51 protein-coding genes, 1 pseudogene and 1 riboswitch (2 of these 53 only partly in view) are annotated in these 57,671 nt (G+C 43.3%); of the genes and pseudogenes, 33 read left to right on the forward strand and 19 right to left on the reverse strand.

Annotated features, from left to right (window positions below; translation table 11 throughout):
* The 3 genes in view from QMA01_RS00730 to QMA01_RS00740 are tightly spaced (at most 13 nt apart) and all read left to right on the forward strand, a layout consistent with a single transcriptional unit that may run on beyond the window.
* Positions 1 to 830 carry the 3' portion of a glycosyltransferase gene (locus tag QMA01_RS00730; protein WP_290214100.1) on the forward strand. Its footprint begins 346 nt before the window's first position, so only the last 830 of its 1,176 coding nucleotides appear in the window; the start codon falls outside the window, past its left edge; its stop codon occupies positions 828 to 830.
* On the forward strand, positions 820 to 3,492 hold the full coding sequence (locus QMA01_RS00735; protein WP_290214101.1) for a bifunctional glycosyltransferase/CDP-glycerol:glycerophosphate glycerophosphotransferase: 2,673 nt from the start codon (positions 820 to 822) through the stop codon (positions 3,490 to 3,492). The genes QMA01_RS00730 and QMA01_RS00735 overlap by 11 nt, the downstream gene beginning before the upstream one ends.
* A 13-nt stretch (positions 3,493 to 3,505) precedes the next feature.
* On the forward strand, positions 3,506 to 5,053 hold the full coding sequence (locus tag QMA01_RS00740) for a glycosyltransferase family 2 protein (protein WP_290214102.1): 1,548 nt from the start codon (positions 3,506 to 3,508) through the stop codon (positions 5,051 to 5,053).
* Positions 5,054 to 5,163: 110 nt separating this feature from the next.
* On the opposite strand, the gene QMA01_RS00745 is transcribed toward QMA01_RS00740, so the two are convergent.
* Positions 5,164 to 6,264, reverse strand: a complete 1,101-nt coding sequence (locus QMA01_RS00745; RefSeq protein ID WP_290214103.1) for an acyltransferase family protein — start codon at positions 6,262 to 6,264, stop codon at positions 5,164 to 5,166.
* A 200-nt stretch (positions 6,265 to 6,464) separates the two neighbouring features.
* Here QMA01_RS00745 and QMA01_RS00750 point away from each other — a divergent pair, with 200 nt between their 5' ends.
* Positions 6,465 to 9,137: a CDP-glycerol glycerophosphotransferase family protein gene (locus tag QMA01_RS00750; protein ID WP_290214104.1), complete on the forward strand. Its 2,673-nt coding sequence runs from the start codon at positions 6,465 to 6,467 to the stop codon at positions 9,135 to 9,137.
* 88 nt (positions 9,138 to 9,225) lie between these two features.
* Here the strand turns inward: QMA01_RS00750 and QMA01_RS00755 are convergent, their stop codons facing one another.
* Together QMA01_RS00755 and QMA01_RS00760 are read right to left on the reverse strand one after the other, a co-directional pair.
* The gene (locus tag QMA01_RS00755; protein ID WP_301611059.1) at positions 9,226 to 9,903 is read right to left on the reverse strand and encodes a class D sortase; all 678 of its coding nucleotides are present in this window, start codon (positions 9,901 to 9,903) and stop codon (positions 9,226 to 9,228) included.
* Complete coding sequence (locus QMA01_RS00760) at positions 9,903 to 11,090, reverse strand: processed acidic surface protein (RefSeq protein WP_290214105.1); 1,188 nt, start codon at positions 11,088 to 11,090, stop codon at positions 9,903 to 9,905. Before QMA01_RS00760 ends, QMA01_RS00755 begins: the two co-directional genes overlap by 1 nt.
* Before the next feature lie 242 nt (positions 11,091 to 11,332).
* Here QMA01_RS00760 and galU point away from each other — a divergent pair, with 242 nt between their 5' ends.
* Both galU and QMA01_RS00770 read left to right on the forward strand, forming a co-directional pair.
* Positions 11,333 to 12,217 carry a UTP--glucose-1-phosphate uridylyltransferase GalU gene (galU, locus tag QMA01_RS00765; RefSeq protein WP_290214106.1) on the forward strand — a complete coding sequence of 295 codons (885 nt, stop codon included), beginning with the start codon at positions 11,333 to 11,335 and terminating at the stop codon, positions 12,215 to 12,217.
* 121 nt (positions 12,218 to 12,338) lie between these two features.
* The gene (locus tag QMA01_RS00770; RefSeq protein ID WP_290214107.1) at positions 12,339 to 12,896 is read left to right on the forward strand and encodes a DUF4126 domain-containing protein; all 558 of its coding nucleotides are present in this window, start codon (positions 12,339 to 12,341) and stop codon (positions 12,894 to 12,896) included.
* A 37-nt stretch (positions 12,897 to 12,933) separates the two neighbouring features.
* Here the strand turns inward: QMA01_RS00770 and QMA01_RS00775 are convergent, their stop codons facing one another.
* The 3 genes from QMA01_RS00775 to tagD all read right to left on the reverse strand — a co-directional run bounded on the left by QMA01_RS00775 (position 12,934) and on the right by tagD (position 15,917).
* Entirely contained in the window at positions 12,934 to 14,127 is a 1,194-nt protein-coding gene (locus QMA01_RS00775) for a LysM peptidoglycan-binding domain-containing protein (protein WP_290214108.1), read from the reverse strand.
* Between the two features lie 231 nt (positions 14,128 to 14,358).
* On the reverse strand, positions 14,359 to 15,528 hold the full coding sequence (locus QMA01_RS00780) for a CDP-glycerol glycerophosphotransferase family protein (RefSeq protein WP_203339220.1): 1,170 nt from the start codon (positions 15,526 to 15,528) through the stop codon (positions 14,359 to 14,361).
* Positions 15,525 to 15,917 carry a glycerol-3-phosphate cytidylyltransferase gene (gene tagD, locus QMA01_RS00785; protein ID WP_203339221.1) on the reverse strand — a complete coding sequence of 131 codons (393 nt, stop codon included), beginning with the start codon at positions 15,915 to 15,917 and terminating at the stop codon, positions 15,525 to 15,527. The genes QMA01_RS00780 and tagD overlap by 4 nt, the downstream gene beginning before the upstream one ends.
* Positions 15,918 to 16,169: 252 nt before the next feature.
* Between tagD and QMA01_RS00790 the strand changes: the two genes are divergently transcribed.
* From QMA01_RS00790 to QMA01_RS00805, 4 genes are all read left to right on the forward strand, one after another.
* Complete coding sequence (locus QMA01_RS00790; RefSeq protein ID WP_290184279.1) at positions 16,170 to 17,369, forward strand: CDP-glycerol glycerophosphotransferase family protein; 1,200 nt, start codon at positions 16,170 to 16,172, stop codon at positions 17,367 to 17,369.
* 81 nt (positions 17,370 to 17,450) lie between these two features.
* Positions 17,451 to 18,257, forward strand: a complete 807-nt coding sequence (locus tag QMA01_RS00795) for an ABC transporter permease (RefSeq protein ID WP_203339222.1) — start codon at positions 17,451 to 17,453, stop codon at positions 18,255 to 18,257.
* 17 nt (positions 18,258 to 18,274) lie between these two features.
* On the forward strand, positions 18,275 to 19,093 hold the full coding sequence (tagH, locus tag QMA01_RS00800; protein ID WP_290184283.1) for a teichoic acids export ABC transporter ATP-binding subunit TagH: 819 nt from the start codon (positions 18,275 to 18,277) through the stop codon (positions 19,091 to 19,093).
* Between the two features lie 89 nt (positions 19,094 to 19,182).
* Positions 19,183 to 20,049: a DUF1028 domain-containing protein gene (locus QMA01_RS00805; RefSeq protein WP_290214109.1), complete on the forward strand. Its 867-nt coding sequence runs from the start codon at positions 19,183 to 19,185 to the stop codon at positions 20,047 to 20,049.
* A 175-nt stretch (positions 20,050 to 20,224) separates the two neighbouring features.
* Here the strand turns inward: QMA01_RS00805 and QMA01_RS00810 are convergent, their stop codons facing one another.
* Positions 20,225 to 23,443: an efflux RND transporter permease subunit gene (locus tag QMA01_RS00810; protein WP_290214110.1), complete on the reverse strand. Its 3,219-nt coding sequence runs from the start codon at positions 23,441 to 23,443 to the stop codon at positions 20,225 to 20,227.
* A gap of 18 nt (positions 23,444 to 23,461) precedes the next feature.
* Positions 23,462 to 24,280, reverse strand: a complete 819-nt coding sequence (locus QMA01_RS00815; RefSeq protein WP_290214111.1) for a TetR/AcrR family transcriptional regulator — start codon at positions 24,278 to 24,280, stop codon at positions 23,462 to 23,464.
* 276 nt (positions 24,281 to 24,556) lie between these two features.
* Here QMA01_RS00815 and QMA01_RS00820 point away from each other — a divergent pair, with 276 nt between their 5' ends.
* Positions 24,557 to 25,078, forward strand: coding sequence for a GyrI-like domain-containing protein (locus QMA01_RS00820; RefSeq protein ID WP_290214112.1), 522 nt, complete (start codon positions 24,557 to 24,559; stop codon positions 25,076 to 25,078).
* A gap of 187 nt (positions 25,079 to 25,265) precedes the next feature.
* Positions 25,266 to 26,321 (forward strand): glycine-rich domain-containing protein, encoded by a 1,056-nt coding sequence (locus QMA01_RS00825; protein ID WP_290214113.1) that lies wholly within the window; start codon positions 25,266 to 25,268, stop codon positions 26,319 to 26,321.
* An 80-nt stretch (positions 26,322 to 26,401) separates the two neighbouring features.
* On the opposite strand, the gene QMA01_RS00830 is transcribed toward QMA01_RS00825, so the two are convergent.
* Positions 26,402 to 26,872 carry a competence protein ComK gene (locus QMA01_RS00830; protein WP_290214114.1) on the reverse strand — a complete coding sequence of 157 codons (471 nt, stop codon included), beginning with the start codon at positions 26,870 to 26,872 and terminating at the stop codon, positions 26,402 to 26,404.
* Positions 26,873 to 27,110: 238 nt separating this feature from the next.
* Between QMA01_RS00830 and QMA01_RS00835 the strand changes: the two genes are divergently transcribed.
* Both QMA01_RS00835 and QMA01_RS00840 read left to right on the forward strand, forming a co-directional pair.
* Positions 27,111 to 27,593, forward strand: coding sequence for a sigma-70 family RNA polymerase sigma factor (locus QMA01_RS00835; protein WP_203339230.1), 483 nt, complete (start codon positions 27,111 to 27,113; stop codon positions 27,591 to 27,593).
* A gap of 58 nt (positions 27,594 to 27,651) precedes the next feature.
* A complete protein-coding gene (locus QMA01_RS00840; RefSeq protein ID WP_290214115.1) occupies positions 27,652 to 28,971 on the forward strand; it encodes an ATP-binding protein in 1,320 nt (439 codons plus the stop codon).
* A gap of 57 nt (positions 28,972 to 29,028) precedes the next feature.
* Here QMA01_RS00840 and QMA01_RS00845 read toward each other — a convergent pair.
* A pseudogene (locus QMA01_RS00845) lies at positions 29,029 to 29,263 on the reverse strand (IS3 family transposase); the annotation flags it as partial.
* An 86-nt stretch (positions 29,264 to 29,349) separates the two neighbouring features.
* Positions 29,350 to 30,222 (reverse strand): UV DNA damage repair endonuclease UvsE, encoded by an 873-nt coding sequence (gene uvsE, locus QMA01_RS00850; protein WP_290184295.1) that lies wholly within the window; start codon positions 30,220 to 30,222, stop codon positions 29,350 to 29,352.
* Positions 30,223 to 30,321: 99 nt separating this feature from the next.
* Here uvsE and QMA01_RS00855 point away from each other — a divergent pair, with 99 nt between their 5' ends.
* Positions 30,322 to 30,798 carry an SRPBCC family protein gene (locus QMA01_RS00855; protein ID WP_290184296.1) on the forward strand — a complete coding sequence of 159 codons (477 nt, stop codon included), beginning with the start codon at positions 30,322 to 30,324 and terminating at the stop codon, positions 30,796 to 30,798.
* Between the two features lie 295 nt (positions 30,799 to 31,093).
* Positions 31,094 to 32,062 (forward strand): SMP-30/gluconolactonase/LRE family protein, encoded by a 969-nt coding sequence (locus QMA01_RS00860; RefSeq protein ID WP_290214116.1) that lies wholly within the window; start codon positions 31,094 to 31,096, stop codon positions 32,060 to 32,062.
* Positions 32,063 to 32,247: 185 nt separating this feature from the next.
* Here the strand turns inward: QMA01_RS00860 and QMA01_RS00865 are convergent, their stop codons facing one another.
* Complete coding sequence (locus tag QMA01_RS00865) at positions 32,248 to 33,018, reverse strand: NRDE family protein (protein WP_191713766.1); 771 nt, start codon at positions 33,016 to 33,018, stop codon at positions 32,248 to 32,250.
* A gap of 414 nt (positions 33,019 to 33,432) precedes the next feature.
* Between QMA01_RS00865 and QMA01_RS00870 the strand changes: the two genes are divergently transcribed.
* The 12 genes from QMA01_RS00870 to QMA01_RS00925 all read left to right on the forward strand — a co-directional run bounded on the left by QMA01_RS00870 (position 33,433) and on the right by QMA01_RS00925 (position 47,413).
* Positions 33,433 to 35,052, forward strand: a complete 1,620-nt coding sequence (locus QMA01_RS00870; RefSeq protein WP_290214117.1) for a sensor domain-containing protein — start codon at positions 33,433 to 33,435, stop codon at positions 35,050 to 35,052.
* A gap of 542 nt (positions 35,053 to 35,594) precedes the next feature.
* Positions 35,595 to 38,399 (forward strand): ATP-binding protein, encoded by a 2,805-nt coding sequence (locus QMA01_RS00875; RefSeq protein WP_290214118.1) that lies wholly within the window; start codon positions 35,595 to 35,597, stop codon positions 38,397 to 38,399.
* 18 nt (positions 38,400 to 38,417) lie between these two features.
* Positions 38,418 to 39,113, forward strand: coding sequence for a response regulator transcription factor (locus QMA01_RS00880; protein ID WP_191713768.1), 696 nt, complete (start codon positions 38,418 to 38,420; stop codon positions 39,111 to 39,113).
* Between the two features lie 333 nt (positions 39,114 to 39,446).
* Positions 39,447 to 40,235 (forward strand): YveK family protein, encoded by a 789-nt coding sequence (locus QMA01_RS00885; protein ID WP_290214119.1) that lies wholly within the window; start codon positions 39,447 to 39,449, stop codon positions 40,233 to 40,235.
* The gene (locus QMA01_RS00890; RefSeq protein ID WP_290184307.1) at positions 40,177 to 40,872 is read left to right on the forward strand and encodes a CpsD/CapB family tyrosine-protein kinase; all 696 of its coding nucleotides are present in this window, start codon (positions 40,177 to 40,179) and stop codon (positions 40,870 to 40,872) included. Before QMA01_RS00885 ends, QMA01_RS00890 begins: the two co-directional genes overlap by 59 nt.
* Positions 40,873 to 40,899: 27 nt before the next feature.
* Positions 40,900 to 41,811, forward strand: a complete 912-nt coding sequence (locus QMA01_RS00895; protein WP_290184309.1) for a polysaccharide biosynthesis protein — start codon at positions 40,900 to 40,902, stop codon at positions 41,809 to 41,811.
* Positions 41,812 to 41,830: 19 nt separating this feature from the next.
* Entirely contained in the window at positions 41,831 to 42,343 is a 513-nt protein-coding gene (locus tag QMA01_RS00900; RefSeq protein WP_290214120.1) for a sugar-transfer associated ATP-grasp domain-containing protein, read from the forward strand.
* A 66-nt stretch (positions 42,344 to 42,409) separates the two neighbouring features.
* The gene (locus QMA01_RS00905; RefSeq protein ID WP_290214121.1) at positions 42,410 to 43,696 is read left to right on the forward strand and encodes a nucleotide sugar dehydrogenase; all 1,287 of its coding nucleotides are present in this window, start codon (positions 42,410 to 42,412) and stop codon (positions 43,694 to 43,696) included.
* Between the two features lie 247 nt (positions 43,697 to 43,943).
* Positions 43,944 to 44,687 (forward strand): polyphosphate polymerase domain-containing protein, encoded by a 744-nt coding sequence (locus QMA01_RS00910; protein WP_290214122.1) that lies wholly within the window; start codon positions 43,944 to 43,946, stop codon positions 44,685 to 44,687.
* A 16-nt stretch (positions 44,688 to 44,703) separates the two neighbouring features.
* Positions 44,704 to 45,390 (forward strand): DUF4956 domain-containing protein, encoded by a 687-nt coding sequence (locus tag QMA01_RS00915; protein WP_191713775.1) that lies wholly within the window; start codon positions 44,704 to 44,706, stop codon positions 45,388 to 45,390.
* An 87-nt stretch (positions 45,391 to 45,477) separates the two neighbouring features.
* Positions 45,478 to 45,810 (forward strand): hypothetical protein, encoded by a 333-nt coding sequence (locus tag QMA01_RS00920; RefSeq protein WP_290184314.1) that lies wholly within the window; start codon positions 45,478 to 45,480, stop codon positions 45,808 to 45,810.
* 367 nt (positions 45,811 to 46,177) lie between these two features.
* On the forward strand, positions 46,178 to 47,413 hold the full coding sequence (locus QMA01_RS00925) for an NAD(P)-dependent malic enzyme (RefSeq protein WP_203339244.1): 1,236 nt from the start codon (positions 46,178 to 46,180) through the stop codon (positions 47,411 to 47,413).
* Positions 47,414 to 47,585: 172 nt separating this feature from the next.
* Here QMA01_RS00925 and QMA01_RS00930 read toward each other — a convergent pair whose 3' ends face one another.
* The 3 genes from QMA01_RS00930 to QMA01_RS00940 are packed head-to-tail and all read right to left on the reverse strand — an operon-like array spanning position 47,586 to position 51,015.
* A complete protein-coding gene (locus QMA01_RS00930) occupies positions 47,586 to 48,692 on the reverse strand; it encodes a 5-methyltetrahydropteroyltriglutamate--homocysteine S-methyltransferase (protein ID WP_290214123.1) in 1,107 nt (368 codons plus the stop codon).
* A 33-nt stretch (positions 48,693 to 48,725) separates the two neighbouring features.
* Positions 48,726 to 49,898 carry a cystathionine beta-lyase gene (gene metC / locus QMA01_RS00935; protein WP_191713779.1) on the reverse strand — a complete coding sequence of 391 codons (1,173 nt, stop codon included), beginning with the start codon at positions 49,896 to 49,898 and terminating at the stop codon, positions 48,726 to 48,728.
* Positions 49,891 to 51,015: a methionine biosynthesis PLP-dependent protein gene (locus QMA01_RS00940; RefSeq protein WP_191713780.1), complete on the reverse strand. Its 1,125-nt coding sequence runs from the start codon at positions 51,013 to 51,015 to the stop codon at positions 49,891 to 49,893. The genes metC and QMA01_RS00940 overlap by 8 nt, the downstream gene beginning before the upstream one ends.
* A 76-nt stretch (positions 51,016 to 51,091) precedes the next feature.
* Positions 51,092 to 51,195: riboswitch (SAM riboswitch) on the reverse strand.
* A 294-nt stretch (positions 51,196 to 51,489) separates the two neighbouring features.
* Here QMA01_RS00940 and QMA01_RS00945 point away from each other — a divergent pair.
* From QMA01_RS00945 to QMA01_RS00965, 5 genes are all read left to right on the forward strand, one after another.
* Positions 51,490 to 51,795, forward strand: coding sequence for an antibiotic biosynthesis monooxygenase family protein (locus tag QMA01_RS00945; protein WP_191713781.1), 306 nt, complete (start codon positions 51,490 to 51,492; stop codon positions 51,793 to 51,795).
* Positions 51,792 to 52,145 carry a hypothetical protein gene (locus tag QMA01_RS00950; protein WP_191713782.1) on the forward strand — a complete coding sequence of 118 codons (354 nt, stop codon included), beginning with the start codon at positions 51,792 to 51,794 and terminating at the stop codon, positions 52,143 to 52,145. The genes QMA01_RS00945 and QMA01_RS00950 overlap by 4 nt, the downstream gene beginning before the upstream one ends.
* A 16-nt stretch (positions 52,146 to 52,161) precedes the next feature.
* Positions 52,162 to 52,821, forward strand: a complete 660-nt coding sequence (locus QMA01_RS00955; RefSeq protein WP_191713783.1) for a cobalamin B12-binding domain-containing protein — start codon at positions 52,162 to 52,164, stop codon at positions 52,819 to 52,821.
* A complete protein-coding gene (locus QMA01_RS00960; protein ID WP_191713784.1) occupies positions 52,796 to 53,563 on the forward strand; it encodes an STAS domain-containing protein in 768 nt (255 codons plus the stop codon). Before QMA01_RS00955 ends, QMA01_RS00960 begins: the two co-directional genes overlap by 26 nt.
* 324 nt (positions 53,564 to 53,887) lie before the next feature.
* Positions 53,888 to 54,895 carry an LLM class flavin-dependent oxidoreductase gene (locus tag QMA01_RS00965; RefSeq protein WP_191713785.1) on the forward strand — a complete coding sequence of 336 codons (1,008 nt, stop codon included), beginning with the start codon at positions 53,888 to 53,890 and terminating at the stop codon, positions 54,893 to 54,895.
* 77 nt (positions 54,896 to 54,972) lie between these two features.
* Here the strand turns inward: QMA01_RS00965 and QMA01_RS00970 are convergent, their stop codons facing one another.
* From QMA01_RS00970 to QMA01_RS00985, 4 genes are all read right to left on the reverse strand, one after another.
* Positions 54,973 to 55,143, reverse strand: a complete 171-nt coding sequence (locus QMA01_RS00970; RefSeq protein WP_191713786.1) for a hypothetical protein — start codon at positions 55,141 to 55,143, stop codon at positions 54,973 to 54,975.
* Between the two features lie 178 nt (positions 55,144 to 55,321).
* Complete coding sequence (locus QMA01_RS00975; RefSeq protein WP_290214124.1) at positions 55,322 to 56,206, reverse strand: hypothetical protein; 885 nt, start codon at positions 56,204 to 56,206, stop codon at positions 55,322 to 55,324.
* Positions 56,207 to 56,355: 149 nt separating this feature from the next.
* Entirely contained in the window at positions 56,356 to 57,078 is a 723-nt protein-coding gene (locus QMA01_RS00980; protein WP_191713787.1) for an amino acid ABC transporter ATP-binding protein, read from the reverse strand.
* Positions 57,071 to 57,671 carry the 3' portion of an amino acid ABC transporter permease gene (locus QMA01_RS00985; RefSeq protein WP_191713788.1) on the reverse strand. It continues 59 nt past the right edge of the window, so 601 of the gene's 660 nt are visible here — the last part of the coding sequence; its start codon lies beyond the right edge, outside the window — the gene reads right to left on this strand; the stop codon is at positions 57,071 to 57,073. Before QMA01_RS00985 ends, QMA01_RS00980 begins: the two co-directional genes overlap by 8 nt.

A 57,671-nucleotide genomic window follows, 5' to 3' on the forward strand; every position in this document is an offset into this window, starting at 1 on the left:
TCGTCATCGCCATTCAAGTATATGGTATGCAGTGGCTGCAGCCGGTGCTCTACAAACAAAACATCAAAGTAATTGGCCAAAGCCATGAAAGTGTGGCGGCAGCAAAAAGCTCACAACGCTACAAACGGATTTTGACGTATTACCGCCAAGTATCTAAATTCCTATTATTGACACAAAAAGATGCCGATCATTTTGAAGAAGCAGGTTTCACGAATACTGGAGTGATGTACAACCCCTCTCCGTTCCGCCAGTTCACCTCCCCTGAAATTTTGTATCAGCATAAAAAGATCGTTTCTTCAGGAAGGCTTGTCGCTGGCAAAGGATTTGATGTATTGATCGAATCGTTTGCCGGCGTAGCGGATGTAATTCCTGATTGGACATTGCATATATACGGGGAAGGACCTGCCGAAGAATCCTTGAAAAACCTCATCCGTATATTTGAGCTGGAAGATCGGGTCTTTTTGGAAGGCCAGACCGAAGACATCGAAACTTCTTTAAGAGAAGCTAGTTTCTTCGTATTGTCATCAAAAGCGGAAGGGCTGCCCATGTCGTTGATTGAAGCACAGTCCTGTGCATTGCCATGCATCTCTACAGATTGCGCGCCTGGCATCCGTGAAATTTTAAACGAGTATGAAGACAGCTTGATTGCGCCAGTGGGAGATGTCCATGTACTGGGTCGTCATATCAAGCGCCTTGCCGAGAATCCGGAACTGTTTTATGCCTACAGCCGGAGTGCTTATGAAAACAGCCGGAAGTTTGACAAGCAAGTCATCAAGCAGCAATGGTATGAACTTTTTGACGAGTTGGGAGGCCGGGGAAATGGTCAATGATCACCAAATGACAACACGGCCGAAGCTTTCTGTCGTCGTGATTGCTTTCAATAATGAACTGTATATCGAAGAAGCCTTGCAGTCCTTGCAGGAACAGAGCTATAAGGACTTTGAAGTGGTGGTGGTCAACGATTTTTCAAGCGACCGGACAGGGGAACTGATCGATCGTTTCGTAGAAGGCAAACCCAACTTTAAAGCCATCCACCTGCCCGAAAACAGCGGAGGCTGCAGCACACCAAGAAATACAGGCATTGCCAACTCAACAGGTGAGTACTTGATGTTTTTGGACGGGGACGACTGGTACACCGTAACAGCCTGTGAAAAAATGGTCGAAGCAATCGAACGGACCGATTCAGATTTCGTGGCTGGACAAGTAATCCGCACGAATAATTATGAAATCTGGTACCACAAGCAATTGTATTCAACGGAACGCATCAATTTGAATATCCGTGAATTCATGGGGATGTTGTTCGACAGCCTGTCTGTCAATAAAATCTATAAGCGTTCGTTTCTGGATGCCCATCACTTGAGGTTTCCGGAAGGCATCCACTATGAGGACATTGTCTTTACCGGCAAAGCCTATTTTCTTGCAGAGTCTTTCAGCATCATTCCCGAACCGGTCTATTATTGGCGAGTGGTGGAAAACAGCGACGTCAAATCCATCACCAACCGGCGCTTTGAATTTGAAAACTTCGAGAACCGTATAGTTGCGCATCGGTACTTCGATCAATTTCTAAGAGAAAGCGGTGCGATGCTTTACCAGAAAGAGAAAAACAATAAGTTTCTCCGCCACGATCTGAAGCTCTATACGAACGACTACCTTCTTTTCGATGAGGAGTATAAAGACAAATTCCATGCGCTGATTTATGATTACCTGCATGAAACGATGGATGAATATGCTTTTCTGAATTTAGCGGAAAAAGACCGGATTCTCTATTACCTATTGTATATCGGAGACCGTGCGGGATTTGATGATTACATTGCTTATATCAATGGCGTCGCAACAGCTGCCAACCGGATTTATGCAATCGGCAGCCAGTATTATTTTAAGGCGTCGAAAGGTGTGCGGAATCACGAAAAATTCCTGAAGTTGCAGCAACCGGAAATTGCCTATCGCATTTCTGATATTCAATTCGATGAAGAACGATTTTCATTTCACGCGATGGTAAATGTCAATTCGATCGACAGTGATGAAATCACATCCTTCTGGGTGCTTCGGAACCGGCAGACAGGCGCCACTTTAGTATCGGAAAAATCCGATGAGGGCACCATCACTTTCCATGTGAAAAATATGGCAGAAGGCAATTACTACCTTTCTTTAGTTGTTAACCACATGGGCAACCTTCATAGGGTGTTGGTGAAAAAATCGGAAATTGCTGATTTGCCGAACATTGAAGTCAGGAAAGGGGACCTGTCAAAAAGCATCTATATTAACCAAAAGAACTCCTTTTCAATCCGGGTTCAGCCGGTGAAAGGAGTGGACCAGGTCAAATGGAAGCTTAAGCAGAGAAGAACAGCCCAATCCGCCAAGAAGTCCGGGAATGCCGAATCGGCTTTCCAGAAATGGGCCAAACGCTGGATTCCACGATTGCCGGTCCGTTCAAATTGGGTTTTGTTTGAAAGCCATATGGGCAAGCAATACAGCGACAGCCCTAAGTATCTGTATGAGGAGTTGCTGGAATCGGGAAGAAAGTATAAATATATCTGGTCGTTTCAGGATCCGGAAACAGTGGAAGTGCCAGGGCCAGCAGTAAAAGTGAAGAGAAACAGCCTGAAGCACCTTTATTACCTGAACCGCGCAAAATTCTGGGTGGACAATCAAGGGCTGGCGCATCTGGCAGATAAGAAAGAAGAGCAGGTCTATATCCAGACCTGGCACGGCACGCCGCTGAAACGGATGGGCTATGACCAAAAGAAATTGCCGTCCAATGAAGAATTGGCCCGATTGAAAAAACAGACCGATGCATGGGATTATCTGGTGTCACCTAACCGGTATACCAGTAAAGTGCTGAAAAGAGGCTTCAGGTATGGTGGAGAAATTTTGGAGACGGGCTATCCAAGGAACGATTTGCTGATTCGCCGGCCACCAGAAATAAAAGAAAAAGCGCGCATGCAACTGGGCATTCCTTCTGGCAAACAGATTATTCTTTTTGCCCCGACATTCAGGGATTGGGATCCGAATTCGTTCCAACGGGTGTTGGATGATGTCCAATACTTAAGCAAAGAAGTCGACGACAACACAGTGTTTGTCCTAAGGCTCCACTATCTGCTGTCGGATAAGATTTCCCAATTCGAATTGCCGCCGAACATTGTCGATGCATCCAATTACCAGGACATTCAAGAGTTGTACCTGCTTTCGGATATGCTGATTACCGATTACTCATCGGTCATGTTCGACTATGCGCTGCTCAAACGGCCAATTTTGTTGTACTGCTACGATCTGGATGAATACGTTACTCGGCGCGGCATGTATTTTGAGTTTGCCGAAAAAGCGCCTGGCCCGGTCTGTGAAACCATAGAAGAGCTGATTGAATATATCAATCAACCTGAGAAGCTTGCGGGGTATGAAGACAGTTTGGAGCGGTTTGTCGAAGAGTTTGGAAGCTTGGAAGACGGCAAAGCTTCCGCTAAAGTGATCGAAACAGTTTTCGGCCGAAAATAAAGGGGGAAAGTGTATGGCAATTCTTGTTTCTGTCGTTATTCCTGTCTATAACGCAATTCCGTATTTGGAAGCTTGTCTCGAATCAGTTGCCATGCAAACTTATAGGAATTTAGAGGTCGTGGCCATCAACGACGGTTCAACCGATGCGAGTGAAGAAATGCTTCAGCGCTATGCCCGAACCGATCAGCGCTTCAAGGTGTATTCACAAGAAAATCATGGATTGGGGCATACCCGCAACCGGGGTATTTCCTTATCTCAAGGCAGCTACGTATTCTTCTTGGATTCGGATGATATCCTTCCACCGAAAGCAATCAGCTCATTGGTGGAAGCGGCAGAAAAAAGCGATGCGGATTATGTGGTGGGCAAGGTGATCCGTTTCGACAAAGAGCGTCAGTATGCACCTCCCCGCCATGTGGAATTTGGCTTGTATAAGGAAAAGGCAGTGACGACACTGCGGGAAAGTCCAGAGCTTATGCAGGACAGCATTGCCTGCAATAAACTATGGAAAAAAGAATTGTTTACGGAGCATCAGTTGGCTTTCACTGAAGGGAAATACTATGAAGATTTATCGTTGACATTGAAATCGGCCGTACTGGCAAAAAAAATTCAGGTTCTGGATGAAGTGGTCTATCAATGGCGCGTCCGGGAAGAAGAATTTATGCCCTCGATCACTCAGCAGCAGATGAAGCTGGAGAATACAGCACACCGGCTGGAGGCCCTCGAAGAAAATCGGAAGTGGCTGATCCAGACAAACAGGCCGCAGCAAATCATCGATGAGCACGATCTGAAAAGCTTGCTGGATGTCATCCGGCTCCATGTTTTGAAGTATGCATTGATTTCAGAAGAGGAAAAGGTACGGTGGAAGGAGTTGGTGTACTCCTACTTGAAAGGCATCCCAGCCGGTATTTCCTACAAACTTCCGGATAAGGAAAAGCTGTTGTATCAATTGATGATGGCAGAAAAAGAAGAGGATTTGATGGGACTGTCACAACTGCTGACGGATACAGAGAAGTCACCGGTTGTCAGGCAGGAACACAGCCGCTTTGTCTTTGAGGGAGCCGAAGAGGAATATGAAGTCACGAAATTCAATAAACCAAAGGTGATTGTGGAACACGTTGAAATGCGGAATGGTGATTGGCAGCTTTCCGGCAAGGTATGGATACCCAAGGCATCCCGTCCGCTTACAGGAAGCTTATATGCCAGAGACCGAAAAGGAGACAGCGATTTGACTGTAGCCAAATTCAAACTGGATCAGCCGAATGAAAGCAGCATGTATCCTTTTGAAGAACAAGCATTTACTGTAGATCTGGACGCCTCTCCACTGATTGAGGCTGGAAAAGACACCACCTATGATTTCTATTTCAAGTTAGACGATTTTCCTCGGTCCCCGAAGACCCGGGTCAGGCTCTATTCAGCAGCCGATCCAGGCGAAGCCCGAAAGGCAGGGCGGCAAAGAATATTCCTGTACCGGACCAATTACGGCAATTTAAGTTCCACCATATCAAAACCACAGCGCTTAAAGTCTTTGGTCAAAAAGATTCTGCCTTTGGGCAAAGGGTAAAAAGCACTTCCTGTTGAACTGTTCTCCGTTGTTGGTTAATGCCAACATTCGAAGAGACGTTCAGTTTAGGAAGTGCTTTTATTTGAGTGAACCGATTTTTTCTGGGGCTCTTATCGATCGTAATTTACATTGTAAGCTTCTCTAGTAACAGGTGGAGTTTTGCTGTTTACGGGAGTTGGTTCTAAATATTTTATTTTCCCGGTAAAATACCGGGTAAGACGGCTTTGGTAAAGCATAAAGGCAACGCCGATGCATGCCGAAATTGTAAGAAATGCCATCACGCCTACATAAGTGAAAAAGTTTTCGCCAAAGGTTAACGACAGTTTCACAAAATAGGGAAGAAAAATCATATGTGTTAAATAGATGAAGAACGAAAAATTGCTGATCATTACCAATGTTTGGTTATCAAAGTTGAATTTTCGGATCAACGCCACTAAAAGAAAGAAGACGCTGACTGAATACAAAAGCATATCGTATCGCTCACTCGAAATTCGTGTATAATCCATTTCGGTGTAATTGTACATGATTATTCCAAAACTGCTGATCGTCAGCAAGATAGGTACCCATAATTTTTGAGTTAAAAATGTGATAAGTTGTTCATAGTATTGGCCAATATAAAATGCGACAATAAAATAGAACAGCCACATAAAGATATGGGTTTTGTACCAAAGTGGATAATCAGTCAAGATGAAATTTTGATATGCATCAATGTGCACATAACAATATACGTGTGCAAAAGAGATGGCAAATGAAATGAGGATCGGTCCAATTGGATTGACGCGGGCCAAATATTTTCCGATCAGCCAATGAAGGATATAAAATTGGAAAATTACTATAACGAAGAACCCGTACCATTGGCCCAAAACAATTTTTTGGAATGCAACTTCCATGAATGAAAGCAAGTCTTTATCAGAGCTTCTGTAACTGACAATTAGCCCGACAAATATGTATGGCAACAAGATGTACTTTACCCGCTTCAAAAAGAATCCTTTTTTTAATCCATTCGGATAATTTTTGGATATCAAAGTTTCGGATAATAGAATGAATATGGGTGTTGAACAAAGCAACGCGAAACGTATCCAAAGAATATACTGGTCGTAGGCAGCTTGGTCGACTTCAATATTCCTTAAGTAGTTTGAAATGGAATGTGTTACAACAATTGCAAGACACATGATGGCTCTAATAATATTGATTTCATTTAAATTTTTCACTGTATTTCTCCAATAAAAAAACCTATGCTAAAAGTAATAAGTTAATTTCGTTTTTATAACAAGTATTTAATCTACTTGAATACATTATTATAGTATAGATAAGTTCTTTATGACTGTCTACCCCATCCTAATTGACAGAAATTAGAAGGGTGATAATATTAGGTATTGCAATAATTAAATTGGCCGGGAGATTAATCATTATGATATTAAAAAAGTTTTCAACTAAGTTAAAGAAAATGTTGGTAAAAAGAGTCGAAATTGAAAAGTACTATTTTGAAAATAAGAACCTGCTTTTTAAATTCAAATTATCGAATTTTTTCGCATTAAAGAAGCAGGTTAAGGCAGAATTTCTGATAAATGAGGATGTTCATCCATTAGCTTATGAGTTGCAGCCTAATAACTACTTGATCGTTACTATACCAGAGCACTTGCTTTCTTTGGTCACATCCAGTTCGCGTGTCCAATTGATGATCAATAATAAAAAGATCTGGATCACAGAGCACGAAATGTACAAAGCGGGCGACTTTCAAGAGTCTTTATTGATTGGCAATAGGTTTCTATCAACCAAAGTAAAAAGAAATGTCATTATCACTAACCGGTTTGCTGATTTTTATTTTATGGAAGAGGCGGTGAGTGCTGAAGTCGAATCTGTACACTATGATCTTCTGACTATGTCTATGAACTTGCCAAATCTCTTAGAAGATGATTCACGAGCGGTTGAACTCTATGCTTTTAACAACTCTCAATTCCGGATGTTGACAGGCATGAGAAGTGATGAAAAGAACATCGTCGTCTTCAGTGGGTTTTCAGAAATGGCTGCCGGTTTATGGCGTATGTTTGTGCAGATTGACAACAAGCTGTACCCGATAAACTTATTGAAATCGTTCGATAAGAAATTCAGTTCGTACCATCATGAACTTCAGATTCTCAATCGGAAATCTGCATTTTATTTAGAAATGATTCCGCATTCTGTCGAGATTGAGTCTCTTTCAATTGTGGAAAAGCAAAATTACGATTACCTGATCTCATTTTCTCTTCCTGGTGGACCCACTAACTTAAATTACTCTTTGCAAGTGGATGATCCGAAGAGTGGCTTGGTTAGATCTTATCCCCTGAATAGTCGAGAGGGGAGTCTTGAAACCCGTCTTCCGATGAAAGAGTTACTAGAGACTCTTTTTGCAAAACGATTCTTTCTTGTAGAACACAGTGAAGAACCGAAAGTTTATAGATTTATACTGGACAAAGAACTTCTGCAAAATACCACTACACATTTTAAAGTCATATCAAATTCACAGTTTGTAAAATTAAGGTTCTATCGCCGTAAAGATTTATCCTTGGGATTGGCAATGAAACAAGCTAAATTGAAGAAGGCGATTCGAGAGGTAGAAGATTTTCAATTAGAAGGAGTTATCGGCTCAATTGAAGAGTTTATCGGCTCTAAAGCTTATTTGATGATTGAAGACCGTTTGTCCCAAGACTCGCTTCAAGTTCCTATTACCGGCGAATTTACAGTTGATTTGAATGGTTTGGATTTAATAGGAATCAAGAGTAAAGACAAAACAGTTCTTGACCTCTTCGTCGTTATTGAAAACAGTGCAGGCGAAATCATTCGAAAAGAAAAAATCCGCTACAGCAAAGCAAATTATAAAAAAGACAATTATTACAGCCACAAAATTCAGTATGACGCGGAAAACAATGAACATCATTTTATGATTACAACTACTCCTTTTAATAATGTGAAGGTGGAGTCGTTTGCCATCAGACATCACATTAAAGTTCCCGAAGATGTTACAACGAAAGATGATAACGTCTGGTTGATGGGTGAGCGGACGAATACGGCACAGGATAATGGAATCGTCTTTTTTAAATGGCTGCAGAAAAACACAGCAATCGAAGCCTATTATGTGATCGAAGAAGACAGTTCAGACTATGAACCTATCAAACATATGCCGAACGTTTTGATTTTTGGATCGGAAAAGCATTTTGAAGTCGCATTTAAAGCTAAAGTTTTATTGGGTACCCATGACTTGGAAAATATACTTCCTTATAAGCCAGCCAAAGGTTTTTTTGGATACGAAGAAACGATTAAAATTTTCCTTCAACATGGGGTATTAGGCCGCAAGAATGTAGAGTACCATAAAAAGAATTACGATATGCCATTTGATTTGTTTATTGTCAGTTCAGATCCTGAAAAGAAAGTCATTGTAATGGATGAAATGGGTTACGACGATCATGAAGTCGCTGCCACAGGACTGGCCCGTTTTGATAACTTGGTTCAAGTGAATCCGCCAAAGGATATCTTATTAATGCCAACTTGGCGTGATTGGATCAATACAGACGAACAATTCTTGAAAAGTGAATATTTCCTTGCCTATTCCAATTTGATACAAAACGAAAAATTACTTCAATTGCTTGAAGAATGTAATGTCAATATCAACTTTTATCCGCATTATCGAGCTCAGGATTATTTCCAAAGTGAAATTGAAAATATGCATGAACGCATTAAATTTATACCGCTCGGATCGCAGACAGTGCAGCAGTTACTGATTGATCATGCACTTCTGATTACCGATTACAGTAGTGTGAGCTTTGATTTTACGCTGCTCAATAAACCGGTTGTTTATTACCATTTCGATGTAGAACGCTTTTTCCGTAAAGGTATTTTACGTCCTGTCGAAGAAACCTTTATCGGTGGAATCGGTACCTACGAGGAAGAGCTGGTGACAATTATTGAGGATAGAATCAAGAGCCATTTTGCTAATTTCGAATACGAAATAACTGGCATTATCAAACACCAGGATCAGCACAACAGCCAACGTATTTATGAGGAAGTTCAACAGCTGATAGAAAACAAAAAGGCCGCGAAAGTATAATGGATGGAGTGAACACCATTCAATCTATAGTGTCAAAACCATACAAAAAGAGCAGTGAAGTAAATCTCACTGCTCTTTTTAATATCATCTATTCACTGGAAACCAAATCAGCAACCAGGATATAGCGTTCCGGTGCATATCCCACATAATCGAATGGGTAACAGGTCGAAACCGTCAAAACAGCTTTAGGCTTCGGAACAATGACGGTCCGGTCGTCTTCGTCTACAATCCGGACTTGGCGTACTTTGTAAGTAAAAGTTCCGGAGAAGGTTTTGACAATCAGCAAATCCCCTTTGCCGACTTCACCAAGTTCACGGAAGACCGTGTCCCGATGTCCGGATAGGACGGAATTGTCATTTTCCCCAGGCATGACGCTTTCAGCAAAATGGCCAACGCCTTTTTCCAATTCGTCTTCATTTGTGCCGTGGATAATCGGCAAGGAAGCTTCCAATTTCGGAATGATCAGTTCACCCATAAGGTCGCCGATTTCAGGAGTTTCCGGATAAATGGAGTCCCTTACTGGTTCTTCAACAGGTTCTTCAGTTTCATCTTCTTTTTCAATCGGAGCTTCTGCCATTTCGAGTGGCTGCGGTTTGTTGCTGAAGTTTTTTGCTTCAACGTTCCCTGTTTTATAAAGCATATAGCCTTTGGCGAAAGTAGCGGCATTTGTGGTGCTGAACCACAAACCGAGAACAATCAGAATGATGGATAGAGAAAGAAGAAGCGGTTTCTTGCTTCTTCTTTTTTCAGTTCTGCCTTTCATCATTAAATCCCTTCAGTTCTAAAGCGGCGGAATAAAACAATCCCTGCGGAAATTAAAGCCAGGCCAATCAATGCATTGACTGCAAAATCAGTGGATGTAGCAGGCAGTTTGCCGCCTTTTACCGTTTGAGTAGTTGTGGGTGCAACAACAGCAGGTTTTTGAACCGCGGGCGGTGTTGAAATGATTGTTTCCACTATCCCCAGTTCTGTTCCTGTCTCCACAATTATTTCAGAACCGAACATTTCAGCTGTCAATAAAATATCGGCTAAAAATACATCTTTCAAATTATAGATTTCGATTAACAGGTCAGCGCCTTCAGTTGATTCAAGCGTCATAAGCGTTGATAAAGATACTGAAGTTTTCTGTCCATCTTTCACAAAAAAGTAAGCTGTTTTCAATTCGAAAAGCTCGATCATGTCATTATAAATGTCCATAAGCTCAGCGATTTGTTCTGCAGTTAATTCATCCGCAGTTTCAAATTCCCCGATTGCCATCATGCGATCACTCAGTTGGGTCAACTTTTCTTCGAAAGCTGGATTTTGATAATCCAATGTTTCCATGTGAGCGATTAATCTTTCCAATTCTTCTTCCGTCAATCCAAGCTCAGTGAAAAGCCCATCAAGTTCCAAATCGTATTCATCCAGTTCTTGATAATAAATAAGCGACTCCTCTAGATCTTCGATAAATTCATAGTTTTTAATGGAATCAGAGTATCCATCCAAGTACTCTTCCAATGCTTTTTCTGATGTGAATCCGTATTCTGTCATCAGTTCCTGAAGGTTTGTAGGAGTGATGGGTGTTCCCAATTCATCCTTCAAATAAAATTCAACATAGTACTCAAGATCTTCGATGAAAATCAAAAGAGTTCCGTCAAGCACATCTTCTCCGTATTCAATGTCGCCAAATTCATAAAGCACTTCGTTCAATTCGGTGCGCGTCATTTCGAGTCTAGGCAATAACGTCTGGATGCCTTCTTCAGTCAACGGTGTTCCCAGTTCATCTACTGTATCAAATTCATCCAATGACCACCCTTTGCCCTCAAGGTAATCAACATAGGCTTTCTTTTCCCAATTGATTTCAACTAAAAATTGATCAAACTTGGTATCATCCGCCTTGATTGCAAAGGCTGATAAAGGCATGCTGCTAAAAAGAAACCCTAAACCTACTAAAAAAACTACTAAACGCTTCATTTTCTTCCCCCTGTGTATAATAAATGGAATATCTAGAATATTATAGTCACAGATCAGAATGATTAATATAGGTATATTGAATTATAAATATGGAATTTAAAAAAGAAAAGATATTGTTAAAGAACATTTAATTTTTATAGCAGTCTAAAGAGAATACTGAATGTAAACTATTGGGTTCTGAAAATTCCGATTATGTTATGATAAAAAGAAATAGAACCCATGGGGAAAAGGAGGTCTTTCCGATGTCCATCAGAAAAGCCATCATTCCAGCCGCCGGTCTTGGAACACGTTTCTTACCCGCTACAAAAGCCATGCCGAAAGAAATGCTGCCCATTGTCGACAAACCGACCATTCAATATATCGTAGAAGAAGCCGTGGCTTCAGGAATCGACAGCATCATTATCGTCACTGGGAAAGGAAAGCGGGCGATTGAAGACCATTTTGATCACGCCTTTGAACTGGAAGCCAATTTACTGGAAAAAGGGAAATTGGATATGCTGGATGCGATTCTTCAAACATCGAAATTGGAAATCCACTACATCCGTCAAAAACAGCCACTTGGATTGGGGCATGCCATTTGGTCAGCCCGTAATTTTATTGGGAATGAAGCATTCGCCGTGTTATTAGGGGATGATATTGTAGAAAATGAAGAGCCGTGCCTGGCTCAACTGATGAAACAGTTCGAAAAGACCGGAAACTCGATCATTGGTGTACAACAGGTTCCGCTGGAAGAGACTTATCGTTATGGAATAATCGATCCGATTTCAATGGATGGCCAATTGATGAAAGTCAGAAGCTTTGTGGAAAAACCGGTACTTGGAACAGCACCATCCAATTACGCAATTATGGGCCGCTATATTCTGACTCCTGAAATCTTCGGGTTTTTGGGCGAGCATCAATTAGGAGCAGGAGGCGAGATACAGCTCACGGACTCCATCCAAAAGTTAAATAAAATCCAAAAGGTCTATGCTTATGAGTTTGAAGGGCGAAGATATGACGTCGGCGAGAAGTTTGGTTTTATTGAGACCACGATTGATTTTGCGTTAAAACGGGAAGAGTTGAAAGAACCTTTGCTGAAGTTGTTCAAGAAAATCTTAAGTGAGGAAAAAGAACGCCAAAACCCTTGAAGAGGGCAAGGGGGGATGAGAATCGGTTTGATTGAGATTCCTTTGGTTTATCCATTCGGTATCGGAGAGCCTCAAGCTCCTGTATACTGAAAAGAAAATGAAGACGATGGAGGTCACGGCCATGGAAACCATTCTTGCAATATGCATAGGTTTGGCATTAAGTGCAACTGTGGGGTTTAGAATCTTTACTCCTTTGTTGATCACAGGTATATTCGTGCATGTAGATTGGCTGACACTTTCAGAAGGGTTCAGCTGGATCGGCAGCACTCCCGCAATTATCGCTTTTGGGGTAGCGACCCTTTTTGAAGTGGCAGTCAATTATATTCCGGCTGTGGGCTCGTTTATGAAAATGATTTCCACACCGATCGCTGCATTGGCGGGCATTCTGCTGACGGCGTCGTTTATTGGAGACATGAGCCCCTTTTTGGAATGGAGCATCGCAATCATCGGTGGTGGGGGCGCAGCCACTGCCTCCCATGCAACCATTACAGCCGTTAAAGGAGTCAGTGAAACGGCTTTGATGAGTCCGGCTGTTTCCTTGGCAGAAGATGCTACGGCTACAATGGCGCCGATTCTGATATTCATAGCGCCGATTCTGGCAGTCTTCTTCCTGATTGCTATGGCGTTCATGATCTATAAGTTGTATCGTCGTTTTCTTTATAAGCCGAAAGCTATATGAAAAGGAGCTGGAATCTATCTTCCGGCTCCTTTTTCTATTATCTCGGAATCACCAGCACTTGTCCTACACGAAGTGAATTGACATTGGTTATTTTATTGGCTGCTGCAATCTTGGCAACGGTCGTTTTATAGGTGCGTGCAATGCTGTAAAGGGTATCACCTGCTTTCACAGTGTATTTCACAGAAGTAGCAGGCGGTGCAGTGGTTTTCCCAGGAATCGTCAAGACTTGGCCGACACGGATTAAACTATAATTGGTGATATTATTGGCTTTGGCTAGCGCCGCAACGGTGACATTGTATTTTTTCGCAATGCTGTAAAGGGTATCACCGGCCTTAACCGTGTATTTTACTGAAGTGGCAGGGGGTGCAGTAGTTTTTCCGGGAATCGTTAATACCTGGCCTACGCGGATTAAATTATAATTGGTGATGTTATTGGCTTTGGCCAGTGCAGCAACAGTGACATTGTATTTTTCCGCAATGCTATAGAGAGTATCACCGGCTTTGACTGTGTATTTGGTTCCACTTGCTGGAGCAGAAGGCAATCTCAATAATTCAGAGACCGTCACAAATTTATAGCCCTGGGCTTTCAATTTGCTGATCATGCCTGGCAAAGCACCGGGAGTCCCAGAGGCACCTGCGCCGGTATGCATCAAAATGATTGATCCCGGTACAATATTGTTCAGGACCTTATTGGTGATTTGAGTGGATGAAACGCCTTTCCAGTCGACCGTGTCGATATTCCACTGAATCGTATGGGTATATCCAGCTTCACCTACAGTTTTAAGGACAGTTGAATTGGATGCACCAAAAGGGGCTCTAAAAATCGGTTTGGTCGATTTTCCTGTTATCCCTTTAATGGTCGTTTCGGTGGTAGCCAATTCACTTTTTATCTTAGCAGCTGAGATTTTCGTGAAATCGGGATGTGAATAAGAATGGTTGCCGAGCTGATGGCCTTTGGCTGAGATGTTGTTGATCCAGGTCGGATGGTTTTTTGCTCCGGAACCTGTCAAAAAGAATGTGGCTTTGACGTTATGGGCAGATAGGACATCCAGAATTTTATTGATGTTTGTGCCATCTGAACCGTCATCGAAAGTAAGAGCGACAACTTTGCTGGTGGTGCTGCCTTTTGTGACATAGGTGGAGCTTGCTGCTTGTGGCTGGCTGGAGAAGAAGAACACAGTAAACAGGATCAGTAACATAGCTGCTGCAACTTTAATCCATTTAGAAAGCACCTTTCTCACCCCTTTATTTAGTGCGCTGAGCCGAGCCAGCGTATGTATAGGAGAGATTAGGCCGGTAACTATGGTGGAAGATTGGGGAGGGATTTTTGCAGATTCTCTAATCATATTATACCACATGGATGAGCAATAAGGGCTAATTTAAACTGAATATTTTGAAAATTAATTAGTGTATCCAAAAAGAAAAAATCCAGTTGTCCATAGATTGGGCAGCTGGATTTTTCTTTATAAATCTTTTGTATCGTAAATGGCGGTGATGAGCTGACAAGTGCTGTGGCCAGTCGAATATGTATTCCAATGGCTGCGGAACAAATCAATTTTTTCATGGTCCACAGAAGAATCTTGAATATGCGCAAGCACTTCTGTTGTGGTCTTAGCGATCGGGCCAGGGAAATAAAGATTGCTTTCCGCCCATATTCCTTGGGTCTTGCCGTAATCTTCCAAGTCATACGTATAGAAAATCATCTTTTTCCCGAGCAGCGAGAACTCCACTGGGATAGACGAATAATCGGTGATCAAGATGTCGCTGACGATCAGCAGATCGCTGAGGTGGGGATAGTCAGTGGCCAACAGGACCCGTGGATGATCCACTATGTTGGTTACTTCTTGGACAGATGGATGCAGCCGGATCATGAGCACATAATCCCCATCCATTTTTTCGAGAAACTCTGATACCTCTAATTGAACTTTCATACTGTGCAACGAATTTTTCCGGAAAGTAGGGGCATACAATACCACTTTTTTTCCTGCAATGATTGGATATCTCTCGATTAATTTGGCGTAAGCATTTTCTTTTGCAGCTTTATCGAAATAGAAATCAGTCTGAGGAACCCCAGTGTAGATAAAATGGCTTTGATCCACATGGAAGGATTCAGAAAAGATATCCGCCATTTGCTGGGAGCCGACAGGAATGTATTGAAACCGGTCGTATACTTGCTGAAAGCGCTGCTTGGCCCGCTCGCTTCTGGCGGATGTTTCAGGATCGCTCCACCCAAATTTCTTGATGGCTCCAGCCGCATGCCACAATTGAATGCATTTTACTTCTTGGCGGAAGCGGATGACGGAAAGGACGCCTGCATAATTGTCGACAAAAACGTATTTTGCGGTAGCCAAATGGTAAATCGATAAAAACGTATCCAAAATATTGGACGTTTCAAAGCTGTATATCTTTTTATTGGTTGTAGGGACAGCAGTGAAGTCGATTTTGCATCTGGATTGGTTGATGAAAATAATTTGATGCTTTTCCGACTTCGCTAATTCTTTCGCAATGAAAAACGCATTGTCACCAAATGAAGAAAGAAAGACCGTTTTATTTTTCATGGGGAAAAGATTGAACAGGGAAAAGAAAACTTTGAATAAAAACAGATAAATAGATATTCCGAATTCCTTTATCATTGTTTGTTGTAAAGGTCGGTTTTGATTTTTGTAGTTGAGATGCCTTCGGTTCTCGGCAAATAAAGCACTTCACAATAATCCATCAGCTCATCAAATTTGCCTTCCCAGTCAGATCCCATTACAAACAAATCTACATTATTCTTCTGAATATCATCTACTTTTTGGCCCCAATTGTGTTCGGGAATCACTTCATCCACGTATTTGATCGCTTCAAGGATTAATTTGCGTTCTTCGTAAGAGTGATAGGCTGCTTTTCCTTTGATAGCATTAAATTCGTCCGATGACAAGCCGACAATCAAATAATCGCCATACTCTTTCGCCCGCTTTAATATATTGATATGGCCATGGTGAATTAAGTCAAAGGTCCCGTAAGTAATTACTTTCTTCATAATTTGTTCACTCCAAAAATGCTTATTTTCGATTTATTTAACAATATGCTATGATACCATCTTATATGTTATCATGTGTAATAGCTATTGAAAATGTAGAGTACGTACAAGGCATTAGACGTTTTTTTTCAAAAAAAGATGCATTTGAAAGAAGCTAAAGATCCTCACAGGTTCAGTATAAAATAAAGGTTGATAAGATTCTGTTTTCTGTAATGGAATTTTGCTCATTTGACTTTTCAAGAAAGAAGTAAGGTGACTAATTTGAGTTTTATCCAAAAAATTAAAGGGTTAAAAAATAGCAGCGTCACAAGAAGGCTCTTCCGCGCTGTTTTCGTCATACTTGGAAAACTTCCGAAAAAGAAGAAATTAATGGTGTTTGAAAGCTTTCATGCGAAACAATTTAGTGACAGTCCGCGTTCTATCTATGAATACATGAAAGAAAATCATCCGGACTACCGGCTTCTTTGGAGTGTTGACAAAAGTGCCATCCACTTATTTGAGAGTTTTAATGTGCCTTATATTCAGCGTTTTACTTTCGAGTGGTTTTGGACATTCCCACGAGCTGAATATTGGGTGAACAATGTCCGGCTGCCTCGATGGATGCCAAAACCTTCCGGTACGGTTTATCTCCAAACCTGGCATGGAACCCCTTTGAAAAAACTTGGGCTGGATATCGAGGAGATTCATATGCCCAATACGAAAACCGACTCCTATAAAAAGAATTTTGCCCTGGAATCGGAGAAATGGGACTACTTAGTTTCACCTAATCCTTATTCAACCGAGATTTTTAAGCGTGCTTTCCATTATAATGGGGAAGTTATCGAGTCGGGATATCCACGCAATGATTTGTTGACCAATCATTCGGATACACTGATCAGCAGCCTGAAGAAGGATTTAGGGATTGCTGAAGACAAGAAAGTCATGTTATATGCTCCTACGTGGAGAGATAATGAGTTTTACCAAAAAGGGAAATACAAGTTCGAGTTCCAATTTGATTTGGAAAACTGGATAAAGGAATTCGGGGACGAATGGGTGCTGCTGTCCCGCATGCACTATTTAGTTGCTGAAAACTTTGATTTCTCGGCCTATGAAGGCGTAGTCTACGATGTGTCATTATATCCGGACATCCGCGATCTTTATCTCGCTTCTGATTTGCTGATCACGGATTACTCATCCGTCTTTTTCGACTATGCTATCTTAAATCGTCCGATTATTTTCTTTATGTATGACTTGGAAAACTATCGCGACCAGCTCCGCGGTTTCTACATCGATATCGAAAAAGATGCACCTGGACCGATTGTCCAGACCGAAAAGGAATTGTTTCAGGCGATCCGGGCGATGTCTGATAGCAATGTCCAATTAAGCTCAACATTCAGTGAGTTTAAAAATCGTTTTTCTTCCTTGGAGGATGGGAAGGCAACAGAGCGGGTAGTGAATACTTTTTTGAAGTGAAGAACGTGAGTGAGAGTTAATACAGCAAAACACATTGCTGATTGTTTAATGAGATAAAAAGTGATTAAGTGAGGATACATTATGAAATCAGCTATAAAAGTTATTAAAGAGCAGTTTCAATTCTTTTATTTGGTTAAAAGGTTGTCTGTTTATGAATTACGCAGTTTAACAAGAGGCAACTATCTTGGGGCAGCATGGGAAATCATCAATCCGGCAATCCAGATACTGATTTACTGGTTCGTATTCGGTTTTGGAATCCGGCAAAGGGAAGCGGTCGGCGATATCCCTTATTTCCAGTGGATGTTTGCCGGGATACTGGTATGGTTCTTCATCAATAACAGTGTCATGAAATCATCCAAATCGATTTACAGCAAAATCAGGATGCTGTCCAAGATGAATTTTCCGATGAGCGTCATTCCGAACTATACAATCTTTGCGCAATTTTACCCGCATCTGGTATTATTAGCTCTCGGAATGGTGGTCCTGCAATTTATCGGATTCCCGATTTCCATCTATTATGTGCAGTTGCCGATTTACATCATTGGCCTGCTCGTATTTTTGTTCAGTCTCGCCCTGATTACGTCGACTTTGTCGACAATCATCCGGGATGTCCAAATGTTGCTGCAGTCGGTCATGCGGATGCTATTGTATTTGTCTCCGATTTTGTGGCCGCCGACTTTGCTGCCTGAATCGTGGCAGCCTTACATGATGCTTAATCCTTTCTACTATGTGATTGAAGGCTATCGTTATTCGTTGCTTGGGGAAGGCTGGTACTTTCTTGAGAATCCTGTCTACACCCTTTATTTCATTGGAGTAGTCGCAATTACATTCATGGTCGGTGCATATCTTCACGTGAAATTTAGAAGTCAGTTTATCGACTTTTTATAAAATTGGAAGTGAAACTGTTGGTTAATTCAGTAGAAGTTAAAAATGTCTCGAAACGCTATAAATTATATAAGAAGCAATCTGAACGGATTCTGGATCTGCTGGTTCCCTATAAAGACTATGGGGAAGATTTCTTCGCCTTGCAGAATGTCTCGTTTGATGTCGAGAAAGGCTCAATCGTTGGGCTTGTCGGCATTAACGGTTCCGGCAAATCAACTTTGGCGAATATCATCGCAGGCGTTATTCCGGCGACGAACGGCCAAGTGACAAGCGACGGCAATGTGGCGTTGATCGCGGTAAATGCCGGACTGGATGGCAAGTTATCCGGCCGTGAGAATATTGAACTCAAGCTATTGATGCTTGGCTTTTCCAAAAAGGAAATTGCAGCAATGGAAGATGAAATCATTGAATTTGCGGAGTTGGAGAAATTCATCGACCAACCTGTGAAAACATACTCCAGCGGCATGAAGTCGCGTCTGGGCTTTTCCATTTCTGTACGCGTCAACCCCGATATTCTGATTGTGGACGAAGCTCTATCAGTCGGAGATAAGGCCTTTTCAGAAAAAAGCCTTGCCAAGATGATGGAGTTCAAGGAAAAAGGCAAGACCATGTTTTTTGTCAGCCACTCGATTTCGCAGATGAAAAAATTCTGCGACCAGATTTTATGGTTGGAGTTCGGAGTGGTCAAAGAATACGGTCCCACCAAAGAAGTGATTGCCAAGTATGAAACTTTCTTGGCCGAATATAAAGCATTGTCAAAAGCGGATAAAAAGAAATACCGAACAACTGCCCTTGACCGCCAATCAAAGAAAAACACAGAATCTGCAGAAGTCCTTTGAGGATTGCTGCAGATTTTTTGTGCTCAGAATTGCTAAGAGAGGAAATTTTTTCTTGATTATTCTACAGTAGAGAAAAGGGGTGAAACGACATGATAAACAAAGAACAATTAGTTGCGACATTTTCAATTGTCGCAGCAGATCCGGAAACCGGAGAAGTGGGCGTCGCTGTCCAGTCGAAGTTTTTAGCAGTCGGATCGGTGGTTCCATGGGCAAAAGCCAATGTAGGCGCAGTTGCCACACAGTCCTGGGCGAATACCGCTTTTGGACCTGAGGGATTGGCATTATTGGAAAAAGGCTTGTCGCCTGAAGAAGTCATCGACAAGCTCGTTGCCGACGATCCAGACAGAAGTTTGCGCCAGGTGGCGGTCATCAATGCAGAAGGAGAGGCTAGTGCCTTCACTGGACATGAATGCTATGACTGGGCCGGACATATAATAGGGAAGCATCATTCCTGCCAAGGCAATATTCTGATCAGTGAAGAAACAGTCAGTGAAATGAGCTGGACATTTGAAGCGTCGGAAGGCCCATTGGCTGAACGCATGCTGAAGGCCGTCGCAGCTGCTCAACACGCAGGAGGCGACAGCAGAGGGAAACAGTCGGCTGCTGTTTATGTTGTGCAGGAAGGCGCTGGGTACGGCGGCTATAACGATGTCAAAGTGGATCTGCGGGTGGATGACCATCCCGAGCCAATCGAAGAATTGCAGCGGCTGTATGAGCTGCATAAAATGTATGCCGCCCCGTCAGAAGACAAACTGGCCATCGAAGGGGATGTGCTGAAAACGGTTGTAGAACAATTGGTGAAGCTTAGTTTATTGGGGATGGGCGACTACAACAGCTATAACGCGGAAGTGAAAGAGGCATTGAAGGCATTTGTGCTGCGGGAGAACTTCGACGATCATTGGTCAGAAGAAGCGCTGATCGATGAATCGGTATTGGCATATTTGAAAAAACAATGAGTTTAGAGCCTGTTCAGGATAGCTGAGCAGGCTTTTTTTGGTGTGAGGTGCGCTTGTGAGGCTGCGAGGTGCGGTGTTGGCCAGTTGAGGTGCGCTTACAGCCAAATGAGGTGCGCTCACCAAAAATAAGCATGAAAAAAGGCAGCTCATGAGTGAGCTGCCTTTATTTGAAAGCTTAATCTATTTGTTTCTTACGGAACTTCGACACGACCTCATAGACGATCGGCACAATAACCAATGTCAGTAAAGTCGAGCTGATTAATCCGCCGATAACCGTGATGCCGAGGCCTTGGGAAATTAATCCGCCGCCCCCGCCTTCCACGCCAATAGCAAGCGGAATTAAAGCACCGATAGTTGCTAAAGCAGTCATCAGGATAGGGCGCAGACGTGTCACGCCGCCTTCAAGAAGGGCTTCGCGTGTTGTCAATCCGGCTTTTTCCATGTGGATGACGCGGTCAATCAAAACGATGGCATTTGTGACAACGATGCCGATCAGCATCAAAACACCAATCAATGCGTTGACACTCAATGCTTCTCCAGTAATCCATAACGCCACAAGTACACCGATTACCGTGAATGGCAACGAGAACAGGATAGAGAATGGAGCGAGTGCGCCTCCGAATGTGACAACCAATACAAAGTAAACGATCGCGATGGCTGCAAGCATTGCCAAACCAAGCTGAGTGAACGATTCGTTGATCTGTTCAGTTACGCCGCCGTGATCAGTAGTGACACCGGAAGGAAGGTCAAGCTCTGCTACCTGCTCATCGATTTCCGCAGTGATTTCCGCAGCATTGTTGCCAAGAACGTCTGCAGTCAGAGATGCATACATTTGGCCATCTCTGCGGTTGATGGTATCCGGCGATTTGCCTTCTTCCACTTCCATGACTTCACCGACTGTCACAGTCGAACCAAGGGCAGTTGGAATTTCGATGGCTGTTACGTCATCAATTCCCGCGTATTCGGTTTCTTCTGTTTCGATATATACGTTCAGTTCTTTATCTTCGTTCGTAACGGTGGTCAATACAGGAGCTTCGCCAACGCTGCTTAACGCCATACCGATTTGGGCAGCAGTTAAGCCGTTTTCGCTCAAGCTTTCCTGATTAGCTACCAAAGTAAACTGATCATAAGCTTCAGTCAAGCTGGACTCTGTGTTTTCTAAACCATCGTTGTCTTCCATGAACGGCTGGATTTCATTGATGGCTGTTTGAATGTCTTCCACGCTGTCACCGTAAACGAACATTTCCAGACCGCTTGCTCCCATTGCAGCAAAGTCCAGGCTTGCCCATTCACCGGTTTCAGTAGAGCCGTTCAATTCTTCAATCAGTTTTTTGCTTTCATTTTCGAATTCGGCAAAGTTATCATCATATTCAATATAGAACAATGCGGAATTATCTCCGCCTCCGCCCATAGCTGACAACGGATTTCCGCCGCCAAGCGAGTATTGGTATGAAGTGACGCCTTCACGTCCATCAATGGAAGCTTCTGCATCAAGTGCAATGGCTTCCACGTCTTCACGTGTCTGGCCGGGTTCGGGGCTGTAAGTAGCCATGACCATTTTTTGTTCTTCTTCAGGAAGGAAACTGACGCCGATTACGGGAATCAGGAATAGGCTGGCGACAAGGACTACGGTAGCTCCTCCGAATGTGATGATTTTGTGGTTCAATGACCATTCCAAAATGCGTTTGTAGCTGGCTGCCATTTTTCCTGGCTTGTGTTCTTTTTTATTGGATTGAGGAGTATCCAGATTCTGCAATTGCTTGCGGTACATCAAATGCGCCATCATCGGAACGATGGTTACAGCAACCAGTAAAGAAGCTGATAAGGCAAAGACCACTGCGAGGGCAAATGGCAAGAACAATTCGCCAATCTGTCCGCTGACAAGGGCAAGCGGAAGGAATACCGCGATGGTGACGACGGTTGATGAGAAAATCGGAAGGAACATTTCGCTTGTTGCTTCACGAATCAATTCTTTGCCGCGCAATTTCTCACCAGGCAAGGCCATACGGCGGTAGATGTTTTCGATAACGACGATCGAGTCATCGATGACGCGGCCGATAGCTACAGTCAATGCGCCGAGTGTCATGATGTTCAAGGTAATATCCAATTGATTCAATAAGAAAATTGCCATCAATAAGGATAACGGGATCGAGATGATTGAAATCAATGTTGTCTTGAAGCTGCGAAGGAACAGCAAAATGATGACGACGGCAAATAAAATACCGAATAACGCTTTGCTGAGCATCGTTTCGACCGATTTCTCGATTGGTTCGCCTTGGTCGAATGTCGAAGAGATCGTTAAGCCATATTGTTCTTCAGCATCTGCAACGATGTCTTTGACAGCATTAACCACTTCAACGGTGTTGGCATCTGGTGATTTGATGATTGAAATACCGATCGATTCTTCACCGTTCGTACGGGAAATCGATTCCGCTTCACTCACCACTTCAATGTCAGCCAATTCGCTTAAAGCGACTGTCGGAATTGTAGTTGGAGCAGCTGGAGCTTGAGCGGCAGGATCCTGTGCGCCTGCAGCGGCACCAGGAGCGGCCGGGGCTTGTGCGCCTGCAGCGGCATCAGGGCCAGTTGGTGTTTGTGCGCCGGCAGCAGCATCAGGAGCTGGGGCTGTCGGAGCAGCAGCTGCCGCTTGAGGGATAGCTGGAATCTGCAGGTTTTTCAAGTCGTCGACAGTTGTAATATCGCCATCGATGACCAAGTTTTTAAGTTCTCCGTCAAAGTCCGTCAATCCTAATGGGAAAGTCAGTTTTGAACCTTGGATCAATTGCTGGATCGTTTCTTCAGTCAAGCCGTATTGTGCCAGAGCTTCCTGGTCAAAAGCCATCGTGACTTTCTGCACACGCTGACCCGATACTTGTGCATCGGATAAACCGTCTACGCCTTCAAGAGCAGGCAGGACATTGTCTTCAACGTTTGCTGTCAGTTCTTCCAGTGAGCTTCCAGAGTTGCTGATGCTCAATGTCAGAATCGGGAAGGCATCCAAGCTAAGGCGGGAAACCTCTGGTTCATTGGCTGCTTCGGGAATTGAAACTTGCGACAAGGCATCTTCCAATTCGCGGGTGGCCTCGTCCATATCGACATCAAAGTCGTACTGGACTTGGATAGTGGAAGCGTTGGCTAATGATGTGGATGTCATCAGTTCGACGCCATTCATATTTTGAATCCGCTGTTCCATTGGAATCGTAACTTCTTCCATAATTTCGTCAGGCGCAGCACCCGGGTATGTAGTGACTACAGTAACTGCGGGCAGTGTAATACTCGGAATGGATTCTTGCTTCATCGTCAAGCCTGCATAAAGGCCGGCAACGACAACCATAATGGTCAAAATCCATATCGCAAATTTGTTGTTTAAGGAAAAATCAATGATTTTTTTCAAGTTTTTAGCTCCTATTCGTTAAATGAAATATTCCAGATAGATGACTTCATTCTTAATGGAAGGATGCTGTTTCAAATAAAGCAGCAGGGCTTCAATCAAAAAATCCTGTGGTTCTGTTTGGCCGATTTGTTCTTTCAGCAAATCCAGTGAAGCCAGCAACTTATCGGGATTCGTTTCAGATGCTTTAATCTTCTCAGAGATTTGCATCAGGAGTTGCTCGATTGTTTCTGCAGAGGAATGTGCTTCAGCCAATACAGGTTCCATCGCCGCTAAATTATTTACAACGGCATCGATGGCAGCTGTGATGAAATTGGCGAGTTTGGAGATTTGCACTTGTTTCTTGTCCATCAACAAGGTGATGATGTATTGCTGCATCAGACCTTCAAGCACCGTCACCAAATCGGGAAGGAACGGCTCGATCTCCATGCCGTATGTATCCAACAAAATGGTTTTATGCAATGTGATGGTCGACTGCCGCAATTCCCCGAATAAGGCACTCAGCTTGTCACTGTCGCTGAGCGGCATGTCCTTGAACACCATCATGAAAAATTCCTGATTGGAGAGAGTGCGTTCAATTTCAATGGCCAGTTTCTTCTTGAAGACATCCTTGGAATCTGAACCAGGTACTTGCTCGTAATTGGCGATTTCCGTCGAGATTTCTTCGTGGTGCTGTTTTAGAATTTCGATGAACATGTTTTCCTTCGAATCGAAATGTTTATAAAAAGCTCCTTTGGAAATTCCAGCGGCTTGTGCCACTTCCTGAACAGAAGTTTGATGAAAGCCTTTTGAAGAAAACAGGTGCACAGCCTGTTTCATAATCTCAGTTCTTTTGTCCATTCAAGCCCTCCTAAACCAATCAGTCACATATAGTGACCGGTCAGTCACCTGTTTCAGATTATAGTTTCCACCTATTAATGTCAATTTGAAGAGCTTCGAATGATGTGACAATTTCTTGTCTGGTGATGATGTAAATGACGACTTTATTGCGAATGAAGGTTTAAAAATTTTAGAACGTTTTTATATTGAAATTTCTGTACTGAATTAAAGGACTGTCAGGACGAATAGAGAATAATACAGTTATTGGCTCGATTCGTTCAAAGAGGAGAGGGTTGGATGGGGCAGAAGTATATCAGTGAACCATTTGTGGAAGAACGTGCAGAGCAGCCATATGTCGGAATTCCTATTGTGGCGGGGCTATCGGAATGGGACGAAGTCAACGGCCTGGTTGGTGAACTATTCGACTGGCTGAAGAAGAGAGGCATCAAACCGGCAGGAGCTCCATTTTTTCGATATTGGTGTATGGGAGATTCTGAGGGCAAGTACAAGATGGAAGTTGGAGTGCCGGTCAAGCGCATGGTGTCGGTAGATGAACGTGTAGTGGCAAGTTATATTCCGGGCGGTTCCTATGTAAGAGCTTTGCATAAAGGGCATCCCGATGAGTTGGAAAAATCTCTTGATGCCCTGGAACAATGGGCACTACGTGAAGGGTTGGACATCGATAAACGTTGGGAAGGCGAAGATGAAATATGGAACGGCCGTTTCGAATTTTACGTAACCGATCCCGAAACGGAACCCGACTTGAACAAATGGGCAATTGAAATCGCATTTCTGCTCATGCGCGACGACGCTGCATAGGCGAAATGAAAAGTACTTCTCTTTAGATTGGCATTTTTAGCCGGAATAATGAGAAGTGCTTTTTTCGATAGAGTAAAATTAGCTCATTGCAAATATGCAGTAAAAGCATTTTTCCAATGTATGTAAAACAGCCTTTTTTTTGGAGTAAGATAGAAAAAGAAGGTTCATTTAAAAAAGGAGAGATAAGATGTTTGTATCCTTTGGAATTATTACAGCAATCGTTGGTATTGTAGCTGTCGCAAGTTATTCGGAAACACGAAAAAAGGTTAACGCGAAAAATGGAAATCGGGAATTGTTTTTGCTGACGAAGGATGAATTTGTCAAAAAACAACAGACCTTAGAATTGGATTTTATAAAAGAGACGGATTCTGCTGCTCGAAATCATGCGCAACAGTTGGAAGATGCCTATCCACTGGATTATCAAGTGAATATCTACAATCGAATGGTTAAGGAGACAAAGTATAGCCAGGAAACTATCCTGGAATTGATGTTTGAGCAGAAACGTTTTCTTCTTATGGCGTCTATTCTGAAAAAAGTGCCGATGTTCTCAAAAGCCGTAGACGAAGTGTGGCATCAGCAATTGATGTTCACCAATCAATATAAGCATTTCACAGAAAATTTTGCTGGACAATTTATTCATCATGCCCCAAATGTGGATGGTGTAGATGGAGCCGATGATAAGTTCTTGTTCGATATGATGTACAAAAAACTATTCCTTGAGAAACCTTCTTCGGTCAAATCATGGGGCACTCCATTTTATGCAAACATGCCAAGCGAAGAGTTTATGGCTGAATGGAGAGACACAGACATCGATCAACTCGAAGGCCGGTACTTTTTTGCCAGGCCTGAAACTCGGCGACTGGTTCAAGGAATGGTTCGGAGCATAAAGGAGGATATCCAGGCTGCAGGCAACAAAGGGAAATTCGAGCAGTTTCTCCAAAAGCAGACTCGCATCTCTGCAAACTCCTATCCCACACCGGGAACTGCAAATGAGCTGACGCTTCCTTACGTATTTTGGGCGGCGAACAGTGATGGCACAACGTATGCTGAATCTCTGGGAATAGCAAAAACACAAAGAAAAATCAAGCTGGATTCCGATGCGGAAAATCCAGGTTTTCTCAGCAATCTTTTGGACAGCCCTAAAAACTCAAGAGATCCTTGGTGTGCTGCTGAATCAACTGATTCTGGCGGCTCCGACAGCGGCCATTCCTGCGGAAGCAGCTGCGGCGGCGGATCTGATTGAAAGGGATAATGTTTTCTAGAAGAAAGACACCTCTCTCTGCATTGGCATATCCCAATGCAGAGAGAGGTGTCTTTCTTCTTTCAGTGCTTGTTTCTTTCACGGACGTTTGAATAATAGTAGATCATCTCGTACATACGGCTGCGCTGTTTTTGCAGGATGCCGATGGAGACATTGACTTCTGTTGAAACATTGAATTCATCGAAAATGATGCGGGTTCTGGTTGGGGCTATGATTTCAAGGCGGTAATGGTGGTTGAAAATCCAAACGCAGTCAGGGTGATCCGGAGACTTTGTGGGATAGGCGGCCAAACCATCTTCTGAGATGAGAAGTGTTGTTTTTTTATGTTGTTTAAGATTATGCCGCGTGGCTTTTACGCGGCCTTCGTATGTAGAAGCAAACATCATACAGGCCTGATCAATCAAGGTCAAAACAGAATCGCGGGAATAAAAAACGCCGTCTTTAGTGACGATTTTTGACTTTCTTTCTGTTTCGAAATAACTTTCCACAAACAACACTGATCGATCAATTAAATTCTCATCATACTTCTTCACTGGCACAAGCTCCCCTTTCTCAACACATGAAAATTCTACCATTCGCTACTTTATCAGGCAATCTATTTTTTGAAAATAAAAACTCTTTTGATAATGGATGTGAACAAACTATTTGTTTCCTCAAGACAAACAGTATTTTTGAACGCAAAAAGATAGGAAACAGCGATTGGCTGCTTCTTACAATCTGAACTATTCTGGATTCACCCGGGAATCAACGAACGTTCAGAAGGAAAAGACGATGAAAGATTTTGAAGAAGTAGCGGTACAATATGCTCCAATGATTTCTGCTTTGATCCGAAAGCTCCATATTTACCGCGATTACGACACTTTTCGCCAAATCGGCAATATCGCCTTATGGCAAGCATGGCAGCGTTTCGAAGATTCAAAAGGAAACTTCACTCCTTTTGCTTATCGCAGCATTCAAGGAGCGATGCTGGATGAACTGAAACGGGAGACCAAAAGAAACGAACGCGGAAGCTGTACAGACAACGGAGTTAGAGAAAAAGCAGAAGAAACAGTGATAGAGGAATTACCGGAATGGCTGGAAGTAAACCAATTGACTGCACATGAAAAGTGGCTCCTCGATGCTCTTTTCGTAAAAGGGTTCAGTCTTCCGGAATTGGCCGAACTTGAAAAGATTTCGTTGGCCGGAATGAAAAAGAGGCGCGAGCGGCTATTGAAAAAACTGAAGGTTACAACGCAACATCCGTTCAAACAATAGAAGACATCTGCTGGCTTCCGGATTCATGCAGAAAGGGGTGGTAGGGAGGAACAGCGAATTGTATAATGAAGGACGCAGCAAAAAAGAAATGGAGATGACATACATGGAAGAAATGATGACGGGCATGATCAATAACATCTTTTTCATCATCTTTCCGATTGTCGTCTATCAGATGTTTGCAACAGCAGGCCAGCGAAACTTTTTCGTCAGCCACCGCGTGACCATGACCATTCTTTTCTCGATTTCCATCATATTATGCATGATGTTCCCTTATCAGTTTCTGACAGACCAATACATTTTTGATCTAAGGCAAGTACCTATGATTGTAGGGGCCTTGTATGGAGGGCCTGTAGTTTCAGGCATCTTGTTTCTGGTTTCTTCAATTGGCCGGATAATCATTGGTGGAGATGGGATGTACATTGCCATCCTGAATCAATTCGTTATTGCGGCTGGAGTGCCGTTTCTGCGTCCTCTGTATATGCGGATAAATCGCCTCGGCAAAATTGCATTAGTGTTCTGCATTTCAATTGCTTCGCTCTTATTCAATATGTTTGCGGGCGCGTTCTTTTTTGGGGACCCACTGCATGACATTATTGGGATTTGGGTGATGCTGATGCTCAATCAAGGCACCATCATTGTCTTGACGGCTTTATTGATTGAGCATATGCAACGTCAGGAATACATGTACAATGCTATGCTGAAGCATGAAAAAATGGAGACAGTCAGCCATTTTGCCGCGGCCGTTTCCCATGAATTGCGAAACCCTTTGCAGAGCATCAAAGGCTTTATCCAGTTGATGCATGAATATGAATACAGCCGTGAAAAACAACTGGAGTTTCATCAGACCATATTAGAAGAAATCATTACGGCAGAAGATCTGATCGATGATTATTTGGTCTATGCGAAACCGACCTACGGACAACTAGAGCCGATTACGGTTTCTCCAGAAGTCCATCATGTACTGAAAATCATGGCGCCTTATGCTAATGGAAAAGATGTCGTCATGCAGATGATAGAGATGGACGAACATGCAAGGATTCTGGTCGATCGGCAGAAATTCCAGCAGGCCTTGGTCAATATCATCCGAAACGGCATTGAGGCGATGCCTGAAGGAGGAACGTTGGCCGTATCCGTCAAATCGTCTCCTGCCAAAGTGTGGATCGAAGTGGCCGACGAGGGCGTCGGTATGACAAAAGAAGAAGTGAAACGCTTAGGAGAACCTTATTTTTCGAATAAAATCAAAGGAACAGGACTTGGAATGATGGTTACCTACAGCATAATCAGCCAAATGAATGGAGAAGTTCTGGTGGATTCCGAAAAAGGAAAAGGCACTGAATTCACGCTGGAATTTCCGAATATAGCATCGGTGAGCAAATAAAAAGGAGCTGTCTAGAAAGTAAGTTTTAGGTAGTGACCCTTAAAGTTAGAGTTTTATTTATACAGCTAATTGGGTGGCATATGTCCGGTATTGCACCGGGCTCATGCCACCCAATTTTTGTTTAATACGTTCGTTGTGGTAATAGGTTATGTATTGTTGGATCCGCTGTTTTAATTCTTCGTATGATGCCAATTCTTCTCCATAATACATCTCCTGCTTCAGGAGACCGAAGAGGTTTTCCATGGCTGCGTTATCGGGCCCAGGTCTCTTTTCGGGACATGCTTTGGAAGACAATGAATCGAATGAAACACATGGAATCGTTCAAAAAAAAGCTGTCCTTTTGTCATGAAAAATGACTTTTGGGACAGCCTTTTTTATTTATTTATTCATTAACTGCCGGACAAAAGGCAGGACGGATTGTTCTTTCAGTTTGGCTTCGAACATGATGTCCGCATCGGTTCCGCGGAGCAGGGCCAGTAATTCATTAAAGTCCGTTTCGGAAACGAGATCATGATGGCGGAGATCCGTGAATCCTTCTTTTCCTGTGCTGATATGGATTTTAGGCGTACCGTAACCTTTCCAGGTCTCAAGGATTTCAGCGTAGTCGACGGGATTCCCGTCATTATTGCAGTTATGGTGATGAATATCAAAGCAAATCGGTACTCCGCATATCTTATTGACATCCAGGACATCTCTCACTGTAAAAGTTTTATCGTCATTTTCTAGACGCAAACGCTGGCGGATGCTTGGAGACAACGCCAAATAGGCTTCCGCGAATCGTTGTTTTGCCGCTTCTTTGTCTCCATAAGCTCCTCCGGTATGGAGAATGATGTCGGAGCCCCCAAGCAATTGAATCAGTTTATCGTGGTATTCGAGATCCTCGATTGATTTCCGGACCACTTCGGGCTTCGGCGAATTGAGAACCGTGTATTGTCCGGGATGAACCGATACCCTCATGGTATTTTCTTCTACAATTGTACGGATTTCATCTGTGATCGTCAGGACATCCGAATCTTCCCACCAAATCCAATCGTTTATCGGATGGGTAGAGAGTGGAACGATTGAACTGGAAGCCCGGTAAAAGAAAATATCGTGCTCCAGATTCCACCGGAGGATTTCTAAGGTAGTCTCCAGATTTTTCATGGTCAATTCTTTTATTTTTCCTGTCCCTTCCGCTTCCGCAGTTGCGACACGCAAAGTTCTGAAGATAGTTTTCAATTCAGTGTTCATACAGGCATAACCTAATTTCATCTAAATTCAACTCCTTGCTTTTCTATACCCTTCCAGCACCGATTGCATTCCTTCCTTTCGGGTATATTATATAGAAATGATTCAATAGGAGGAATTGAAATGACTGCAGAAATCACCCGCACTGAAAAAGGTTATCTTGCCACATTTGACCGGAAGCTGTCGCATGACATCGAAAAAGTTTGGCAGATGCTGACGGATAATGACAAGATTCATCAATGGTTCGCTGGATTGCAGATAGAAGAGCCGGGAAAAGGAGGACACCTCTCGTTTGATATGGGAAACGGTCATTTTGAAAAAATGTCGATTACGGATTTTGAGACGGAAAGCCAATTGGGTTTTGAGTGGGGCGAAGACCATGTCCTGTTTGAGCTTACTCCCGAAGATGGAGAAACCCACCTGCGTATGCTGGAGAGCATTCCAGCTTTAACAGACCATACACCAAGGGATTTGGCTGGCTGGCATGTTTGTTTGGATGTTCTTGAGGCACTGCTTAATAAAGAAAGTATTGAACGGACGTTGGAGTGGGAGCATTGGTATCCCGAATACAAGCGATTGGTTGACAGCATGAGTGTTTAACGATGATTGATCGCAGCTTCTAAAGATAATACAAGATGCATGAGGCAGATAGCTTTCTAAAAGCCAGCTATCTGTCTTTTATCTTTGCAATTCTTGATAACCTACCAGTTTAACAAAAATATTCTTGTTAAAATAGATAAATTCTTACTGATTTATTCCTGTACTCTACCAGTTATCCTTGTTGTTTTTACTCATTGCCGCTTGTATATTTTGTTGAAGCAGTTTCATATTTCGGTGGCAATCAATTAAAAATTCGAAGACAATGAGTTCAGTAAAATGAGGAGGTATTCAGCACATGAAAAAAAGAGGATGGGCAATTATGGCATTACTTGTGGTTTTCCTGGTAGCAGCCGGTTTTGCAGGCACAAAAGCAGCCAATGACAAGAAGTCTGCAGCAAAAGGGGAACGACATGACATTTCTGAGATTATTCCATCTAAAGCCAAATGGGAAAAGGTGGTTACAGGAGATGGCGGGTTTATGGAAGGCATCAACTTTGACCGTGACGGCAAGATTTGGATGGTCAGCCCCATGTCAGGAGAACTTTTGGCAGTGGAAGATGGAGAAGTCGAATTCGTTAAGGAATATCCAGGTCCGGTAGGAGCGAAGTTCCATAATGACGGCCGCCTGTTCATCACCGATATCAGTGGAGTGATCCACGCATACGATCCGGAAACAGGGGACAGTAAAGTGGTCATCAGCACATATCAAGGAGAACCGTTAAACGGCTTGAATGACTTGGTATTTGATCAAGATGGCGGCTTGTATTTTACGGAACCAATGGGTTCAAGTGCCACCAATCCAGTCGGACGAGTCTTTTATGTTCCTGCGGACAGTACAGAACCTGAATTATTCGCTGAAAAAATCGCCTATCCGAATGGCGTCGCAATTTCAGCGGATGGATTGCGTGTCTACATATCAGAATTCGCCAAAAATAGAGTACTTGCTATTCCGGCCAAAAATGCACCACCATCACCTGAAACTCCGTTTATTTTCGGACAGTACGAAGGAGGAATCGGTCCCGATGGTTTAGCGGTTGATGACAAAGGGAATTTGTATATCGCACATTTCCAGGCTGGTGAAATTGTCGTTCAAGATGCAAGCGGATTTAGTTATGGCACAATTCGTCTTCCGGAAGGCGCAGGAACCTTCACAACGAATCTGACATTCCAGGACGGTTATCTGTATGTCACTGAATCCTCCAAAAATGAAGTATGGCGAATTCAAGTGAAAGAAAACGGATTGCCATTGTACGGAGCGCAATAAAGAATTTCAACCAACGGTGAGTTGCTAATTCTTATCAAAACCGATCAGTAGCTGATTCAGAAATGCGTATAACGTAAAGCCGAATAGAAACTGCTGAACAAATTTACGAACCAGAAAAGTAAAAGAAACCCGGCATCCTTTCAAAATAAGGTTGCCGGGTTTCTGTATATTTCAACCGAAATCTGTTACTGGGTTTTCTGCTCAATTTTGAATTCAAAAAAACTGTCTTCCTGAAATTTGCCTTTTTCGTAATTTCGTTCTGCAAAGGTAAGCGTGCCATCATGCGAAAACAAGACTACGGTTGCAGCGCGTGTTCCGTAATCAGGTGTTTGAATGAACATAGGAGACAGCATACGTTCCAAATCCAAACCAACTCCAGTGTCTGGAAGATGCGTATCGGGTGCATGTTCCGTATCAGATAGAATGGCGAAAAGCTCTTCCAAATCCGCTTCTTTGGATTGTGCCATATAAGAAGACAGCTTTTCCTTTCCTTTTGTCACTTTTGGCCAAGGCGTATTAAGAAAATGGTTGCTGAGTCCATGAGTTCCAGGAGGAATTTCGTAAGACTCATGCTGAATATTGTTGTAATAAAGCAATCGGTCAGAATCGCCCAAAATAATATTGAACCCAGCGTATTGTGTTGGATCGATGGACGTTACATAATCTTTAGGAGAATCGGTACTGGCTAAAAAGTTTTTGACTACTGCGCCTCTCGATATGGCGCCTGCTTCGAGATTGGTTGGATCCCGAAAATTTGTCAAAGCTGCAAAACGTCCATGTTTGGTAACTCCCAGCCATGTGCCCATTCCAGTCAAGTCGCGGCCAGCTAAAATATGGGGCTCGTCATCCCAGAACCGGGCAGATGCAGCGGGACGGCCGTAAAACTCGTCTCGATTTGCAGCAACAATCAGTTTGTATTTTGGATGGTTCCGAAACTGTAGGTTGATCAGGCACATAACTTATCCCCTTTGTTATTTTTATCCGTTAGTAAAGCTTCCGCTGTCCAAAAAGTTCACCAGCCTTAAAAGTCCGATTGGAACAACTTTACTCAATGGCCAGTGACTGCTGTGTAAAGTTTCTCTCATTATATACAATGAACGGTTGCGTTAACAGAAAGAGGTACCGGCATTTAAAATTATTCTATCAAGAAGATGGAATGGTTAGAAATTGAAATGAACATTCATCATCTACAAAATCTATAACGCAGAATGACCTATTTTTTAAGAATGAAATTAGTTCTAAAGTTTTAAATGGAAGTATTTTCTGCTACACTGTTAAAAGAGTTTTTACTATAGTTGGAGAGCTTAAAGAGGATCAGGAGGATGGACATAATGAACGAAGCGGCTTCATTGTCTTTTGCACAGGTATTGATGGAAGGCATTAAAGAAATGGTGTTTGTCATAAAAGTGATTGAGCAGGATTCTTTCATTTACGAATTTTTTAATACGGCAGTGATGGAAAAAACCTCTTTGACTTCTCTTTCGATTGGCAGGACATTTCATGAAGTCCATTCTTCAAAGCTGGCGAGTTTTTTACAGGAAAAGTATAGGGGAGCAGTCCAAAGCAGACAATGTGTGGTCTATGAAGATTCTTTCTATTCTGCTGGGAAGCAACTATTTTATTCAAAAACCCACCTGACTCCGCTTTTCGATGAGACAGGAAAATGTACTCATGTTGTAAGTTTAGTAAAAGATGTAACAGGTGAAAAAGCAACTGAATTGAAAAACAATGGAATACGTGAACGCTTGGAAGAAAATAGTGCACGATACAGGGCTTTATACGAAAGCAATGCGGCTGCAATTTTTACAGTGGATTTAAAAGGCGATATTACCGGTGGTAATCCGACAGCCCGACAGTTAAGCGGCTACTTGATGAAGGAGATAGTTGGAAGAAACTTTGTTGATTTTGTTTTTTCAGAAGATCGACTACTTGCAGAACAGCATTTTCTGGCTGCTGTCGAGGGTAAATTTAAAGACGCGCGCCTGAACTTCACTTCGAAATCTTCGGAAATTATGGGTTGTTTGATTAAATTTATTCCAATTAGTCCGAAAGGTAAAATTACTGGCTTTTATATGGTTGTCAAAGATATGACAGAATTGGATAAAGTGGCAAGCCTTTATGAAGCTGGCGAAAAGAACTTTCAGATCATTGCGGAAAATGTTCATGATGTCATTGTATTGATGGATCATCAAAAAGCTTATCTGTATTTGTCTCCTTCTATTGAAAGCATATATGGCTATCAGGCAAGCCACATTATCGGCCAAAAGCCATTTTATAATGTCCATCCGGAAGATGTGCCGGCCATAACACTGGCCTTTGATGAAGCCGCAAAGAGCGGTGCCACTTATCTGCTGCAGCTTCGCCTTTTGCATAAAGACAGAGGATGGGTGTGGTCGGAACTAAACGGTACTCCTGTATATGATGAGAAAAAGAGGTTCAAGCACATGGTAATGGTTGCGCGGGATATCTCCCTGCAAAAAGAATATGAGAATCAGCTAATGCATTTTGCTTATTTCGATTCTTTGACTGAACTGCCCAATCGCCGTTATTTTCAGGAATATGCAGCAGAGCAAATGGAAATCCATGATAAAACGCAAAAAAGTTTAGCAGTGATGATTCTGGACATTGATGATTTTAAAGAAATCAACGATCAATGGGGCCATGAAATTGGTGATGCAGTTATCCAGGAATTTGGTTATCGGTTGAGCACCTGCATCCATAGAGCGAATATGGCTGCCCGTCTGGGTGGGGATGAGTTTGTGGTTTTAGTAGCAAATGCAGAAGGACAGGAACAAGTGGCTAATGTGGCTGCCAGCATTTATCAAACAATGGAAAAACCTTTTAATGTGAAGGATTTATCCTTACAGGTTTCCATCAGTATGGGAATCGCCTTTTCATTGGATGAAAAAATAACAATTTCAGCCATGATGAAACGGGCGGACATGGCCATGTATAAAGCTAAAACCAGGAAAAAAATTCATTTCAAGTAAGCCCAACATGAGCAGCCTTTGCTCATGTTTTTTTATGATGAAATAATAAAGGGTTAAATTAAGTAAAATTATTGGTAAAATTAGTAGATCATAGATAATGTTTGAATTTTCGGAATTAAAATGAGTTTTCTTTTTCTAAGGAAAATGTTATGATTCTGTTAAATCATACATCCTATTAAAAATCCATAAATTGGTTTCTATACTAATTAAATTTACCTTAAGAGATGATACAAACGTGCATAATTAACTATAGATTTGCTGGAGTCGGCAATGGTTAAGGAATTTATTGATTTATCTCTCTTCTCTGTCCACTGGCCGTAAAAGCCCGATTGGATGGACTAACACTCAGTGGGGAAAAAACTCCCACTGAGTGAAGTTTCTCTTTACCCCGCATTAACGGTCAGTAAGACTTCCGCTTCGCGAAAGTCTACTGGCCGTAAAAGCCCGATTGGATGGACTAACACTCAGGGGGGAAAAAACTCCCACTGAGTGAAGTTTCTCTTTACTGAATAACTGAGGTGAAAAAGATGAAAGAGTCCTTAATGAAAATTTTTATGGTCATCAGCCTGAGCTGCATATTGGGAATCTCTTTCTTTTTTTACAGCAGTCAATATACAATCGCAGTTGACGGTGAAACAGAAACGATCCATTTGAGTTCTGATGTGGATGAACTTTTATTGACGGATGAACTTCGGATTTTAAAAGATTTGGAAGGCGATTTGCGGATTGATGATCTAGTGGAGCCCCCTTACAGTTGGAAGTTTATTTCAAATGAAGAAGAAGTGCCGAATGGCGGGTTGGCTAAAGATGTGTATTGGTTGAGCTTTACGGTGAAAAGCCAGTCAGAGGATCGGGACTGGTTGCTGGAATTGGCAAATCCATCTATTGATGAAGCCATTCTTTACTCGCCGGTTCCGACAGGTGAATACACTAGTGAAAAAATTGAGAAAGGCATTTCAAGATCAACGGAAACACATCCTCATCATCATTTAATTTTCGATTTGAGTTTATCGGAGGCGGAAGCAAGTACATACTTTTTGCGTGTGGAGTCAAAAGGTACTAAGTACATGCCATTGACGATTTGGGAACACGGTGCATTTGAAGAGCATTCCCGACAAATCACTGCATGGATCGGGCTATTCAGCGGAGTAAGCCTCATCTTTTTTTGGTGCTGTATCCAGTGGTTTCTCAAATATAGACAAAAAAACTTTCTGTATCTCCTGTTGTTGTCTATTTCATTTATTTTAGTGTCCTCAACCTGGTCCAATTTCAGTTTTGCCTACATATGGTCAAACTTGGAATGGTGGAACAGACAAACTGTCGCCGTATTGATTGGAGCAGCCAGTATTCTGTTATTGGTTGTTACGCGTGAACTGTTTGCAGAAAGACTCAAAGCCTCTCGCTATTTCACTATTATTAAAGCAATGATAGTTTTAGCCTTGTCTTCAATAGTGCTTTCTTTCTTTTTCTATCCCATCGCTGCATTGCTGCTGTATGTAGTGGCTCTTCTGTCTGCCGGTGTTTCTTTTTCAATCGCTTTTTATGCTTGGAACGAAGGGGAACGATATGCCGGCCTGTATGCGATTGCTCAATCTTTTTTGGCAGTGGCTGTTTCAACAGCCTTTTTAACTGCCGCTGCGATTATTCCTTATTTGAATATCCTCCATTATGCAATTTATTTCTTTAGTGGAATGGGTCTCTTATATGCAGCAAAGGCATTGCTCGAGAAAGAACATATTGGTTTTAAAAAATTAGGGGAACTGGAGCGCCAGAAAAATGATCGGCAACAGTCAGAAGCGGAAATGCTGAAACATGCTAATAAGCAAAAAGATGAGCTGCTGGCATATACATCGGCAGGCCTGAAAATACCTCTTGAGGACAGGGATGGAATTGCGCGATCCCTTCAAGAAACAACGGAAGGGACAAAGTCTTTTGCAACGGCGAGTCAATTGAATGAATGGGTGGCAAGTGGAGAAAATATGGCACATTTGGTCAATAGTGTTGAGGATCTTTCCAAAAAGGAGCGAGATTCTGAAACGGGGCAAGTTGAAGCAGGTATTAGGGAGCTTTCTGTTTCCAAATTGGCGGCTTCCATGTTGAAACAGCAAGAAACAAAACAAACGTTGAATATCCTTATTATTGATTCAAAAGAGACCAATCGGTTGGCACTTTTGCAGCAATTGGGTTCAGGTGGTTACCGAGGAATTGGCGCAGAAGATGGCCAAGCTGCTTTGCGCATATTGGCAGAAAACGCAGTCGATCTGATTGTAATGGATGGCAATTTGTACGATATAACAAGTGACGAGTTATGCCGACAGATCCGCGGCGAATTTACATTGACGGAGTTGCCGATTTTGATGTTATCGGATGAAGATGGACTAGATGAGAAAAAGGATGCTTTCAAAGCGGGTGCCAACGATTTTCTGGTGAAGCCTTGTGACAAAGAAGAGTTTATGCTGCGCGTTGAGACATTGGCGAATATGCGCAGGCTGACCCAGGAAATGGCCAACTTAAATCATTTTCTGGAACGCAATGTCCAGGAAAGGACAATGGCATTGGAAGTCACCAATAAAAATTTGCTGACAGTCAATGATGAAATCCTGGAAATTGAGAAATCCAGAAACGAAATGCTGTCTGCAATTTCACATGAACTGGGTACACCCATTACACTGATCCATAGCTATATCCAAGCGGTTAAGGAAAGTTTGATTGAAGAAAACAATCCGCGCTATTTGGATATGATCCATAAAAAACTATTGCTTCTGGAACGCCTGACAGAAGATCTTGTAGAACTGACGAAATACAAGTCTGGCAATATGACCTTGCGATTCGAGCAACATGAGCTGCAGCCATGGACAGAGCGGCTCGTCGATTCGTTGGCATCTGATGTCATTCAAAGCGGGCGGGAATTCAAATTCCACGGCACAGAAAATCCGGATGGAATCAATCAAGCTTATCTTGCGATCGACTTGGACCGGATTGATCAGGTCATTTCCAATATTCTCTGGAATGCCGTTAAGCATACGTCTTCAGAAGAAGGGCGGATTGAGCTGTCTCTGGAGCTGCTTGCCCAAAACAATGATCATGCTTTATTGGCTGAAGAGGATTTTGATGGAGAACTGGTCATTCGGATTTCTGATAACGGGCGGGGCATCAAGAAAGAGGCATTGCCGCATATATTTGACCGGTTTTACAAAATCGATAGTTCTACGAGCTACAAAGGGAGCGGGCTTGGGCTCGCAATTGCTAAAGAAATCATTTTGGCCCATAAAGGGCAGATATGGGCGGACAGCAAAGAAGGCAAAGGGAGTGTTCTGATTATTGTATTGCCGCTGGTTCTGCATTAACGAACAGGAGGAAAACAGATGACTGCTGCTACAGTGTTGATTGTCGAGGATGATGAAGGAATACGCGAATTGATGCGATTGTTCTTGCTGAAGAAAGGGTATGGCGTCATTCAGGCTGAAAATGGTCTACAGGCTTTGGATATGCTGGAAAGCGAGAGGCCGGACCTGATTTTACTGGACGTGGAAATGCCGGGCATGAATGGTTTGGAAGTATGTGAGAAAATCCGCTTGAAAACGACTTTGCCGATTTTGTTCGTCAGCTATCGTAAAGAGCTGGTCTATAAAATTCAGGGATTGGAAGCGGGCGGCGACGATTACATCACCAAGCCGTTTGATTTCAACGAACTGGAAGCCCGTATACGTGCCATTCTGCGAAGAAACGGCTGGAAGAACGATGAGGAAGACGGGCTGACAATCCTGAAATATAAAGATCTGCATATTCATGTGGATGCGCGCGAATTGTATATAGAAGGGGCTCAGGTAAAGCTCTACCATAAAGAATTTCAATTGCTGCTGCTATTGGCCCAAACGCCAAACCGTGTATGGACGGCAGAGCAGTTATATGACCAGGTATGGGGCTATTATTCAGAAGGTGATGTGCAGACAGTCAAAGTCCATATCAGCAACTTGAGGAGAAAGATTGAGAAAGATCCTGCTAACCCGGTTTATATCCAGACGGTTAGAGGGTTCGGCTACAAATTCATATGGGAATGAAAAGCATTCGGCTGTTACTGGCTGAATGCTTTTTATTTTGCCGTTTAAGTGGCAGGGGCAAAGAGCGTTAATTTGTTGGCTGCAACAGTACAATGGCTTTTAAGTTATTTTATAGTCTTTTAAGCCTTATTTAAAATAGTGCCCTGTGATTAATAACCTGGTTTATTCCCTTATTTATTATTTTACTGATTATTGATTATCTGAATTGGTTCTTAATGCCTTTATTTTTTAAAGTTTTCTCTTTTATTAGAATTTTTAGATTACTTAACTTGTTTTTAACCTTCAAGTTTTACGATGAAAATAACAAAGGATAAACCTTAGGAGGATTTGATTATGGAAAGCACATTCAATTTGAATAAATTCCTGAAAGCAATGGCAAAAAGAAAAATGTTGATCATCCTAGTAACACTGGCTTTTATTGTTATTAGTGCGGTTGCCAGTTATACCGTGATGAAACCGGTCTATCAGGCGACAACGCAGATTTTAATCAACCAAAACACAGCAAGCAGCCAGGATTTCGATAGTCTGGATATCGACACCAATCTTCAATTGATCGGAACCTATAATGTCATTATCAAAAGCCCGGCGATTCTAGCCAATGTCATCGAGGAGTTACAGTTGAAAGATACGATTTCCTCCTTAACGGAACGCATTACGGTCAATAACATCGAAAGCTCACAAGTCGTTACCTTATCAGTGGAAGATTCTTCGATGGAACAGGCTGTGTTGATTGCGAATACAACAGCACAGGTCTTCCAAAAGGAAATCCAAACGATGATGAATGTGGACAACGTCAGTGTTCTTGCTGCAGCAGAAGCTGCTGCAAACCCAAAACCGATTCGCCCGGACCCTGTTTTTAACATGGCAATCGGAGCGGTGGCCGGACTGGTTTTCGGTATGGCCATCACGCTGATCCTGGATCAATTGAATACAACGGTCCGAACAGAAGAAGATATTGAAGAAATCCAGGGGCTTCAAGTTTTGGGGATTGTCAGTCCTGTAGACAGCAATTTGAAAATGGAAAAACCATTAAATCTAACAGAGAGATTGGAGAAGGATATACATGCAGGCAATGAACAAGACAAAAAGGTTAATGCCGCGAAAATTGGTGGCTCGTACTAATCCACAATCGATTACTGCTGAACAATACCGAACGATTCGGACCAATATCAATTTCTCGACACCTGGTTTGGATTCGAAAGTCATCTTGTTCACATCTGCTTCAAAAGAAGAAGGGAAATCGACAACAGCGGCAAATATGGCAATCGTATTTGCCGAAACCGGAAAAAGAGTCTTGTTGATCGATGCCGATATGCGGCGGCCGACTTTGTACCGGACGTTCCAATTAGGGAACAACACCGGCCTGTCTAATCTCTTGCTGAGAAAAGGGCAGTTGAAACATTCGGTAAAAGCGAGTGGGGTTCCAAACTTGGATTTGCTGATGAGCGGACAAATTCCGCCAAACCCGGCGGAATTGCTGGAGTCCGATGCATTGGAGGAGTTGCTGGAAGAAATGCGCGGTCAGTACGATTATATCCTTTTTGATTCACCGCCGATCCTGTCAGTAACCGACTCCAAGATTTTAGCGAATAAATGCGATGGCACAGTTTTGGTAGTGAATACAGGGAAATCAGAGAAAGTCAGCGTTGAAAAAGCTCGTGACTCTTTGGCTACAGCGAAAGCATTCATTCTCGGAGTTGTCCTGAACAATTATCCGCTCAACAAGGAAAACTATTATTACCATAATTACAACGACTAAGCTGTTGATCAGAAAGGGCGAGCGTAAATGGAGATGTACAAACACCGTGCACTTGAAATTCTTCATCGTTCACTGATCCCTTTCCTTGTTGTTTTTCGCCAATTTCGTATCTTTGTTTCGAATGGATTTGAAAGTATTGAAGAAAAGCTGGAACTGGTAGCTTTGCCGACAGCTTCACATCTGACTGGAAAAAGCGTTTTGGTTACTGGAGCAGGGGGATTTGTCGGCTCCAAAATTGCCCGTCAGCTGATTCAATATCAGCCTTCCTGCATTCTGCTGCTTGGACATGGACCGCAATCCATTTATTCAGTTGAATATGAGCTAAGAAAGTTGATGGTAGGGAATATTGAAATCATACCGATTGTTCTGGATGTTCAAGATAAAAAAAAGATCTATTCCATTATTGGGCGCTACAAGCCAGACATCATCTACCATACAGATGGGCACCGGCAACTAGATATAACAGAAGACGATTCATCTATCACTCTACATGGGGCTGTCTTTGCTGCCAATAACATTGCGGAAGCTGCTAACCGTTACCAAATTAAGCGTTTTGTGATGATTTCTACTGAGTTGGCTGAAAAGCCGCGAAATCTCATGGAAGCTGAAAAACGCTTGTCTGAAATGGTTGTTGAGAGTATTTCATTGACCAGTTTGACTCGGTACATCATTGTGCGTTTGCCGGAAGATGGAATGTCTGCTAAGTCGAAGAAGCTTTATAGTCCGAGTGACACAAAAATAGCAGATGCTCAGCTGGTGCAGCGTATTCTGCAAACGGACAGCCAAGCGCCAGCATCTGATTTATACGGCTTGAAGAAGACCGATTCAAGCCCATCTAGAGGACTTAGCCAAATTGAAATGGCCAGATTCCTGAAACAATTGAAAACAGCCACGGAGAATGAAGCGCGTCAGTTGGTCATATCTTTTCTGAAGCGTTAAACACGAAAGGGTGAAATTAATGGAGCCAGAAAAACATCACAATGAATTTCGTTTTGAAGAAGAGTTGCGTGAATTAGGTAGGGATCTGACGTTTCAAAATGACGATATGATCAAGCAGCATCCTTTTTTGAATAAGATTTATCCGTATGCACTGAATACCATCCACTTGGTCACGTATTGTGAAAACAATACAATTTCATTGTTGTCGGCCAGTCTGGAAATCGGCACGGTTGAAAGCGTCAGTGGATTTGCCGATGAAATTGGCGGCATTTCATGCGGAGTGGACCATCAGGGGAATTTAAAGCCATATGCTTATAATCTGAATACATTGGAGAAGATTTATAAGCATCCACAAACACGTTTTGTGTTTGCGGGCAGCCAAATCCCTCATTTTGACAGGCTAAAGTCTTTTGCCATCAATTTGCATATCGACAACAAAGCCGATGACGTAATTTCTTGGAAGCTGGCCTTAAATGCTAAAGGTCATCCAATTTTAATCACTTCTCTAAAAGAAAAAGAAAACTTGCTCTAACTGCCTAATAAACAGAACTGATTTCAGTCAGGAATAAGAAGCGAGTGAAGGGGGATAGTCGTCAGCATGTTACATAATCTGAAAATAGCTGTAGTCGGATTGGGGTATGTCGGCTTGCCTGTAGCAGCCGCCTTTAACCGGAAATATCCTGTCACTGGTTATGACATCGATGAAAAAAGAATTCAAGCACTAACCATCGGATTGGATAAAACGAATGAAATAAGCCGTGAGGAGTTTCTGGACTCCACTCTTGTTTTTACAGCCGATCCAGCGGATTTGAAAGATGCCGGGTTTATTATCATCGCTGTGCCCACTTCTTTCGACAGGCACAAGCTGCCCGATTTAACGGCTTTGCAGGAAGCCAGCAAATGTGTCGGGCAGCATATGAAAAAAGGAGCGGTTGTGGTTTATGAATCGACTGTGCCGCCGGGAGTGACAGAGGAAGTCTGCATTCCGATACTGGAGAAATACTCGGGCTACGAAAGCGGTAAAGAATTTTTTGTCGGTTATTCTCCGGCACGGGTTCTGGCTGGGAATAAAAAGTATAGTTTTACAAAAATGAAAAAAGTAGTGGCGGGACAAAACGAGGAAGTAACGGAATTTTTGGCGCAAGTTTATGGCAGTGTGGTTACAGGCGGTATTTATCAGGCACCCTCAATCCGTGTGGCTGAAACTGCCAAGTTAATTGAAAATATCCAGCTTGATGTCAATGTGGCATTGATGAACGAACTTGCTTTGATTTGCGGTCGCTTAAATATTGATACGCAAGAAGTGCTTGAAACTGCGGGCAGCAGAATTGGTTTTGTGAAAGCTGCTCCGGATTTGGTCGGAGGACAGGGAATCGAGTTGGCTCCTTTATACTTGGCGAACAAAGCAGAATCTGTCGGCCACAGTTCCGAAGTCATTTTATCCGGCCGCAATATCAACGAAGGCATGGGGCGGTACATTGCCCAAACATTGATCAAAAAAATGATTCAGGACAATATCAGCATAGCTGATGGCCGCGTGACAATATTGGGGCTTTCATCTAAAGAAGATGTTCCCGATCTCCGCAATTCCAAAGTTGCTGATATCGTACAGGAACTCAGGGAATACGGCATTGAAATACAATTGGCCGACCCCTACGCTTCCACTGAAGATACAGCAAGCCATTATCAACTGGAACTCCTCACCCACCGGCAGTTGAAGCCCGCCCACGCAGTTATTTTGGCAGTTCCGCATAAACTCTATAAAGAAGCTGGTTGGAAACAGTTTGAAGGATTATTGATTGGTCAGCAAGGCATTGTCTTCGATGTCAAAAGTATACTTGATCCTAAAAAGAAACCGGAAAAAGTCCAGCTATGGCGTTTATGAAGTATTAAGTAATGGAAAAAAGCTTATGGCGTATCTAACTTCACATCAAAAACCACCTGTTGATGCAGGTGGTTTTTTGATGTAAAAAAAAGATTTTGAATCTGTCGTGGACGTTCTTTTTACAATGGGAATTTTCTGTTAAGTTCTCATTGATTTCTAATATAGGTCTCATAAGGCTCTCAGAATCAGCCTCTACAATAGAGTTTATAAAGTTAGTAATTAAACATAAGAAAAGGAGGCGGAAGGCTTGGCTATTGAGATATTCTGCAGAAAAGAACAGAAATACCTAATCAGCAGACAACAGTATGAGCGGTTGGTTGAAGAATTAGGTGAGTACATGCGGAATGACAGAAATGGAAAGGATGGAAAGTACTCAGTCAACAGCCTGTATTTTGAAAATGAAGAAAAACAGATTTACTTTGAAACGAAGAATAAACTGCAGTATCGCCAAAAGCTTCGTCTGCGGGTGTACGGAAAGACAGACCTTACTGGAACGGCTTTTTTTGAAGTAAAACAAAAGCATAATAATGTTGTCAACAAGCGCAGGCTGATTGTGCCTCTTGCAGAAGCTTATCGTTATTTGGAAAAAAACGGCGAACAAGAATTAGATCAATTCAACGTATCCAATCCACAGGTGCTGAAAGAAATCGACTACTTCCGGAAATATTATCAGTTGCAGCCAGAAATGATTGTCAGCTACGATCGCCATGCCTTGCATGGAATTGATGATCCTGATTTGCGTCTCACCTTCGATTTTAATCTCAGATGCCGCAATGAGGATCTGCGGCTGGAGAATGGGGGATATGGGGATTATTTTATCGATCCGAACCTGGTGGTGCTTGAAGTAAAGGTGGACCACAGTGTGCCCTTATGGTTGGCTCGAATTCTGCAGCGGCTTGATTGTGAGCAGCGCAGCGCTTCAAAGTTTTGCACAAGTACAGAATTGCTGGGGGATGAGAAATTTTCCTTGGAAACCGAATTCAAAATGTAAATAGGAGGAGATCAATATGGCAACTATTACAGAACTTTTTCAATTCAACCCCGAAACCGGTGAGTCCACCATTTGGATGAGCTTTGCAGCAATGGCGATTGCATTGATTCTGAGCTTGATCATCACGACAGTCTATCAGCACACGTTTAATGGAGAAAGTTATTCACAGGATTTTGTACACACAATTATTATGATGAGTGTGGTCGTTTCAGTAGTCATGAACGTAGTGAGCGGCAATGCAGGCGTTGCATTCGGATTATTTGCAGTCTTCTCCCTTATCCGTTTCCGCAGTGCTGTTACGAACGCCAAGGACATCGCATATATCTTCTTCGGCCTTTGTGTGGGAATGACATGCGGGCTGTTTCAATTCCAACTGGCTATTCTCTTGACGTTATTTGCTTCAGCGGTCTTTTATTTCCTATTTAAAACCAATTACGCAAAAGGGCGCGATACACAAATTTTGAAAGTTACAGTTCCTGAAAACTTGAATCATGAAAAGCTGCTCGATGATATTCTGAAAGACAAGACGGTCGATCATCAATTGCGCCAGGTGGAAACAACCAACTTGGGCACAATGATTCTGTATACGTTTTCCATCCGCAGCAAGCCCGATACCAAAGACCATGAACTGCTCGATCTGATTCGGGAGCGCAATGCCAACTTGAAAGTTTCCTTGTCTTATCTGCAGCCGAAGGAAATGTAGGGTCTAGTCCGGGGATACTTCTCCGGACTGTTTTTATGGAGCGGGGGAAGGGTATGGAACAGTATAGAACTGAAGGAGGGCGTAGCTATGGAAATTGTGGCGAAAAGAGACTTGCTGAAGGACCGTTATGGGAATTATTATATGGTGTCTTATGCTTCCAAAAAGTCGTTGACAATTGTCAATGCCGCTATGTACCATGCGTTCAATCAAATGCTGAACGAAGAACTGGTTGCCAAGGTGAAAGCGAAGTATCCGAATGATGTGGCTTGTGGGAAATATTTTGCCGACCTTGTCCATGAGCAAGTAAAAGAGATGAACCGTCCTGGGAACCCTGGAAACATTTACGACATTGAAGATGTAAAAAAAGAATATGATCTGCATATGAAACCGCTCTATGACGATTCATTTCATTTATCGTAAAGCTTCATATTTTTGACTGCCTGCCCTGAGAAAGGGCAGGCTTTTTTTGCGCAAAAACGGGTAGGTTAAAGTTGGGGATTGAAAAGGCCCTGCAAATGATGTATTTGTCTCCTGATTGGGGCAGGGTTGGAGAAAATCATCAAAAAGGCTAAGTACTTTTCTGCTATAGGGTATTGGAAATCCGAGCAGTTGCTGCTACTGGAGTGTTAGCGCTTACAGGGAGATAAGAATACTATTGAAAAAGGAAATAGGGCTTTATTGCTTTATCCGCCTAAAGTCTGAAAAATATAAGAATTGTCCGAAAACTCTTTCAATTATTCAAATACTCTTTATAATAAACAATTATGAACAAAGGGAGATGAGGCATATGTCTAAACTGAAAAACGACTCGTTGCAATTGCATCGGACGCATCAAGGGAAATTGGAGATTCGGTCGAAAGTGGCAGTGGAAAACGAAAGGGACCTGAGCCTCGCTTATTCTCCAGGAGTTGCTGAACCTTGTCGGGAGATCGCGGCAGATCCAGCAAAAGTTCATGACTATACCATGAAAAGCAATATGGTCGCAGTGGTTACAGACGGCACAGCAGTTCTGGGACTTGGCAATATAGGGCCGCTTGCAGCATTGCCTGTCATGGAAGGGAAAGCTATATTGTTCAAAGAGTTTGCCGGTGTGGACGCATTTCCGATCTGTCTGGATACAACAGATGCAGAAACCATCATCCAAACAGTGAAGTTGCTTGAACCAGGTTTCGGCGGCGTCAATCTTGAAGATATTTCAGCCCCTACTTGTTTTGTAGTGGAAGAGCGCCTGAAAAAGGAAATGGGCATTCCTGTGTTTCATGATGATCAGCACGGTACCGCGATCGTCACCTTGGCTGGCTTGATCAATGCATTGAAATTGGTCGGCAAAGACGTTCCGGAAACCCGAATTGTGGTGAACGGTGCAGGAGCGGCTGGAATTGCGATCGTGAAATTGCTGAGCAAATTCGGTTTCGGGCATGTGATCATGTGCGACACAAAAGGTGCCATTTTTAAAGGGCGCAAAAACGGCATGAATCCATTTAAAGAAGAAGTGGCTGAAATGAGCAATTATGAACGCAAAGAAGGTTTATTGGCAGATGTGATTCAAGGAGCGGACGTTTTTATCGGTGTTTCTGCAGAAGGCGCATTGACTCAGGAAATGGTGGAAACCATGAACAATGATGCCATCATCTTTGCAATGGCCAACCCTAATCCTGAAATCCTTCCGCATTTGGCTAAACAGGCTGGAGCAAGAGTTGTTGGAACAGGGCGTTCCGACTTCCCGAACCAGGTCAATAACGTATTAGCCTTCCCAGGGCTCTTTAGAGGGGCGTTGGATGTTTTGGCTACGGATATCAACGATGCAATGAAAATCGCTGCTGTAGAAGCAATAGCCGGCTTGTTGGAGACGCACGAGCTGCATGAAGAGTATGTCATACCGAAACCATTTGATTTGCGTGTGGCTTCAGCGGTTGCAGCCGCGGTTGCTAAAGCGGCAATCGAAACAGGCGTTGCCCGGAAAACAATTGAAACGGATGATCTGCAGCAAAAGACAGCAAGCTTATCGGCAGCCGGAGAATAATGCACTATATAATAGAAGAAACTCATTCGCTTTTATTCCAGCGAATGAGTTTTTTTGTGCAGAATTTGGATGAACGACTACAAATTCATTTGAACGTTCACAACCCGTAACGCGCTTATTAGAAGACAGAAAAAGCCCTTTGCCGCGCGGCAAAGGGCTGCTTCATAAGATCTTATCCGAAAATCTCTTCAGATACTTCCACGATGTATTTCAATTTGTCCCATTGCTGTTGTTCTGTCAATTCGTTGCCGTGGTGTGTAGAAGCGAAACCGCATTGCGGGCTGATGCACAATTGCTCAAGCGGCACAAACTCGGCAGCCTCTGCAACGCGGGCTTTGATGGATTCTTTGTCTTCCAGTTCGCCGTTTTTTGAGGTAAAGACGCCCAGAACGACTTTTGCGCCACCGGCAGGAATGTGTTCAAGCGGCTTAAAGGAGCCGGAACGGTCATCGTCGTATTCGAGGAAGAATCCGTCCACATTTTCATTTGCGAAAATTGTCGGAGCAATCAAAGCATAGCTGCCTTCAAAAGCCCACTTCGATTTGTAATTTCCGCGGCATAGATGAGTCGTCACTGTCAGATCTTCAGGTTTTCCTTCCAACGCTCTATTGGTTACGCGCAATGCCAGATCGATCAAGTAATCGCGGGAGTGGTCACCTTCACTGAAAGGGATTTCCGGTGAAGAAAGGCCGGCAATATAAACGTCGTCAATTTGCAGGTAACGGACACCTGCTTTGTAGAAGGCCTGAAACGCATCGCGGTAAACTTGAATAATGGCTTGTGCGTATTCTTCAATGTCCGGATAAATTGCAGCATTGCGAATTCCCGCATTAAAGAATTGGTTGGGGCTCGGAATCGTTAATTTTGGAACAGCTCTGCCGTCAACAATGTCTTTCAATTCAAGGAAATCCTGGATGAACGGGTGATCAGGATCAAATGAAATCTCCCCGATATTCCGGACATCATAGCGCTCTGTTTCTTCACCGGCAAACTGGTAACCTGATTCCGGCACATAGCCTTCAAAGCCATTGATATGTTCCATGAAATCCAGATGCCACCAAGTACGTCTAAACTCGCCGTCTGTAACGGCTTTTAATCCGACCTCGATTTGTTTCTCGACAATATGTTGGATTTCTTTCGTTTCGATTTCCCGCAGCTCTTGTGCCGAAATCGTCCCGGCTTTGAAATCTTCTCTTGCTTTATGTAAGGAAGCCGGACGCAGCAGGCTTCCTACGTGATCGGCCTTGAATGGGGCAGTAATCGTTTGAGTCGTTGTCATGTCTGTATTCCTTCTTTCTCTAATAGTATTTTTTCAGTTAGCAATGCTTAACCCGTTGCGGCGTGCTACTTGAGCCAATGCTTGGCTAAGATCCTGTACCAAATCATCCGGATGTTCCAAGCCGACGGAATAGCGCAGCAAGCCGTCAGTGATTCCGCGTTTTTCACGTTCCTCTGCAGGCATAGAGCCGTGTGACATCGTTGCAGGGTACGATAAAATCGACTCGACAGCGCCAAGGCTGACGGCAAACACTGGAATACGCAGATGCTCCACAAAGACGCGTGCTGACTTTTTATCAGCTAGGCGGAAAGAGAGCACAGCTCCCGCGCTTTTTGCCTGGCGTTCGTGAATCGGATTGCCCGGATGGAATGAAAACCCTGGATAGTATACTTCTTCGATCAATGGATGGTTGTGCAGGTATTCGGCAATTGTCCGTGCTGATTCCGATGACTGGCCAAGGCGTGCTCCTAAAGTTTTGATTCCTTGGATCAACAGGTAAGAATCCTGTGCCCCCAAGACCGAACCGAAGGTATTTTGAATAAAACCTAGGCGATTGCCGAGTTCTTCATCTTTTGTAACCGCAAGGCCCGCAACCACATCGCTGTGCCCGGAAAGGAATTTTGTTGCGCTGTGAAGAACGATGTCTGCGCCAAGTTCCAACGGATTTTGATAGAGCGGCGTCATGAAGGTATTGTCGACGAATGTCAGACAGCCATTGGCTTTCGCCAGTTTTGCTGCGATTTCGATATCCGTAATATTCATAGTCGGATTGGATGGTGTTTCCAAGTAGACGACTTTTGTATTCGGCTGAATGGCATTAGCCATTTCATTCAAATCGGTCATGTTGACGAATGTGTATTCGATATTGAATTTATCCAGCACTTCTGTGATGAAGCGGTAAGTTCCGCCGTAGACATCTTCTGATACCAGGACATGGTCGCCAGAAGACAACAGCATAAATGCGGAAGAGATAGCAGCCATCCCGGAAGAAAAGGCAAAGCCGCGCTTGCCGCCTTCCAATTTTGCGATGGTTTCCTCTAATGCCAGACGTGTCGGATTCCCGGAACGGCTGTAATCAAATGGGCCAAATGAATCCAGGCTTTTCTGATGGAATGTGGAAGATAAATAAATCGGTACGTTGACAGCTCCGGTTAATGGGTCAACTCCGGTAGAATGAATAAACTTGGTTTCGATGCGATCAGTCATATTCAACAACCTCCTTCTTCAATTTCGAAAATGCCTGTGTCAAATCGGCAATTAAATCTTCAGCGAGTTCGACGCCAACTGAGAAGCGCAATAGCCGGTTGCAAACGCCGCGCCGGGTACGTTCTTCAAATGGAATATCTGCATGGGTTTGGGTAGCCGGATAAGTGATGAAGCTTTCGACGCCGCCTAAACTCTCGGCAAATGTAATGAGTTTAATGTTTTCAAGAAAAGGGCCAACCCCTTCTTCGTCCTGCAGGCGGAAGGATAACATGCCGCCTTTTCCCGGGTAGAGCACATCAGAAACAACTGATTGCTGCAACAGGAATTCCGCAATGGTTTTGGCATTGGCTTCATGTTGGCGCATGCGTAATGGCAAAGTCTTCAATCCGCGTATCAACAACCAGGAATCGAAAGGCGACAGTACGGCGCCGACCGAGTTATGGAATGTTGAAAGCCTTTCACAAATGCTTTCGCCTTTTGCGACAACCAAACCAGCGAGTACATCGTTGTGGCCGCCGATGTACTTTGTGGCGCTGTGGATGACTATATCCGCTCCGAGTGCAATCGGCTGCTGGAGATAGGGGGTCAAGAACGTGTTGTCGACAATCAGCAGCAGGTCATGCTTTTTCGCTAAAGCTGCATAGGCAACAAGATCAATTTCCTGCATGAGTGGATTGGTCGGCGTTTCAATGAACAATGCCCGTGTATTCGATGTTATTTTTTCTTCTGTATCTTCAACGTTCTTAAATTCGGCATAGGTGGGATGAATGTTATAGGCGGAAGCAAAGTGGTCAAGCAGGCGGTATGTTCCACCATATATATCTTCCGGAACCAACAATTCGTCGCCAGGACGGAAGAGGGACAAGACCAATTGGATAGCCGCCATTCCCGAGCTGCAGGCAAATCCGGCATCGGCGCCTTCGAGTTCCGCAAAGCCTTCTTCAAGGACAGCGCGTGTCGGGTTTTTGGTTCGTGTGTAATCATAGCCCGTCGATTTGCCAAGTCCTTCATGTTCATAAGCCGTCGATAAATATATGGGCGGATTCACAGCTCCTGTAGTTGAATCGCTGCGATTGCCTAATTGAACCAATAAAGTTTCCAAGCTGTTTTTTGTCATTCCACTCATCCTCCCAACAATAAAACAGGGGCTTTTCTTCAATGAAAGAAGAAAGCCCCTGTCTAGAAACGCATTCTTCTCATCTTTTAGGCGCAGCCTATTGGAATTAGCACCGTGTCTTCGTCAGACTGGTTGCTGAGACTTCACAGGGCCAAATCCCTCCGTCTCTCTAGATAAGAAATATCTTATTAAGTTTATGTTGTATCTATTACGATGTTTCTAATCTTAAATCATTTAGCCATGGAAAGCAAGGGCGAATTTTAAATAGTTAAAATAGAAAGAAAACAGTAAGCGGAAATTGTAGATAGAGCCTTGTACATCCATGTCAGATCGGATGTCGCATCAGTAAGTAGAATAATTTGCTATCAGTTAAAGAATCAGGGCTCATCACTACAGAACCGCGGTATTCTTTTAATTCGTATATCGAAGTGTTATAATTTATGGAGGAAATTTTGTGTATAAAGGAGAAAGCAAATGTATATTGTCACTTCGACGGTAGTTGTTCCGCCTGAAAAAACCGAGGAAGTTATCGGGATTTACCAAAAGCGTTCACGCCGCGTCGATCGGGCGGAAGGCTTTCATTTATTTAGATTGATCCAAAACACCAAAAAGAAAAATGAATTGACGGTCCATATGGAATGGCATACGAAAGCATCTTATATGGCGTGGGTGAGAAGCCAGGAATTCAAGGAGATTCATGATCTTGAGAAAAATTACCCGGACCAGGAATTAGCGGGAATTATCCCCGTTGTTCGGCAGTACGAAGTGGTGGCAGAATGAAGAACGACGTAAAAAATAAAATTGCTTCTGAAACGGCAAAAAGCATATATGCTGCATACCCGACACTTTGGGAGCGTTTTGGAGAGCGCGGTTTTGAGCATACAGAAAAAGATAACCATCACCACCTGGATCATTTGGAGACTGCGTTTTCCCTCAAGGATGAACAGGTATTTATTGATTACGCCATTTGGCTGGAAACTGTTTTGACAAGCCGGAATGTTGAAAGAGCCTTGATCATCGATAATTTTGACCGCTTACTGCAGATCCTTCCGGGGAATACAGAACAAGAGGAAGAAGTCTTTATGTCAGGTTGTTTGCAAAGTGCCATTGCGGTGTTGAAACCTTCATAGAGTAAAGGAGGCTGACATGAATAATCAATCTAAAGAGTTGGCCGAGTTATTTTTGGCCGGCAATGAAAAGCAGGCTTTGCATACAGTTCAAGCCTATTTGCAAAACCATACAAAAAATGAGCTTTACCAGCATATATTGACGCCTGCCATGTATTGGATAGGGGAATTATGGGAAAAGAATATCATTACAGTGGCTGATGAGCATTTAGCAACGGCCATTTGCGATTATGTGGTGTCAGTGACAGAAATGCGTAAAGGGGAACAAACTCCTGAGCAAAAGAAAGTGATGGTCCTCGGACCTGAAGGGGAAGACCATTATATCGGCTTGAAAATGGTGGCTTCGTTATTCAAAGAAAACGGTTGGGAAGTTCGATACCTCGGACCGAATTTGCCGCTCGGTGCCGCCATTGAAACAGCTAACCGCTGGAAACCGGATGCCATCGCATTGTCAGCGGCTTTGGTATACCGTCTGCCTGTATTGAAGAAATACACAGAAGCTTTCAGAGCGCTTGATTTCAAACCATCAGTCATCCTTGGAGGACGGGCGGTGGCCATGGCGAATTGGCCAGCTTCAGAATCTGAAGGCGTCTTGATTGTAAAAGAGTTGGATCAGCTGAAAAATTGGATCCAAACCGGAAAGGAACCTGACAATGAATTCGATATCTCATTTGGATGAATGGCCGCTGCCTGCTTTTAAATTGAATAATAAACTGGCAATCGTGGAGTCATCTGAAGAGGCAGAGAAATTAGTCGGCAGCTGTTCCGATTTTCTAGATTTTGTCGATGAAGGAAGCCGGCAAAAAGCATTAAGTTTTTTGCTGAGTAGTGAATCGGCGAGACCACTTGAGTTGAATTTCATTTCAAAAACCGGCGAACTGTTCCTTGGAGATGTCTACAGCAAATGGATCAGTGATTTTAGTTTGAACATCGTCCTTGTGCCGAAAGATAACCGGCTCATGGAGATCACCAACCAGTTGTTGAGCCTTCGCCGGCGCCTGCAGGAAACCGACTATGACCTGCTTCTTGAAAAGGAACGGACGGAGGAGCTGCTTCAACAGGTTCGGGAGTTGTCTGCCCCTTGTATCGACCTCGGCAAAAAGCACGTGCTGATTCCGCTATTCGGCGATTTGGACCCCCACAAGATTGAAGTGATCCGTTTTCATATCCTGAATCAAGTTTATGAAAATGGCGCCGAAACCGTCATCATGGATTTGACTGCTATGGAGAAGTTGGAACAGGATGGCGCCGATTATTTGAAGTCGTTAATGCAGACCTTTAAAGTGATGGGCATTGAGGGCATCATCACCGGAATCAACCCACAGCATGCCCAACAGCTCCATCATCTCCAAACGGGGCTGGACCTGCATTTTGTTTCTTCTTTGCAGATGGTCTTGGCTTCACGGAATTTACTTATATAGAATATGTTGTGAAAAGCGAAGCGGATAGCTTCGCTTTTTTGTTTTTTTAAATTAACGCTTCCGCTTTTCTAGTGTCCAGCTTCAGCGCCCAGGTCCTAGGGTCATAAGCCCATCTGACTATGCGGCAAAAACACGCCGCTTCGCCAGCTTGTCTTATGCCCGTCGGAGGCCCGCAGGAAGCGGGTCAGCTAACCGTTGCGACAGGAAGTCGCGCACTTAGGTTAGCTTCATCTTTTGATCGCTTGCGCTTTTCTTGTTCTGAGCAGAAAAAAGGAAGTTTTTGTGAAACATCGATACAATGGAATGGATAGGAGTGGAGATAGAATGGGAATTAAGAAATTCGAAAATATACCGTTGGCTGTGCTTGATTTGGCACCGATCAACGAAGGTGCTGAAACTGCACAAGCGTTCAAGAACAGCGTGGAATTGGCGCAGCATGTGGAGAAGTTGGGATTCAATCGTTATTGGCTGGCGGAGCACCATAATATGCCAGGCATCGGAAGTTCTGCGACGTCGGTTCTTATTGGCCACATCGCTGGGGCAACGGAATCCATTCGAGTGGGCTCAGGCGGCATCATGCTGCCAAACCATGCGCCACTTGTTATTGCAGAACAGTTTGGTACATTGGAAACTCTTTATCCAGGGCGCATTGACTTGGGTCTGGGCCGTGCACCGGGGAGTGACCAGGCGACTGCCTATGCGCTGCGACGTACTTTGCAGAGCAGCGGGGATGATTTTCCTCAACAGGTTGCGGAGTTGGAAAATTACTTCTCGGAAAATCCGGTTGGCCGTGTTCGGGCTTATCCGGGCACCAATTTGAAAATACCGCTTTGGCTATTGGGATCGAGCGGATTCAGTGCACAACTTGCAGCACTTAAAGGCTTGCCGTTTTCTTTCGCCAGCCATTTTGCGCCGGATTATATGATGCAGGCTTTGCAGTTGTATCATCAAAATTTCAAGCCTTCTCCTGCTTTGGCATCGCCTTATGCAATGCTGGGCGTCAATGTTATTGCTGCAGAGACACAGGAGCGCGCTGAATGGCTCGCAACTTCTTCCCAGCAGCAAATGTTCTCACTGATGAGAGGGGAACCGACGACGTTCCAGGCACCGATTGATGATTTGGAAGAAGTTTGGACAGATCGGGAAATTGCTATTTTCCGTGAGAAATTGGATTCTGAATCGATGATTGTCGGTACACCGGATGTCGTCAAACAAAAACTGAAAAATTTCATCCAAAAAACAAGAGCTAACGAAGTGATCGTCAACTCACCGATTTTCCATCAGGAAGATCGCCTGCGTTCTTACGATTACTTGGCAGAAATGATGAACTAAAGAAAATCCCGTTCCTATGAACGGGATTTTTTGCATGAAAAAGCATCTCTCCAGATTGGAGAGATGCTGAGCCGGCGTCAGTGAAGTTCTTTCGCCTTGTCTTCTTCACGCTGCCGTTCTTTTGGAAACTCCTCTTCATCATAGGCTGCATAATCAGGTGCACCTTCGCCAATCATATTCAGAACCGCATTGAAATCCTCATCTAACCGAAGTTCAACTTCTCGTGGATCAAGTACTTTGCGTTCCATTATGATCAACCTCCTTCTTTACTATTCAGCAGCCTTATCGCCATGAAGGTGGATTCCTATCTCACTTCTATTATACAGACTATTCTGCTTAATTGGAAGGGAACTGTTTGCAAGCCTTAGCAAAAAGGGTCCGGAAAATAAAAACCGTTAAAGCAAGGGCTTTAACGGTTTTTGGCTATTATTGTTGATTGATTTCTGCATTTAAGATCATTGATTCAAAGAACAGGGAAGGTGCAGTTTCATTCCACTCAAGAGAAGTCAAATCGGCTGTGCGTTTAGGCAGATTGCCATATGCGAGTTCTGTTCGCGGATCATCCGTCAATTCGAGTTTGACGTAAGGGCCTTCCGGCGTCAGCCAATTCAACTGGGACAGGCGGTTCTCCAGAGAAAACTCGATCCATTCGTCTTCTGCTTCATCCGTTTCGAATAACGGTTCCTGAGCAGCCATCAGCCATGTTTGGCTTGAATGCTGAGGCGGCAACCAGAGATTTTTTGACAGTTTGCCTTCTTCAACTGTAAACTCTGCAATTTCGTGGCGCAGTTCCTGTACCCAGTCGCCGTTGCCTAATTGCAGTCTGCGGGAAACATAGACATTGCCGATTAGAATTTCGCTGCTTCCGTTTGTGAAGACGCCATAAGGATTGGACGTTGGATCTGGACCATATATTGTTTCGTCAAGCCGTGTAGTGGATTTGGGATTCCAAGATTTAAAATCGGCATCCTCCAAATTATTGACATTCATCGATACTGTATAAGGGACCCACCCGGTATTTTTGATTTCTTCGAAAATGATGGAAGAGCCATTATTAAGCGACCGGTCGACCAATGTATACGTGCCGACGTTCAGGCCGAGCAAGGTCATCTGGTAGACCTGTGTAAGGTCAGTGCCGCTTTCAGTTACTTCGGGTTCGCTCAGCGTAATAAAAGTCGGTTTTTCAATAGTGACCGATACATTGTTTTCAGAATGAATTTCGACTTCATTTTTTAAGAACATGACGGCTGTAAAGACGATCAGCGACATGAAAAATACTACACCCATTAAAATAATGATCTTTCTAAACACAATCTTCACCTCGGTTTTCTGCAAGTTTGCCAGTTTTGATTATAACATGTGGCAACAGCAAGAAAACCGGTGATATTTGAGCATCGCATGAACAAACAAGGATACTCAGATGTATGAGAATCAAAAAAAGACGCCCCAGGGGACGCCTCTTACAATACCTTATCGAGGAAATCTTTGGCACGTTCCGTTTTTGGATGGCTGAAGAACTCATTAGGCTGGCCTTCTTCAACTAGTACGCCATGATCCAAAAACAGGACACGGTCTGCCACTTCACGTGCAAAACCCATTTCATGTGTCACGACGACCATCGTCATGCCGGATTTCGCTAAATCTTTCATAACATCCAAAACTTCTTTGACCATTTCCGGATCAAGTGCTGAAGTCGGTTCATCAAACAGCATCAGTTCAGGTTCCATTGCCAAAGCCCGCGCAATCGCAACACGCTGTTTCTGCCCCCCTGATAAGCTGTTCGGATAGGCTGTCTCTTTTTCCGATAGTCCAACACGTTCCAATAGAAGACGGGCTTTCATTTCAGCTTCTGCTTTTTTAATGCCTTTGGCTTTCATCGGTGCGTACGTCAGGTTTTCAAGAACCGTCAAATGAGGGAATAAATGAAAATGCTGAAACACCATGCCGATTTGCTGGCGGATTTTATGGATGTTCTTTTTAGAAGATGTCAGGTTCTTGCCATTGATGTCGATGGACCCGGAAGTGGGAACTTCAAGCAGGTTCAGACAGCGCAGGAACGTCGACTTTCCTGAACCGGAAGGGCCGATGATCGATACGACTTCACCTTTGCTGATAGTAGTGGAAATATCGCTTAGCACTTCATTGGTGCCAAATTTCTTATACAGATTCTGGACGTTAATCACTTTGTTTCAGCCTCCGTTCGAAAACTCTGCCGATCATCGTCAAGCCCATGACCATGCACCAGTAAATGAGGCCGACAAATAACAGCGGTTCAAAGTTGCGAAACAAATCAGATCCAACAACTTGTGCGCGTCTCATGAGATCGAGATAACCGATGGTCGAGACGATGGCGGATTCTTTTGTTAAAGTAATGAATTCGTTCATCAGAGCCGGCAGAATATTTTTGAGTGCCTGCGGCAAAATGATGTCTTTCATCATGGCCCGGTAGGGAACGCCTAACGCTTGTGCTGCTTCCATCTGGCCTTTGTCGACCGCCTGGATTCCAGCACGAATGATTTCGGAAATGTAAGCAGATGAATTTAGTCCGAACGCCAGTATGGCGGACAGGAATGCAGAAATATCATAGCCCGTCAACTGGGGAGTGGAATAATAGATGATCATCAATTGCAGAATCAGCGGTGTCCCGCGAAATATAGATGTATAAGCATCAGCAAACCATCTTAAGGGGATGATGCTGCCAATTTTGAACAATGCCAATATGGTTCCGAGGATTGACCCCAGAATGATGGCGAAAAATACGAATTTTAAGGTAGCC

Origin of the sequence: Planococcus notacanthi (assembly GCF_030407825.1) — a bacterium.
GTDB lineage: Bacteria > Bacillota > Bacilli > Bacillales_A > Planococcaceae > Planococcus > Planococcus notacanthi.

What these genes read in the sequence shown, in the direction of transcription:
- QMA01_RS00805 (WP_290214109.1), top strand. Translation starts at nt 19,183, where the DNA reads ATGATAAACAAAGAACAATTAGTTGCGACATTTTCAATTGTCGCAGCA.
- QMA01_RS00820 (WP_290214112.1), top strand. Translation starts at nt 24,557, where the DNA reads ATGGGGCAGAAGTATATCAGTGAACCATTTGTGGAAGAACGTGCAGAG.
- QMA01_RS00740 (WP_290214102.1), top strand. Translation starts at nt 3,506, where the DNA reads ATGGCAATTCTTGTTTCTGTCGTTATTCCTGTCTATAACGCAATTCCG.
- galU (WP_290214106.1), top strand. Translation starts at nt 11,333, where the DNA reads ATGTCCATCAGAAAAGCCATCATTCCAGCCGCCGGTCTTGGAACACGT.
- QMA01_RS00750 (WP_290214104.1), top strand. Translation starts at nt 6,465, where the DNA reads ATGATATTAAAAAAGTTTTCAACTAAGTTAAAGAAAATGTTGGTAAAA.
- QMA01_RS00920 (WP_290184314.1), top strand. Translation starts at nt 45,478, where the DNA reads ATGGAAATTGTGGCGAAAAGAGACTTGCTGAAGGACCGTTATGGGAAT.
- QMA01_RS00955 (WP_191713783.1), top strand. Translation starts at nt 52,162, where the DNA reads ATGAATAATCAATCTAAAGAGTTGGCCGAGTTATTTTTGGCCGGCAAT.
- QMA01_RS00795 (WP_203339222.1), top strand. Translation starts at nt 17,451, where the DNA reads ATGAAATCAGCTATAAAAGTTATTAAAGAGCAGTTTCAATTCTTTTAT.
- QMA01_RS00885 (WP_290214119.1), top strand. Translation starts at nt 39,447, where the DNA reads ATGGAAAGCACATTCAATTTGAATAAATTCCTGAAAGCAATGGCAAAA.
- QMA01_RS00900 (WP_290214120.1), top strand. Translation starts at nt 41,831, where the DNA reads ATGGAGCCAGAAAAACATCACAATGAATTTCGTTTTGAAGAAGAGTTG.
- QMA01_RS00915 (WP_191713775.1), top strand. Translation starts at nt 44,704, where the DNA reads ATGGCAACTATTACAGAACTTTTTCAATTCAACCCCGAAACCGGTGAG.
- QMA01_RS00760 (WP_290214105.1), bottom strand. Translation starts at nt 11,090, where the DNA reads ATGAAGCGTTTAGTAGTTTTTTTAGTAGGTTTAGGGTTTCTTTTTAGC.
- QMA01_RS00940 (WP_191713780.1), bottom strand. Translation starts at nt 51,015, where the DNA reads ATGACAAAAAACAGCTTGGAAACTTTATTGGTTCAATTAGGCAATCGC.
- QMA01_RS00780 (WP_203339220.1), bottom strand. Translation starts at nt 15,528, where the DNA reads ATGATAAAGGAATTCGGAATATCTATTTATCTGTTTTTATTCAAAGTT.
- QMA01_RS00860 (WP_290214116.1), top strand. Translation starts at nt 31,094, where the DNA reads ATGAAAAAAAGAGGATGGGCAATTATGGCATTACTTGTGGTTTTCCTG.
- QMA01_RS00890 (WP_290184307.1), top strand. Translation starts at nt 40,177, where the DNA reads ATGCAGGCAATGAACAAGACAAAAAGGTTAATGCCGCGAAAATTGGTG.
- QMA01_RS00815 (WP_290214111.1), bottom strand. Translation starts at nt 24,280, where the DNA reads ATGGACAAAAGAACTGAGATTATGAAACAGGCTGTGCACCTGTTTTCT.
- QMA01_RS00835 (WP_203339230.1), top strand. Translation starts at nt 27,111, where the DNA reads ATGAAAGATTTTGAAGAAGTAGCGGTACAATATGCTCCAATGATTTCT.
- QMA01_RS00875 (WP_290214118.1), top strand. Translation starts at nt 35,595, where the DNA reads ATGAAAATTTTTATGGTCATCAGCCTGAGCTGCATATTGGGAATCTCT.
- QMA01_RS00825 (WP_290214113.1), top strand. Translation starts at nt 25,266, where the DNA reads ATGTTTGTATCCTTTGGAATTATTACAGCAATCGTTGGTATTGTAGCT.
- QMA01_RS00870 (WP_290214117.1), top strand. Translation starts at nt 33,433, where the DNA reads ATGGAAGGCATTAAAGAAATGGTGTTTGTCATAAAAGTGATTGAGCAG.
- QMA01_RS00895 (WP_290184309.1), top strand. Translation starts at nt 40,900, where the DNA reads ATGGAGATGTACAAACACCGTGCACTTGAAATTCTTCATCGTTCACTG.
- QMA01_RS00970 (WP_191713786.1), bottom strand. Translation starts at nt 55,143, where the DNA reads ATGGAACGCAAAGTACTTGATCCACGAGAAGTTGAACTTCGGTTAGAT.
- metC (WP_191713779.1), bottom strand. Translation starts at nt 49,898, where the DNA reads ATGACTGATCGCATCGAAACCAAGTTTATTCATTCTACCGGAGTTGAC.
- QMA01_RS00735 (WP_290214101.1), top strand. Translation starts at nt 820, where the DNA reads ATGGTCAATGATCACCAAATGACAACACGGCCGAAGCTTTCTGTCGTC.
- QMA01_RS00945 (WP_191713781.1), top strand. Translation starts at nt 51,490, where the DNA reads ATGTATATTGTCACTTCGACGGTAGTTGTTCCGCCTGAAAAAACCGAG.
- QMA01_RS00855 (WP_290184296.1), top strand. Translation starts at nt 30,322, where the DNA reads ATGACTGCAGAAATCACCCGCACTGAAAAAGGTTATCTTGCCACATTT.
- QMA01_RS00755 (WP_301611059.1), bottom strand. Translation starts at nt 9,903, where the DNA reads ATGATGAAAGGCAGAACTGAAAAAAGAAGAAGCAAGAAACCGCTTCTT.
- QMA01_RS00950 (WP_191713782.1), top strand. Translation starts at nt 51,792, where the DNA reads ATGAAGAACGACGTAAAAAATAAAATTGCTTCTGAAACGGCAAAAAGC.
- tagD (WP_203339221.1), bottom strand. Translation starts at nt 15,917, where the DNA reads ATGAAGAAAGTAATTACTTACGGGACCTTTGACTTAATTCACCATGGC.
- QMA01_RS00905 (WP_290214121.1), top strand. Translation starts at nt 42,410, where the DNA reads ATGTTACATAATCTGAAAATAGCTGTAGTCGGATTGGGGTATGTCGGC.
- QMA01_RS00960 (WP_191713784.1), top strand. Translation starts at nt 52,796, where the DNA reads ATGAATTCGATATCTCATTTGGATGAATGGCCGCTGCCTGCTTTTAAA.
- QMA01_RS00770 (WP_290214107.1), top strand. Translation starts at nt 12,339, where the DNA reads ATGGAAACCATTCTTGCAATATGCATAGGTTTGGCATTAAGTGCAACT.
- QMA01_RS00965 (WP_191713785.1), top strand. Translation starts at nt 53,888, where the DNA reads ATGGGAATTAAGAAATTCGAAAATATACCGTTGGCTGTGCTTGATTTG.
- QMA01_RS00925 (WP_203339244.1), top strand. Translation starts at nt 46,178, where the DNA reads ATGTCTAAACTGAAAAACGACTCGTTGCAATTGCATCGGACGCATCAA.
- uvsE (WP_290184295.1), bottom strand. Translation starts at nt 30,222, where the DNA reads ATGAAATTAGGTTATGCCTGTATGAACACTGAATTGAAAACTATCTTC.
- QMA01_RS00930 (WP_290214123.1), bottom strand. Translation starts at nt 48,692, where the DNA reads ATGACAACGACTCAAACGATTACTGCCCCATTCAAGGCCGATCACGTA.
- QMA01_RS00880 (WP_191713768.1), top strand. Translation starts at nt 38,418, where the DNA reads ATGACTGCTGCTACAGTGTTGATTGTCGAGGATGATGAAGGAATACGC.
- QMA01_RS00865 (WP_191713766.1), bottom strand. Translation starts at nt 33,018, where the DNA reads ATGTGCCTGATCAACCTACAGTTTCGGAACCATCCAAAATACAAACTG.